At 58.8% G+C, this 57,058-nt stretch carries 51 protein-coding genes and 9 pseudogenes (1 of these 60 cut by a window edge); 27 read left to right on the top strand and 33 right to left on the bottom strand.

From position 1 onward, the window contains the following. From C5L12_RS04255 to C5L12_RS04190, 14 genes and pseudogenes are all read right to left on the bottom strand, one after another. A pseudogene (locus C5L12_RS04255) lies at positions 1–440 on the bottom strand (type IV secretory system conjugative DNA transfer family protein); its annotated part reaches 559 nt to the left of the window's first position; the annotation flags it as partial. A 29-nt stretch (positions 441–469) separates the two neighbouring features. Continuing rightward, positions 470–913: a TA system VapC family ribonuclease toxin gene (locus tag C5L12_RS04250; protein ID WP_105370785.1), complete on the bottom strand. Its 444-nt coding sequence runs from the start codon at positions 911–913 to the stop codon at positions 470–472. After that, positions 910–1,137, bottom strand: coding sequence for a CopG family transcriptional regulator (locus C5L12_RS04245; RefSeq protein WP_105371038.1), 228 nt, complete (start codon positions 1,135–1,137; stop codon positions 910–912). Before C5L12_RS04245 ends, C5L12_RS04250 begins: the two co-directional genes overlap by 4 nt. Before the next feature lie 245 nt (positions 1,138–1,382). Continuing rightward, positions 1,383–2,630, bottom strand: coding sequence for a glucarate dehydratase family protein (locus tag C5L12_RS04240; RefSeq protein WP_105370784.1), 1,248 nt, complete (start codon positions 2,628–2,630; stop codon positions 1,383–1,385). After that, positions 2,617–3,426 (bottom strand): sugar phosphate isomerase/epimerase family protein, encoded by an 810-nt coding sequence (locus C5L12_RS04235; protein ID WP_105370783.1) that lies wholly within the window; start codon positions 3,424–3,426, stop codon positions 2,617–2,619. Before C5L12_RS04235 ends, C5L12_RS04240 begins: the two co-directional genes overlap by 14 nt. Beyond that, the gene (locus C5L12_RS04230; RefSeq protein WP_245422758.1) at positions 3,423–4,451 is read right to left on the bottom strand and encodes a hydroxyacid dehydrogenase; all 1,029 of its coding nucleotides are present in this window, start codon (positions 4,449–4,451) and stop codon (positions 3,423–3,425) included. Before C5L12_RS04230 ends, C5L12_RS04235 begins: the two co-directional genes overlap by 4 nt. Beyond that, complete coding sequence (locus tag C5L12_RS04225) at positions 4,448–5,617, bottom strand: SGNH/GDSL hydrolase family protein (protein WP_105370782.1); 1,170 nt, start codon at positions 5,615–5,617, stop codon at positions 4,448–4,450. The genes C5L12_RS04230 and C5L12_RS04225 overlap by 4 nt, the downstream gene beginning before the upstream one ends. 15 nt (positions 5,618–5,632) lie before the next feature. Beyond that, positions 5,633–6,382 (bottom strand): SDR family NAD(P)-dependent oxidoreductase, encoded by a 750-nt coding sequence (locus C5L12_RS04220; RefSeq protein WP_105370781.1) that lies wholly within the window; start codon positions 6,380–6,382, stop codon positions 5,633–5,635. An 18-nt stretch (positions 6,383–6,400) separates the two neighbouring features. Then, positions 6,401–8,731: an alginate lyase gene (locus C5L12_RS04215; RefSeq protein WP_105370780.1), complete on the bottom strand. Its 2,331-nt coding sequence runs from the start codon at positions 8,729–8,731 to the stop codon at positions 6,401–6,403. 72 nt (positions 8,732–8,803) lie between these two features. Further along, positions 8,804–10,333 carry an extracellular solute-binding protein gene (locus C5L12_RS04210; protein ID WP_105370779.1) on the bottom strand — a complete coding sequence of 510 codons (1,530 nt, stop codon included), beginning with the start codon at positions 10,331–10,333 and terminating at the stop codon, positions 8,804–8,806. A 60-nt stretch (positions 10,334–10,393) separates the two neighbouring features. After that, entirely contained in the window at positions 10,394–11,275 is an 882-nt protein-coding gene (locus C5L12_RS04205) for a carbohydrate ABC transporter permease (RefSeq protein ID WP_105370778.1), read from the bottom strand. 10 nt (positions 11,276–11,285) lie between these two features. Beyond that, the gene (locus C5L12_RS04200) at positions 11,286–12,215 is read right to left on the bottom strand and encodes an ABC transporter permease (protein WP_105370777.1); all 930 of its coding nucleotides are present in this window, start codon (positions 12,213–12,215) and stop codon (positions 11,286–11,288) included. Next, positions 12,212–13,327 carry an ABC transporter ATP-binding protein gene (locus C5L12_RS04195; protein WP_105370776.1) on the bottom strand — a complete coding sequence of 372 codons (1,116 nt, stop codon included), beginning with the start codon at positions 13,325–13,327 and terminating at the stop codon, positions 12,212–12,214. The genes C5L12_RS04200 and C5L12_RS04195 overlap by 4 nt, the downstream gene beginning before the upstream one ends. A 33-nt stretch (positions 13,328–13,360) precedes the next feature. Next, complete coding sequence (locus C5L12_RS04190) at positions 13,361–14,071, bottom strand: GntR family transcriptional regulator (RefSeq protein WP_105371036.1); 711 nt, start codon at positions 14,069–14,071, stop codon at positions 13,361–13,363. Between the two features lie 224 nt (positions 14,072–14,295). Between C5L12_RS04190 and C5L12_RS04185 the strand changes: the two are divergent. From C5L12_RS04185 to C5L12_RS28035, 5 genes and pseudogenes are all read left to right on the top strand, one after another. Further along, positions 14,296–14,996 (top strand): annotated as a pseudogene (locus tag C5L12_RS04185) (ribonuclease activity regulator RraA). A gap of 637 nt (positions 14,997–15,633) precedes the next feature. Then, complete coding sequence (locus tag C5L12_RS04180; protein ID WP_105370775.1) at positions 15,634–15,885, top strand: antitoxin; 252 nt, start codon at positions 15,634–15,636, stop codon at positions 15,883–15,885. Then, positions 15,882–16,193 carry a type II toxin-antitoxin system RelE/ParE family toxin gene (locus tag C5L12_RS04175; RefSeq protein WP_105370774.1) on the top strand — a complete coding sequence of 104 codons (312 nt, stop codon included), beginning with the start codon at positions 15,882–15,884 and terminating at the stop codon, positions 16,191–16,193. The genes C5L12_RS04180 and C5L12_RS04175 overlap by 4 nt, the downstream gene beginning before the upstream one ends. A 35-nt stretch (positions 16,194–16,228) precedes the next feature. Continuing rightward, a pseudogene (locus C5L12_RS28685) lies at positions 16,229–16,444 on the top strand (hypothetical protein); the annotation flags it as partial. A 21-nt stretch (positions 16,445–16,465) separates the two neighbouring features. Continuing rightward, positions 16,466–16,711 carry a hypothetical protein gene (locus C5L12_RS28035; protein ID WP_157948985.1) on the top strand — a complete coding sequence of 82 codons (246 nt, stop codon included), beginning with the start codon at positions 16,466–16,468 and terminating at the stop codon, positions 16,709–16,711. A gap of 166 nt (positions 16,712–16,877) precedes the next feature. On the opposite strand, the gene C5L12_RS04165 is transcribed toward C5L12_RS28035, so the two are convergent. Beyond that, complete coding sequence (locus tag C5L12_RS04165; protein WP_105370772.1) at positions 16,878–17,324, bottom strand: MarR family winged helix-turn-helix transcriptional regulator; 447 nt, start codon at positions 17,322–17,324, stop codon at positions 16,878–16,880. A 197-nt stretch (positions 17,325–17,521) separates the two neighbouring features. Beyond that, positions 17,522–17,764, bottom strand: a complete 243-nt coding sequence (locus C5L12_RS04160) for a hypothetical protein (RefSeq protein WP_132413512.1) — start codon at positions 17,762–17,764, stop codon at positions 17,522–17,524. Between the two features lie 171 nt (positions 17,765–17,935). Between C5L12_RS04160 and C5L12_RS04155 the strand changes: the two genes are divergently transcribed. Both C5L12_RS04155 and C5L12_RS04150 read left to right on the top strand, forming a co-directional pair. Then, positions 17,936–18,160: a DUF982 domain-containing protein gene (locus C5L12_RS04155; RefSeq protein WP_105370770.1), complete on the top strand. Its 225-nt coding sequence runs from the start codon at positions 17,936–17,938 to the stop codon at positions 18,158–18,160. Between the two features lie 270 nt (positions 18,161–18,430). After that, positions 18,431–18,736, top strand: a complete 306-nt coding sequence (locus tag C5L12_RS04150; protein ID WP_105370769.1) for a hypothetical protein — start codon at positions 18,431–18,433, stop codon at positions 18,734–18,736. 941 nt (positions 18,737–19,677) lie between these two features. On the opposite strand, the pseudogene C5L12_RS29195 reads toward C5L12_RS04150, so the two are convergent. From C5L12_RS29195 to C5L12_RS04125, 4 genes and pseudogenes are all read right to left on the bottom strand, one after another. Further along, positions 19,678–19,851: pseudogene (locus C5L12_RS29195) on the bottom strand (ISL3 family transposase); the annotation flags it as partial. A gap of 57 nt (positions 19,852–19,908) precedes the next feature. Further along, a complete protein-coding gene (locus tag C5L12_RS04135; protein ID WP_245422757.1) occupies positions 19,909–20,811 on the bottom strand; it encodes a HEPN domain-containing protein in 903 nt (300 codons plus the stop codon). Positions 20,812–21,038: 227 nt separating this feature from the next. Then, positions 21,039–21,902, bottom strand: a pseudogene (locus C5L12_RS04130) (type IV secretory system conjugative DNA transfer family protein); the annotation flags it as partial. A gap of 33 nt (positions 21,903–21,935) precedes the next feature. Further along, positions 21,936–23,018, bottom strand: a complete 1,083-nt coding sequence (locus tag C5L12_RS04125) for an ABC transporter ATP-binding protein (RefSeq protein ID WP_105370766.1) — start codon at positions 23,016–23,018, stop codon at positions 21,936–21,938. Between the two features lie 100 nt (positions 23,019–23,118). Here C5L12_RS04125 and C5L12_RS04120 point away from each other — a divergent pair, with 100 nt between their 5' ends. The 7 genes from C5L12_RS04120 (at position 23,119) to C5L12_RS04090 (ending at position 29,793) form a co-directional block, all read left to right on the top strand. Further along, positions 23,119–23,796, top strand: coding sequence for a GntR family transcriptional regulator (locus tag C5L12_RS04120; protein WP_105371035.1), 678 nt, complete (start codon positions 23,119–23,121; stop codon positions 23,794–23,796). Beyond that, positions 23,793–24,776: an alpha/beta hydrolase gene (locus tag C5L12_RS04115; protein WP_105370765.1), complete on the top strand. Its 984-nt coding sequence runs from the start codon at positions 23,793–23,795 to the stop codon at positions 24,774–24,776. The genes C5L12_RS04120 and C5L12_RS04115 overlap by 4 nt, the downstream gene beginning before the upstream one ends. Before the next feature lie 24 nt (positions 24,777–24,800). Beyond that, positions 24,801–26,000, top strand: coding sequence for an ABC transporter substrate-binding protein (locus C5L12_RS04110; protein WP_105370764.1), 1,200 nt, complete (start codon positions 24,801–24,803; stop codon positions 25,998–26,000). 71 nt (positions 26,001–26,071) lie between these two features. Then, complete coding sequence (locus C5L12_RS04105) at positions 26,072–26,995, top strand: carbohydrate ABC transporter permease (protein ID WP_105370763.1); 924 nt, start codon at positions 26,072–26,074, stop codon at positions 26,993–26,995. After that, on the top strand, positions 26,992–27,825 hold the full coding sequence (locus C5L12_RS04100) for a carbohydrate ABC transporter permease (RefSeq protein ID WP_105370762.1): 834 nt from the start codon (positions 26,992–26,994) through the stop codon (positions 27,823–27,825). The genes C5L12_RS04105 and C5L12_RS04100 overlap by 4 nt, the downstream gene beginning before the upstream one ends. Positions 27,826–27,919: 94 nt before the next feature. Beyond that, a complete protein-coding gene (locus tag C5L12_RS04095; RefSeq protein ID WP_105370761.1) occupies positions 27,920–28,801 on the top strand; it encodes a sugar phosphate isomerase/epimerase family protein in 882 nt (293 codons plus the stop codon). Then, positions 28,798–29,793, top strand: coding sequence for a Gfo/Idh/MocA family protein (locus tag C5L12_RS04090; protein WP_105370760.1), 996 nt, complete (start codon positions 28,798–28,800; stop codon positions 29,791–29,793). Before C5L12_RS04095 ends, C5L12_RS04090 begins: the two co-directional genes overlap by 4 nt. A gap of 256 nt (positions 29,794–30,049) precedes the next feature. On the opposite strand, the gene C5L12_RS04085 is transcribed toward C5L12_RS04090, so the two are convergent. Beyond that, positions 30,050–30,805 carry a helix-turn-helix domain-containing protein gene (locus C5L12_RS04085; protein WP_105370759.1) on the bottom strand — a complete coding sequence of 252 codons (756 nt, stop codon included), beginning with the start codon at positions 30,803–30,805 and terminating at the stop codon, positions 30,050–30,052. A gap of 89 nt (positions 30,806–30,894) precedes the next feature. Here C5L12_RS04085 and C5L12_RS04080 point away from each other — a divergent pair, with 89 nt between their 5' ends. Beyond that, positions 30,895–31,431, top strand: a complete 537-nt coding sequence (locus C5L12_RS04080; protein ID WP_105370758.1) for a peroxiredoxin-like family protein — start codon at positions 30,895–30,897, stop codon at positions 31,429–31,431. A 68-nt stretch (positions 31,432–31,499) separates the two neighbouring features. On the opposite strand, the pseudogene C5L12_RS04075 reads toward C5L12_RS04080, so the two are convergent. The 6 genes and pseudogenes from C5L12_RS04075 to C5L12_RS04035 form a co-directional block, all read right to left on the bottom strand. Continuing rightward, positions 31,500–32,051, bottom strand: a pseudogene (locus C5L12_RS04075) (DNA-3-methyladenine glycosylase I); the annotation flags it as partial. 686 nt (positions 32,052–32,737) lie between these two features. Beyond that, on the bottom strand, positions 32,738–33,709 hold the full coding sequence (locus C5L12_RS04065) for a ketopantoate reductase family protein (protein ID WP_105370755.1): 972 nt from the start codon (positions 33,707–33,709) through the stop codon (positions 32,738–32,740). 722 nt (positions 33,710–34,431) lie between these two features. Then, positions 34,432–35,456 (bottom strand): annotated as a pseudogene (locus C5L12_RS04055) (transposase); the annotation flags it as partial. After that, a pseudogene (locus tag C5L12_RS04050) lies at positions 35,455–35,988 on the bottom strand (IS110 family transposase); the annotation flags it as partial. The pseudogenes C5L12_RS04055 and C5L12_RS04050, both read right to left, overlap by 2 nt. A 477-nt stretch (positions 35,989–36,465) precedes the next feature. Beyond that, positions 36,466–36,861, bottom strand: a complete 396-nt coding sequence (locus C5L12_RS04040) for a type II toxin-antitoxin system PemK/MazF family toxin (protein WP_105370752.1) — start codon at positions 36,859–36,861, stop codon at positions 36,466–36,468. Beyond that, a complete protein-coding gene (locus tag C5L12_RS04035) occupies positions 36,854–37,105 on the bottom strand; it encodes a type II toxin-antitoxin system prevent-host-death family antitoxin (RefSeq protein ID WP_105370751.1) in 252 nt (83 codons plus the stop codon). The genes C5L12_RS04040 and C5L12_RS04035 overlap by 8 nt, the downstream gene beginning before the upstream one ends. Before the next feature lie 433 nt (positions 37,106–37,538). Between C5L12_RS04035 and C5L12_RS28545 the strand changes: the two genes are divergently transcribed. Continuing rightward, the gene (locus C5L12_RS28545) at positions 37,539–37,880 is read left to right on the top strand and encodes a hypothetical protein (protein WP_205839303.1); all 342 of its coding nucleotides are present in this window, start codon (positions 37,539–37,541) and stop codon (positions 37,878–37,880) included. Between the two features lie 29 nt (positions 37,881–37,909). On the opposite strand, the gene C5L12_RS04025 is transcribed toward C5L12_RS28545, so the two are convergent. The 5 genes from C5L12_RS04025 to C5L12_RS04005 form a co-directional block, all read right to left on the bottom strand. Beyond that, positions 37,910–38,989 carry an ABC transporter ATP-binding protein gene (locus C5L12_RS04025; protein ID WP_105370750.1) on the bottom strand — a complete coding sequence of 360 codons (1,080 nt, stop codon included), beginning with the start codon at positions 38,987–38,989 and terminating at the stop codon, positions 37,910–37,912. Between the two features lie 10 nt (positions 38,990–38,999). Then, positions 39,000–39,845, bottom strand: a complete 846-nt coding sequence (locus C5L12_RS04020; protein WP_105370749.1) for a carbohydrate ABC transporter permease — start codon at positions 39,843–39,845, stop codon at positions 39,000–39,002. Positions 39,846–39,848: 3 nt separating this feature from the next. Continuing rightward, entirely contained in the window at positions 39,849–40,766 is a 918-nt protein-coding gene (locus tag C5L12_RS04015; protein WP_105370748.1) for a carbohydrate ABC transporter permease, read from the bottom strand. Between the two features lie 70 nt (positions 40,767–40,836). Next, positions 40,837–42,075, bottom strand: coding sequence for an ABC transporter substrate-binding protein (locus tag C5L12_RS04010; protein ID WP_105371034.1), 1,239 nt, complete (start codon positions 42,073–42,075; stop codon positions 40,837–40,839). A 109-nt stretch (positions 42,076–42,184) separates the two neighbouring features. Next, entirely contained in the window at positions 42,185–42,820 is a 636-nt protein-coding gene (locus C5L12_RS04005) for a GntR family transcriptional regulator (RefSeq protein WP_105370747.1), read from the bottom strand. Between the two features lie 132 nt (positions 42,821–42,952). Here C5L12_RS04005 and C5L12_RS04000 point away from each other — a divergent pair, with 132 nt between their 5' ends. Next, positions 42,953–44,104, top strand: a complete 1,152-nt coding sequence (locus C5L12_RS04000) for a mandelate racemase/muconate lactonizing enzyme family protein (protein ID WP_105370746.1) — start codon at positions 42,953–42,955, stop codon at positions 44,102–44,104. Continuing rightward, positions 44,101–44,835 (top strand): SDR family oxidoreductase, encoded by a 735-nt coding sequence (locus C5L12_RS03995; protein ID WP_105370745.1) that lies wholly within the window; start codon positions 44,101–44,103, stop codon positions 44,833–44,835. Before C5L12_RS04000 ends, C5L12_RS03995 begins: the two co-directional genes overlap by 4 nt. A gap of 127 nt (positions 44,836–44,962) precedes the next feature. Here C5L12_RS03995 and C5L12_RS03990 read toward each other — a convergent pair whose 3' ends face one another. Beyond that, on the bottom strand, positions 44,963–45,865 hold the full coding sequence (locus C5L12_RS03990) for a LysR family transcriptional regulator (protein WP_105370744.1): 903 nt from the start codon (positions 45,863–45,865) through the stop codon (positions 44,963–44,965). Positions 45,866–46,012: 147 nt separating this feature from the next. Here C5L12_RS03990 and C5L12_RS03985 point away from each other — a divergent pair, with 147 nt between their 5' ends. From C5L12_RS03985 to C5L12_RS03950, 9 genes and pseudogenes are all read left to right on the top strand, one after another. Continuing rightward, positions 46,013–48,058: a hydantoinase/oxoprolinase family protein gene (locus C5L12_RS03985; RefSeq protein ID WP_105370743.1), complete on the top strand. Its 2,046-nt coding sequence runs from the start codon at positions 46,013–46,015 to the stop codon at positions 48,056–48,058. Beyond that, a complete protein-coding gene (locus C5L12_RS03980; protein ID WP_105370742.1) occupies positions 48,058–49,668 on the top strand; it encodes a hydantoinase B/oxoprolinase family protein in 1,611 nt (536 codons plus the stop codon). Before C5L12_RS03985 ends, C5L12_RS03980 begins: the two co-directional genes overlap by 1 nt. 23 nt (positions 49,669–49,691) lie before the next feature. Then, positions 49,692–50,738, top strand: coding sequence for an SIS domain-containing protein (locus tag C5L12_RS03975; protein WP_157948984.1), 1,047 nt, complete (start codon positions 49,692–49,694; stop codon positions 50,736–50,738). 123 nt (positions 50,739–50,861) lie between these two features. Further along, entirely contained in the window at positions 50,862–51,755 is an 894-nt protein-coding gene (locus C5L12_RS03970; RefSeq protein ID WP_105370740.1) for a fructoselysine 6-kinase, read from the top strand. A gap of 11 nt (positions 51,756–51,766) precedes the next feature. Further along, positions 51,767–53,227, top strand: a pseudogene (locus tag C5L12_RS03965) (dipeptide ABC transporter ATP-binding protein); the annotation flags it as partial. Between the two features lie 107 nt (positions 53,228–53,334). After that, positions 53,335–53,469 carry an ABC transporter ATP-binding protein gene (locus tag C5L12_RS28680; RefSeq protein WP_245422756.1) on the top strand — a complete coding sequence of 45 codons (135 nt, stop codon included), beginning with the start codon at positions 53,335–53,337 and terminating at the stop codon, positions 53,467–53,469. Further along, the gene (locus C5L12_RS03960) at positions 53,466–54,443 is read left to right on the top strand and encodes an ABC transporter permease (RefSeq protein WP_105370739.1); all 978 of its coding nucleotides are present in this window, start codon (positions 53,466–53,468) and stop codon (positions 54,441–54,443) included. Before C5L12_RS28680 ends, C5L12_RS03960 begins: the two co-directional genes overlap by 4 nt. Then, positions 54,440–55,279 carry an ABC transporter permease gene (locus C5L12_RS03955; protein ID WP_105370738.1) on the top strand — a complete coding sequence of 280 codons (840 nt, stop codon included), beginning with the start codon at positions 54,440–54,442 and terminating at the stop codon, positions 55,277–55,279. The genes C5L12_RS03960 and C5L12_RS03955 overlap by 4 nt, the downstream gene beginning before the upstream one ends. 50 nt (positions 55,280–55,329) lie before the next feature. Further along, positions 55,330–56,862 carry an ABC transporter substrate-binding protein gene (locus C5L12_RS03950; protein WP_245422755.1) on the top strand — a complete coding sequence of 511 codons (1,533 nt, stop codon included), beginning with the start codon at positions 55,330–55,332 and terminating at the stop codon, positions 56,860–56,862. Positions 56,863–57,058 lie beyond the last annotated feature (196 nt).

The raw sequence follows: 57,058 nt of genomic DNA, 5'->3' as shown, positions 1-57,058 counted from the left end.
CGATCCGGTGGCAGGACGAGGAAGACGGTGGTATTGCGGCTCTTGAGATCGACGAACCTAAAATCCGATTGGCTCAAGACCGAGATCATTCGAGGGCTGTCAAGAAAGTGGGTATGCCGCTGTGCCGCCGACAGAACACCTGCCGCCTCACGATCGGACTTGCCGAGATGACGGTTGGCGGCACGGGCAATCAAACCACCGGCTTCGCTGCTTTGCTGCATCGTCGTCAACAGCGCTGCAAACGCATCCGGTGGCAGCGTCAGATAGTCCCTCAAGGTGCCAAGATGTCGGCGGCCGATTTCCTCGTAACCGATGATCCTCAGGATCAAGCCGCCGATCAACGCTTTGGCTTCCTCGTTCCAATGCGCCTCGCCCGCCATGCCCGGTTCGTCAAAGACAAGCGCGTCCGCAAGCGTGCTCGCATCCACGGCGATATCGACATCGGAGAGATCAATCTATCGACGGGAACTCACGATCTACTCGTGGTGATCAGGTGCAAGGCAGAATTGCCCCTTGTAACCGCTGCCGCTGACAGCTTGCGATCGAATGTCGCCAGCTGGCCACCACGCGTCTTGGCTAGCGCAAGCAAGTAGGTATCAGTTACCTGTCCCGGTGTTAGAATCTTTGTGGGAGCGATATCACCTGATCCAACAAGGCTCACATCGTCCGGCCAAAAACTGTGGCCGGGGAGAGAGCGCAACTTGCGGACGATCTCCGTCACGAGTGCCGGTGAACCAGGAGAGTTAGGATATTTGGGGTTGCCGACAATCCGGATGACACCATTTTCGGTAATCGGGCAGGTAGCCCACGCGACCTGACCCATCGCCGTGAACCACTCGTGCGCATCATCATGAGCTACATGGCCCGGATCAATTAAGGCAATCAGAACATTGACGTCGAGCAGGAAAGTCACGGCAGTTCGTCACGCAAGGCGTTCACGATGTCGAGCGTCACTGGCGGCGTATCCGGCCGAGCTGACAGGAGAGGAATGCCATTGCGCTCACCGCTGCTGGGCGGTCGGCGCAGAGAACATCTCGCCAGCTCAGAAATGACCTCGCCGACGCTCCGGTGCTGCTGGGTGGCCATCGCCTTGGCGGCGATCAGGACATTGTCATCAATTGCCAAGGTCGTCCTCATATCCGCCTCATTGCGCATCAATCATCACGCATCATATAAAGCAAGTGGTCGGACTTCTCAAGGTGGATACCGAATGGACCCACCTTTGCGCCAATCTGTTCACCGGCGAAAACGGTTGAAATCACTTCTCAAATCTGTGCGCGAAACCACGGGTCTCCGGTTCGAACCTCCTCAAGAGCTTAAACCGACAATAGCCGAGTCAACAGACTAGTTCTTTCCTATCTGGAACACGAGCCACGCGTCTTCTACCAGCGAGGTACACGCCTTTCATAAGCTGGGTCGAATAGCTTCATGTAGGCTGTGTCGTCGCGCTCCTTCATTGCAGTCTCTTCATAATGAGCCGAGAGCACAGCGAGTTTTTGGCGGTCGAGCGATACGCCAAGACCCGGGCCTATGGGGAGATCCAGCTTGCCGGCCCGGAAAGCAAAGGGTTCACCTTCGATCACATCGACGCCTGTCCACGGATAGTGGGTATCGCAATCGAAACTCAGGTTGGGCGTGGCGGCCGCGACATGGATCATGGCCGCAAGAGTGATCCCGAGATGTGAGTTCGAATGCATCGAGACGCCGAGCCCCAGTGTTTCGCATATTTTTCCAAGATGGGTAGAGGCGCGCAGCCCGCCCCAATAGTGATGATCGGAGAGAACGATCTTTACTGCGTTTGTCCGGAAGGCTTCGGCGATCTGGTCGAACTCAAGCACGATCATGTTGGTAGCGAGGGGGATCGGCGTGGCGGCCGCAACCTTTGCCATCTGATCCATGCCGATGACCGGATCCTCAAGATATTCCAGAACGTTTTCGAGTTTGTGAGCGATGTTTATCGCGGTCTCGACGGTCCAGCCGCCGTTGGGGTCGATGCGCAGCGGATGATTTGGAAAGGCTTCGCGAAGCTTCAATATCGTCTCGATTTCTAGACCGGGATGCAGCACGCCGCCTTTGAGTTTCAGCGATCGGAAGCCATAGGTTTCAACCATCTTTCGCGCTTCGCCGACCATGGCATCCGGTGTCAGCACCTCTCCCCACTCGTCTGAAGCTTCGCCGATATGTGCGGCGAACTTGAAGAAAAGATAGGCGCTGAACGGGACGCCGGATCGAACCGCACCCCCAAGCAGGTCTGCGACCGGTCGCCCGAGCAGCTTGCCCTGAATGTCCAGGCAGGGAACTTCGAAGGCCGAAGTAACCACATCTGTCAGCTTGTGATCGGCCACCGCTGATTTGGCATTGATGCCGCCGCCACCGGGCAGTGCGGCAATAACACGAGATTTCAGCTCATGGAGATGGAAAGGGTCAAGCCCGATCAGTGCTGGCGCGGCGCGGCGCAGTCCATCGAGAGCCTTGATGCTTCCATAACTTTCACCCAGGCCAACGGTGCCGTCGTCGCAGATCACCTCGATCACTGTGCGCAAGGCGTAGGGCTGGTGCACGCCTTTGCAGTTCAGGAGCGGTTTGTCGGGGATTGCTACGGGCGTTAGGTGGATCTCAGCGACGCACATCAAAAACTCCTTGTTTCCACCAGTTGCGCGCTGCCGTCAGGGCGTCGTCCAACGATGGCAATTCGGGATGCCAGTGGCGTTCCCATTCCAGGCTGATAGGGATGTGTCGTTCATTCTGTCGAAGGAGCGAGATCAGATCTGCCATCGGAAAATCACCATGGCCGGGCAGTATGTAGCGTCGGCGCCCATCGCTATCGACCTTGCTGTCCTTCACGTGCAGATGGACGGTGTTGCGGGCGACACGATCCCAGACGGAAGCGAGATCAGTTCCACGGGCCCATGTATGATGTGTGTCCCATAATATCTGCACAGTAGGCGCAAGCTCGATGAAAGCGACAAGCTGATCGACATCGGCCAGTGAATCGTGGGTCTCGATCATCAGGTCGACATTGAGCCCAGATGAACTCCGTGTGGTCTGCCAATTAATGAGAAGATCGGCGGCGTGTTTCATCTCTTCAGTGGCCAGCTGCTTGCCGCCATCGAAAATACGCAGATGAGCGGCACCGACGGCCTCCGCCCAAGGGATGAACGGCTCGATGGCTGAAAGGTTTGGGCTTTCGAATAGCTTGATGGATGTATTCAGGGCCACAATATCGAGATTGCGCCCGGCCAGAAACGCTGCAAGGCCTGCCGGATTTTCAAATTCGGCGGTCAGCGCCGAAGTCAGGTCGACAGTGCCGGATAGCGCCCGCAGTTCAACCGCAGCGATATCATGTCGATCTGCCAGATTGGCGACTTCATGCAGGCTCATTTCCGAGCAGCCGAGTGTAGAGAAACAGTATTCAAATGCGCTCATGCCACACGCTCCAGATCCTGCTTTATCACAGGGTGAAGCGGAGCAAGGCCGTCGACAAATCGTTCGATTTCGGTGATCGCAACGTCGGAAAGCGCTCGCAGCTCATTGCCCAGCGCACCGGCGATATGCGGGGTGAGCACGACGTTCGGCAGATCGTAGAACAGGCTATCCGTCGGCAATGGCTCCGGTTCCGGAGTATCGATAAGGATACGCAGCCGGCCGGATTGTGCTTCCGCCAGCAAGGCGTCGTGGTCGACAAGCCAGCCGCGCGCCGTGTTGATGAAGATTGCCTGATCCGCCATCAGCGCCAGCTTGTGTGCGCCGATCATGTGGCGGGTTTCAGGCAGGATAGGTGCGTGCAGCGAAACGACATCGGACCATGCGAGAAGTTGGTGCAGCTCCATTTTCGCTGCGCCGAGGGCTGTCGCTTCGTCTGATGAAAGGAAGGGATCGTAAACCGCGACCTCGAATGTGCCGCGTGCGAGCATGTCGATAACCAGACGCCCGATGCGGGAGGCGCCGATAATGCCGATACGGCGGGCATGATTGCCGAGATGGTGCAGGTTCATGCCGCGGCGGCTGCCGAAGCCGCCTGTGCCGCGCTCTGTCCGGTGCTCGTCGCGCAGTCGGAAAACATTTTTGCCGCACATGATGATTGCAGCATAGGTGAACTCGGCCACAGGTACGGCCATGGCGGATGCCGCCGTGGTGACGAGAATATCGGATGTTTCCCAGAATTCCGTGGGTGTGACGGTTCGCACGGAGGATGCCGCATAGGCGACCATCTTGAGTTTTTTCGCTCGCACAAGACGTTCCCTTGTGAGCGACGGCGTGCCCCAGGCCGCCAGCAGAATATCGGCCTCCGCCAGAGCTTTTGCACCCTCAGCCGCATCGAAATCCGTGTAGGGGAAACCTGCAATGATATCCGTTACCGCGTTCAACCGCGCCCATTCGCGCGGGCCGAAGAAACCTTCGGGAAGTTCGCTGCGCATGGCGATCAGCAATCTTGGTTTGCTGGCGTTCATGCGCGCACCGGACTTGAAACGGGGCGGATGTCGATGCGCGACACGTCTATCTCGAGCGGCCTCGAACCTGGTCGCAGAATGACGTCGAGATAAAGTTCAGGTTCCGTATCACCGGGGCGAAGCTTCAGCGGAGGGGTTCGCAATGCACCCTTCCATTCAGTGTCAGGGAAGGGGAAAAGTGTGCCGTCGTCTGCGCGGAACGGGCCGAGCGCGATTGTTTCTTGCCCTGCGGGAGCAACGTCCTTCAACCGTAGTGATATGCCGAGAACGCCTTCGTGTGCGGGCACGTCGATATCGCAGATCGCTTCCACCCAGACACCGACACCAGGATGAATAAGCTTTTCGCCGAGGCGATGGTTATGCTGTTCCCTTTCTGTCCTAGTTTGAACCCTAAGAACCGATGCCAGATTGCCTAGCGGGTTGTTCACGGGGTCGAAGCGATCGTCTCTTGCTAATATGCGGGTGGGCGCGCGGGGCACGATCGTTTCGAGATAGTCCGCCAGCGCCTTTCCGACAGCAAAGCCACCCAGCACGGAAAAATGCGTCCCGTCGTTGGAGTAGCCGGCATAGGGCTCGGCGAATTCGCTCTCCGGATCAACCCATGCGGAATTCCAGTCGAAGAGATGGCAGTTGGCGTGGCTGGCGGCGAATTCGATGCTTTGACGATTGATCCAATGCGCCCTTGCCCGCTCCGCGCCACCGGCAGGCCATTTTTCGATGCCGCGGGCGAGGATTGGCAGCAGGATGACAGTCTTGCCAGCGTTGAGCAAAGCCGACGCAATTCGCGCTCGCGTCTCGGCAATCGTCTGGCGGGTTTCCACCATCATGTCGTTGGTTCCGGCATCAACGACGATCAGGTCGAAATCCGATTGCAGCAATCGCGGCAGCCGCCGTTCTATCTCGACCGCCTTCTGCCCGGATACGCCGAAATTGAGACCGGAGAAAAAGCGGCTGACGCCCGGCCGATTGCTAGGCTCCCAGCCGAGCGGGACTGATGGATCGTGATACACAGGGCAGGAGAGCCTGCCATGCGACAGGACCTCGGCCCAGCTCATCCAGCCGCGTGCCGAAGTCGTCAGCGAAGTCTCGGTGCCGATATGGTTCTGCTGGACGAGCGAAGTGCCGAGAACGGCAATCCGGCTCGCCCTGGGGTGAGATACGGACATGATCCTACCGGAATATCAGGAATACAGGACGCCGCCGTTGATGTCGTAGCAGGCTCCGGTGATATAGGCGGCGTCATCCGATGCAAGGAAAGCTACCAGGCCGGCGACATCCTCGCTCACACCTTCTCGCTTCAGCGAGGTGGCGCCAGCGACCCGCTCGCGCACTTCCGGTTTGGTGAAGGTGTCGTGGAAGGTCGTCGAGATCATGCCGGGGCAAACGGCGTTGACGCGGATATCGGGGCCGACCTCCTTGGAAAGGCCGCGCGTAAAGGTCATCACTGCTCCCTTCGATGTCGCATATGCGATGGCGCCCGGACCGCCGCCATCCCGGCCTGCCTGTGATGAGAAGGTTACGATCGCCGCGCCTTTGGCCATTTTCGGAAGTGCAGCCTTGGTTATCAGGAAAAGCGAGGTCAGATTGACGTTAAGAACCTGATGCCAGAAGGCCTCATCCATCTCCGCGATCGTCTTGCGTGCAATCATGCCGCCGGCCACGTGGACGAGGCCATGGATAGCGCCGAACTTGTCGGATGCCGTGGAAATCACGGCCTCGACTTCTGCTGCATTTGTCAGGTCCGCCTTGATCGCCAAAGCGGAGCGGCCGAGTTTTTCGATTTCCGCCACCGTTGCTGCGGCGCCTTCTGCCGCACCGTTATAGGTGAGCACCACATTGGCATCTTCCTGGGCAAAACGGACGGCGCATGCCCGACCGATATCCCGGCCCGCACCGGCGACGACAATGGTTTTGTTGGTAAAACGCTGCATCTGAAAACCTCGCATTGGTTAGAATTGTTTGGGGAGGGAGAGTTTGAATCGCTCGTCGTCGACATCGCTGAAATAGATGTCGGTTGAGAAACCCTGATCGTCGATGAAGCTGAAGATCCGCTTCGGCTCGCTCAAGCTGTAGGGCACGAGCAGGGTTACCAGACGATGCCTGCTGGCGGCCGGAACCGTTGCGCAGACATGGTGGTGGATTTCCAGACCCTCGTATTCCTTCGGCTCGATTTCCGGAAAGCCTTCAACGGCCGTGATCTGCGGATTGCCCGCAGAGGAGAAGACGAACTGGGCGTAAAAGCCTGCCTTCTTGCCATTGTAGCGAAAGCTAGAACGGCCGGTCTGCGGTACACCTGTCGTGTGGCAGAGCCATTGTAACTCCTGCGGTTCGGCGCATTCGACCTCATCGACAATGACGAAATAGCTGTCTTTGACGAAATGGATTTCCCGTTCCGCCTTGCGCACCAGCGGGTTTGCCACTTGATAGGCGGCCGTCGCGTCACCGAGAATGCGGATATGACCGGGCTTTTCATCGACAGATACGATGCGACCGGCGGCGCGGCGCGCGAGTGCCTTGTCCTTCTCCGCATATTGCCCTTTTCCGCCGATCAGGACCGCGTTTTTGGAACGTGTCTGCCTGCGCCAGTTGATGTGCATTTGCGAATTGAATGCGACGTAATAACCGGTTTGGATCGCCAGATCCTCACCATAGGCATAAAGGACGAAGGCGTTCTGATCTCCATGGCTATGGCTGAGCGAGCCGTATGGGCTGGATTTGAAGACGAACTGTAGATGCCGGTCAGGGTCTTCCATATGTTTCTGAATCGTGACCCAACCGATATCGTCGAAGGCGGCGAGCGAGGGCAGATCAGTCGGTGAAACAGCTTCCACCTGCCGGTAATCATGGCGATAAACAAGATCGTCGAAATTCAGATCCCACCAGCCGTAATTGTAGAAGGCCATTTCCGTGCCGGCCGCATCCTGCTTGATGCGATCGAAATACCATTGATAGTGACCGTTGCCGGTGACGCCCGCGAACTGACGGACATTGTAGCCCACCTTCAGTCCGGGCAGGTCGCCCATGGTGGAGTCGTCGCCGAAATTGGCACGCCTCGTGCCGGGCGCCTTGGTGTAGAGCGGGAACCGGCCCGTGTTCTGGAAGAAAGGCCGCTGGTAGAGGTCATAACCGATATAGGAGCGGATCAGGTTGGCGGCCTCGATGAGATAGGCCATGCCGGTCATCCAGTAATGCGGACCTTCCGCCCAGCCGCCGTCGGTGCCCGCCCAGGGGGAATAGAGTGTTGCGAGGAATTCGACCGTATAGTCGAGCCATTCGCCGGCATCATCGCTTTCACCCAGAAGCGAAATACAGGCCGGTGTGAGCACTGCAGAAAGCGAACGCACCGCATGACTGTCATAAGGGAACACGTGAATGCGCGCGTGGGCAATCACATGGTCTGCGACTTCGCGGGTACGGCGCAGCAGGACGGTGCGAACGGTCTCCCGTTCTTTCTCGCTCAGATGGTCGTAGAGCCAGTCGTATCCCCATGCCAGCGCGACGACGACGCGGAAACCGGCCTCGTCGTTATAGGCGCGGGAGGTGGCACCATTCGGATCCCATGCGGCAACCGAGAGCAGCCAATCGCGCGACGCATCAAGGAGATCTTCTCGTCTCAGAACGCGGCCGGCAATCGCCAGATGGCGGATGGCGTAGATCACCTCCTGGCAATCGATATACATCTGCCGCCAGAGCGTCGCGACGCGGACGTTGTTGGGATATGGCTGCGGTTCCGGCATGAGGGGCCGGTCGAGCCAGGGTTTTACGGATTTCTCGAAGAATTCGGACCATCCGCAATGGTTCGGGTCTGCGTCTACGGCTTGCGAAAACGATTTCAGTTGCTCGGGGTTGAGCCAGAGCCTGGGATGGCTCGTATGGGCCGCAGCGTGGCGGGCTGCTCTGCCAGGCAAGGGCGTTTTTGGAAGCGCGGCGGTGATCTCGAAACTGCGCACCGCACTCCAGTTCGACAGGGGTTTTGCGGCGGTCTGGTCCCAGAGCGCATAACACCAATGATAATTGCCTTCCGGCAGCACTTCGTCCGGGGTGAAGAAATTCCAGGCGAGGTCTTCGAACATGCGCGTCTTGGCATCGGCAAATTCGGGGTCGGTCGAGATGCGCAGCACATAGCGCGCACCGTCGTCGATATCGGGAAGCCAGGAAAAACGCGGCGGGTTTTCGGTGGGCGGGGTTTGCTCGCTCGGCACGTAGCCAATGGTCAAGGAACCCGGTCGGGGTTCATCGAGATGAGCTTGTCTGGCGATGGCCGAGGCAGAGGGACGCATTGCGCTCTAACTCCTATAAAAATCAAGGGGAAAAAGGATGGCGGCGACAGGGCCGCCATCACGATCGAAGGATTATTGGGCCGCCTTGTATTGGCGGTCGTAGCCGGACTGCATGCTCTTGATGACCTCGTCATAACCGAGAGCCGTCAGTCGCTTCTTGTAAGCATCCCAACCGGTATTGACGTCTTGGGCGCCGAGCACCCATGTCTGCTGCATCTCGGTCATGTAGGTGAGAAGGCCCGGCCAGTAGCGGTCGAAGGTCGCCTTCTCATCGGCGTTCAACGAGACGCCCATGAATTCGTCCTTGAGGCAATTGCACCTGTCGTAGAGGTCGATGCCTTCAAGCGCGATCCTGTTGGTCCATTGGCGCTCGTACTCATAGTCCATCCAGTATCCGCGCGGGACCTGTGCGCCCACCGCCCAGAGCTGGGCGTTGACCGGATCCTTGTTATCCAGCACTTCCTTTTTGAACTGCGGCTTGCCGTCGACCATGTCGTAGGTCTTTCCCTCGACACCAAAATTCGACAGCAGGCGCCCCTGCTGGGAGAACCAGAAATCGAAATACTTGATCGTTTCGACGGGATGTTCGTTTGTGGCAGAGATCGCCCATCCGACAGGCTGGACGCGCAGTCGGCGGGAATCCTCGAACCGCTGGCCGGAAGCCGTCTTGGGCGGCAGCATAGGCTTCAGCGCAAAACCTTCGATCTTTGGCGACAAGGCGTCGTTATAGGTCGAGGTGCTGGCAAACCAGTCATGGGTCATGCCGCCGAGATTGTTACCCAGAAGATATTCGCGCGAGCGGGCGCCGCGGGTGAAGATCTCCTTGTCGATCAGGCCTTCCTTGTACCACTTGGCCACATTCGAAATGCCGGTCTTGTAGTTCTCCTCGGCCCAAGGGTGACGGAGCTGTCCGTCATAGACGGCGAAGTCGCCATAGCGCTCCGACCCGGAAACGCGCGCGTCCCACAGATTGATAAGGCGGACGGCATCGATTTCCTCGCGAGCAAAATACGGAACCTCGTCCTTCTTGCCGTTTCCATTGGGATCCTTGTCGCGGAAAGCCTTGAGAACCTCGTAGACCTCTTCAGGCGTTTCCGGCTGTTTCAGTCCAAGTTTGTTGAGCCAGTCCTGGCGGATGAACCAGCCGCGAGAGTATTTGCCATCCGGCACATAGGGTATGAAGTAGAGCTTGCCGTCCGGTCCGGAAATCGCGTTGCGGATGTCCTTGTGACTGTCGAAGAACGCCTTGAGGTTCGGGGCATTTTCCTCGATCAGGTCGTCGAGCGGAATGAACGCACCTTCCAGCCCGTAGCGGATAAAGTCCTCCTTCAATCCGCCGTTCGCATCGCCGCCGACAATGTCCGGAAGATCGCCTGATGCGATCAGCAGGTTGAAGGCATCGCGGCTGCTGGTCGTCGCCAGCGATGCGACGTTGCGGACGTGGATATTGGTGATCTCTGCGGCCTTCTGCTCCACGGGCCACTTTTCCGAATAAACGTATTTGTCGCGGAAGTGGAAATGGATCGTCAGTTCCAGAGGGTCTTCGGATATCTTGCCGGCATCCTGAGCGGAGGCGGGCAAGGCCATTGTCATGGCTGTCATGAACGCCAGAAGGGGCGCGCCTTTTCGTAGTTTTGTCACAGGTTCTCCTCCCTTGTGCAGCTACTCTTTCACTCCGCCCAGCAGAATTCCCTTAGTGAAATACTTCTGCGCGTAGGGGTAAATGATGAGGACGGGGATGATCGACGCGATCATGATCGCGGAGGTCACCGTCTCGAATGAATAGTGTGCCGTCAGCAGGCTCGAGGCGAATTCGTCGTTCGAATTGAGATCGACGATCACCCGCTTCAGGTAGACCTGCAGCGGGATCTTTTCTTCGCCACGCAGCAAAACCATTGCCCAGAAATAACCGTTCCAGCGCGAGACGATGCAGAACAGCGCCACGGTGACGATGGCCGGTTTGGAAAGTGGAATGAAGACCTTCCAGAGCAACTGCAGCTCGCTGGCCCCGTCCATCTTGGCGGCTTCCTCAAAGGATTTCGGCACCGCTTCAAAGAAGTTGCGCAACAGGATGACGTTGAAGGCGCTTGCCGCGAAGCCGATGATGATGCCGAAACGGCTGTCGAGCAGGCCGAGATCCCGCATGTTGAGGAAGAACGGGATCATGCCGGCATGGAACCAGAGCGTGAAGGCGATCGCGATATTGAAAAACGTCCGACCGCGCAGACGTTTGCGTGACAGCGCATAGGCTCCCGGGATCATGATCAGCAGGCTCATGAAGGTGCCGCCGAACGTGTAGATGAAGGTGTTGCCGTAGGCGATCCAGAACATCCTGTCGGACAGGACGTGCTCGTAGGCAGCCAGAGTGACGTCGACCGGCCAGAGCGTTACGCGCCCGGCAGTCACGGCCGCGCCTGAGGAAATCGAGACAGCGACGACGTAGATGAAGGGATAAAGCGTAGACAGGACGAACAGGCTCAAAAGAATGGCGTTGGCCCAGCCAAAGATCTTGTCGCCGCGGGAATAGAGATTGAAACTCTTCATCTTCAGCTCCTCACCAAAGCGACGTCGACGAGACTTTCCGGCTGATACGATTTGCCGAATAGACAAGGACGAAAGCGATGACCGCATTGAACAGGCCGGCAGCTGTTGCCAGGTCGTACTGGGTCCCCTGCAGGCCGGTGCGGTAGATGAATGTCGAGACGACGTCGGCCGACTCATAGGTGGATGGGCGATAGAGAAGGATGATGTATTCGAACCCGACCTCGACCAGATTGCCGATACGGATGATCAGCATGATCACGATCGTCGGCAGGATGCAGGGCAGGGTAATGCGCCACATCATCTGCCAGCGCGAGGCGCCGTCGACACGGGCGGATTCGTAAAGGGTCGGGCTGACACCGGCGATCGCGGCCAGATAGACGATCGACTCGAAACCCGACTCTTTCCAGACCGACGAACCGATGAAGACAGGTCGGAACCATTCCGGCTGGGTGAGAAAATAGATCGGCTCCAGACCTATCCCCTTCAGGAACAGATTGACGATGCCGATGGAAGGCGAAAGGAAGTTGATGACAATGCCCGCAACGATGACCACCGAAATGAAGTGCGGCAGGTACACTATCGTCTGCGCCCAGCGACGACCAACCTCGTTCTGAACCTCGTTGAACATCAGCGCCAGAATGATCGGCACGGGAAACGCGAAGATCAGTCCGAGGCCGCTGATGGCTATTGTGTTCCAGAAGGCACGGACAAACATGTCGTTTTGGAATAGCTCCACGAAGTTCGCAAAACCGACCCATGGGCTTTTCTCGATGCCGCGGAAAATCGAAAAGTCCTGGAAAGCGATGACCAGACCGTACATCGGCTTGTAGAGAAAGAGTGCAAACCAGATGGCCATCGGCGCAAGCAGGAGATAGAGCTGCCAGTCACGGCGCACGTCTCCCCACAGATTATGCAGGCGTTCCTGATAGGTCTGTTTCATGAGCGCGACCTGCCTGCGGCTTTGAGTGACCGACCGGTTGTCGCGTCGAAGATCTGGATGCGCGTCGTGTCGATGCCGAGTTGGGTCACGCCGTTAAGGGCATGATCAGCATAGAGTGTTTCTGCCTTGGCAATGAAGGATTGACCTTCGGCCTTGCCATGAAGCAGAGCTTCGGCGCCGAGGGGCTCCACGAGATCGATGCTGCAATTCAGAACTTCCCGACCATCGCCGGTTTTAACCGACATGATTTCGGGGCGCAGGCCAAGCTTGATCGTCTGCCCCTCTGTGGCGCCCTTCGCGAAGGCTTCGGGAATGGTGAGGCGCTGTCCGGCATTGCCTGACAGTATCGCGCTGACACGGCCATCCCGCTTTTCGATCACCGCGTCGAGAAGGTTCATCGGTGGCGAGCCTATGAAGCTGGCGACGAATGTGTTTGCCGGCTCGAGAAACACTTCCATCGGCGAGCCGACTTGCTCGATATCGCCGCCATTCATGATGACAATGCGGTCGGCAAGCGTCATCGCCTCTACCTGGTCGTGCGTGACGTAGACGCTGGTCGCCTGCATTCGTTTGTGGAGCAATTTGATCTCGGCGCGCATATGGGTGCGAAGCTTGGCATCGAGGTTTGAGAGGGGCTCATCGAAGAGGAAAATCTTGGGCCGGCGGACGATGGCGCGCCCCATCGCCACGCGCTGACGCTGGCCGCCGGAAAGGTCTGCAGGCTTGCGCGCCAGGTATTCGGTCAGGCTGAGGATCTGGGCCGCTTCCGCGACGGCCTTGTCGATCACATCCCGTTTTTCGCCTCTGACCCGCAGGCCGAAGGCAATGTTTTCCGCCACGTTGAGGTGCGGGTAGAGGGCATAATTCTGAAAGACCATCGCAACGTCGCGGTCTTTCGGGGCGATCTTGTTGACCACCCGGCCATCGATGGAGACGGTGCCGTCGGAGATATCTTCCAGCCCGGCAAGCATGCGCAGTGTGGTGGATTTTCCGCATCCCGAAGGTCCGACGAGAACCACGAATTCCTGCGGCTGAATGGAAAGATTGATGCCATGGACAACTTCGAGAGCGCCGTAGCGCTTGACGACGTCGTTGATTTGAACTGCAGACATGAAAGGCCCCTCCTCAAAGCCTTGAATGTTCCGTCAGGCGGGGGCCTTGGCTCCTCGTGACACACGCTTCCTCGTGACGCGCGTGTTGACCTGTTCGATGAAGGTCCAGATTTTCGGGTTCTTAGAGAGTTCTGCGATCTTGGATTCAAGCGAGCCAAGATGCCGCTGGATGGCTTCGCGAGCGGCCTCCACATTTCCGGACTCGATCGCGTTGACGATCGCTTCGTGTTCTTCGATCACCTTTTCGGTGCGGCGGACCGCAAAAACGCGCTTCAGGTGGCGCATCCGGTCCATTTCGCCTTTGGCCTGATTGACGACGCTCCAGGCGCCGGGCAGGCGGGCTGCAGCAAAGATCGTTCGGTGAAATTCTTCGTCGAGCAGGAAGAAGTCGGTGAATTCCTCGTCCTGCGCAGCTGTGCGCTGCTGGGAAAGGCAGGTTTTCAAACGCGCAATATCTTCCAGCGAATGCCGTTTGGTCGCTTCGATGGCGGCGCCTTCTTCAAGCTTGAAGCGGATGAAGCAAGCTTCCATGTAGCGCTGCACGTCGATCGGCGAAATATAGGTGCCGCCCTGCGGTACGACCGTGACGAAACCTTCTTCTGCAAGGCGGATGATCGCTTCGCGCACCGGTGTCTTGCTGACATGCAGCAGTGCGGCGATTTCCTTTTCCGACAGTGCGCGCCCCGGAAGCAGCTTTACCTCGACAATCAGTTTGCGAAGCAGAGCATGGATTCGGTTTGTCATGTTCCCGCCCACCGGCAGATCCTGCGGTATCACGAGGTCAGACAAAGGCAGCGATGGAAATTCAAGTGAGCCAGACATATCAATTGCCAAACTGAGATATCAGAATTTGACTTGACATATCTGTTGTGTTTTGGAGAGTCAAGCTATGGTGTGCCGCAGATGTGCGATTGCTTCTGTGAGGCGCCGGAACCGCTCACCACCTGAGCAAGCGCCAAGGAGAGACAATGAACCCCGCAACCCGTGAAAAACTGATGGGCGTATCCGTCGCGACGCTGTGCTCGGCGCTCTACAAGCGCGGCCTGAAGAACCAGACGATCCAGGATGTGCGACCGGTTCGACCGAAGGGCCGAAACATGGTCGGTCCGGCATTCACGCTGCGCTACATACCGGCAAGCGAGGATCGCAATCCGATGACGGTGTTCCGTGATCCCAAACACCCGCAGCGCCATGCGATCGAAACCTGCCCGGAAGGTTCTGTACTCGTCATGGACAGCCGCAAGGACGCGCGGGCGGCATCGGCCGGCGATATCCTCATCACCCGGCTGATGGTGCGCGACGGGGCAGGGGTGGTCACCGACGGCGGCTTTCGTGATGCGATGACGATCGGCGAACTGGATATGCCGGCTTACCACCACCGCCCTTCGAGCCCGACGAACCTGACACTGCATGAGGCGATCGACATTAACGTGCCGATCGGCTGCGGAGACGTTGGGGCGACATCATGGTCGGTGACGACGACAGCGTCATCGTCATTCCGGCGGAAATTGCCGACGAGATCGCCGACGAGGCAGTGGAGATGACCGCTTACGAGGATTTCGTCGTCGAGCGGGTGAAGGCGGGCCACACGATTATCGGGCTCTACCCTGCGACCGAGGAGGACAACCTGTCGCTATTTGCCGAATGGCGTAGGAAATCAGGACGATGAACGTGAACCTCGCTCTTCCCATCATGAACCGACCATAAACGTAGCGTCCTTAACCTCGATCCGACGTCAAAGGTAAGTGGGCTTCTAGGCGGTTGCCGACGCCGTGTGACGGCGCAAACCCCAAAGCGCGAGCGTGGCGGGCCTACCTCGTAAGCATAACACACTGTCTCAGTTTTGCTGGCGTCTCGGAGGAGCATTGTCGCAGACCAGTGCTGCACCGATTGTCTTGGTCTCAAACACGAAACACGAAGATCATTATCTGCAGTTAGTATGCACTGCGGCTTCCACCTCATATTCGGTGAGGCGACGCGGTGAGGTAAGTCGCAGAGCACCAGAATCTCAAGCGAATGTGTATTTGGTGTCTTGTCGAGCATGCTTCGAGAGATCCCGATTTCGCTAAGTCATTGAAGTGGCGATCAGTGAGGAAAACAACATTACGGGTGCACGTTCAATTCGCACTGCACGCACACGTCTAGCGACCGCTCTGGGTTGTGCTCGAGCAGAGGTAGATAGGGCGGATCGGCGTCTTCTTCGAAAGAGCAGATCCCTCCAAGCGATATAAGATTAGAGGTATCGGCGGTGGCCATATACCCACATATGTGTTAATGTGGGTTTTCTCAGTTGAGGAGGACGTTAGATGAGCCGATTGACGATCGATATAACGGACCAACAACATCAAAGCCTAAAGGCGCTGGCCGCTTTGCAGGGCAAGACGATCAAGCAGTATGCACTTGAGCGCCTCTTTCCCGGTGACACAGATGGAGAACGAGCCTGGGAGGAGTTGAAGACGTTGATGAACACGCGCGTCAATGAGGGGCTCGCCGGAAGACTGTCGACCAAAACCGTAGGTGAGATCCTCGAAGAGGAGATTGCCGAAGGTCGTGCTTGACGACCTACATTCTTACCGCGGAGGCGGAATCGGATCTACGTTCGGTCATCCGCTACACACGTGCGCAATGGGGTGCTGCCCAGGTACGCCGCTACGTTTCGGGTTTGGAGCGAGGTATCGCAAACCTTGCCGAGGGCAAAGGTCCGTTCAAGGATATGAGCGCGCTTTATCCCGCGTTACGAATGGCGCGATGCCAACACCACTATGTCTTTTGTCTGCCTCGAGAGAATGCGCCCGCCCTCATCGTGGCGATTCTTCATGAACGAATGGATCTCATGAAGCGTTTGGTTGATCGTCTGAACGAATAATGTTTGGACGGAGGCGAGGTTACCTGAGCGCGAACGCCATCGATCTGCCCTGGAGCAACGGTCAGGCGGAAGGTCAGATCAACCGTTTGAAGACGATTAAGCGCGCAATGTACGGCAGAGCTGGATCGGAGCTTCTGAGAGCGCGGATGATACCCATAAAAATGGCTGAGCTCCACACAAAGTCAGGAAGACCCCAATCTGACGGCATCTTCTTCTTTGGCAAACGCATGGACCATGGACTGGCCGATTGACAGTCAGGAGCCTACCGTGTCTTGGCACACCACTTTCGCCCAAATGCCGGACACCCACAGGTCACTCAAAGCAAAAACCGTCATCAGGCTCGCTTCGATATCGGTTCCGATGCCGACGATAGCACGCTCGAACTCGTCGATGCCGAGACGGCGCAGCGTATCTGTGTTTATGGTATCGGCCGCACGACCTGCCTGAGCTTGGAGGCCGATCTATCCACAATCGCCCGTTCTCCTCCATGGCGAGTACGTCATGCCCATGTGCATTAGGGTTTCGGGCACCCCCGACAGGTTACCGGTCTCACCCCACGAGTGGACTATACAGTATGGGTTTCGACACGATAGTGCTGCCAGTCGGTCTGGAGGCGTGGCCGGCTTTCGCAGTATTTTCGTCAGGGGACTGCCACCGATCCGGTTGCAGAAATGTTCGCTGGAGTCACGTCAGTAACGCCAGATTCCGGAGCCGAGCCAGGGAGTCGGCTAAAAGAGGCTCATTCGCAAGCATACCTTTCACATGAATGCGAGCCAGCATCTGCAATACCTGCTCCCCCTTCACCGTCAGTGAAACGAGAACGCTTCTCTTGTCACGTTCCGAGGGGGTACGTTCCACGAACCCCGCTGCTGAAAGGCGATCGACCAGTTGCACCGCGGCATTGTGCGGCATCAACATTTGCTCGGCGAGTTCCCTGATTCTTATCCGGCCGGCCGGCCCGGTTTTGACCACCAGCATAGCTTGATATTGTTGGGACGTGACTTGGGCGTCTGCGAGCGCCGCTTCACTGAAAGCGAGAAACCGCCGCATAGCAAGACGGAAGCCTGCCAGTCCCTCATATATTCCCAGCGGCAGATCGACCTCGGTCTCAAATCCATCGGTGACAGACATTCAAAAAGTCCTTTAATTATATCACACCGTGATATATCTTGTGATTGTCCGCAGGAGGGGAGAGCTTGGGCATGGACGGCCTCAGGTGGAATTCGCAGACATTAGACCTGTCATTCTCGCGGGCCCTATTTCTTATCCCTTCGGCAAAAAGGGGCGGCTACGCGTCGCGCGACATTTGAAGGGGTATTACTTTGGTGTCATCGCTCAATAATCTGCCTTGTGATCCGGGCAAAATTTCGTCTCAATTCGGATTGTCCCATGAAGAGTTCGACCGATACTTTGCCCTCGGATTGGTTAAGATTGCCGTCCAGAAAAGCGCTTCGGAACACGAGGACGAAAAACGAATTCAATGTCGCTTCGGCAATCGTGTCTGGAGCGCGGAGGTCGACCGCAGTGGCTCGATCATATGGGACGAGATCCGCTTTCTTCGCGGCAAGCATGCGGCCCCTGCCAATGAACTTTGACGGTTTCGAGATCGCTTGCCGTGATCCTTTGCGCTCTTTCCCGGACCTGCCGCCGGTAACGAGCATTTGCCGCTCAACGGTTGCTTGGAGCAAGTATCTGCCGCGGCGCACATCATCTCATCTCGGCGGAAACTTTTGGGGGGAAACATGAAAAACGTTATATGGGATCGGCCGGTGGATGTGCATGGTTTGCTGATTTTCGGACCACGAGCAGCGTGGGATTTCATGCTTCACGGTTGGCCGCCTAACAAAGACATGAACTTTGCGAGCGCATCAGAGGCCATCTTGGCTGCGCTGGACGGACGAGGCTGCCCGGACTTGGCCCGCGAGAAATTTGAGGATGCCCTGCGGACCGCTCAAATCAATCGCTAACATGTCGGAGACATCGCTAAGCTGTCTCTAACGGAAGAACCTTCTCACCTCGCTCCCTGGGCACCCTGCTGAGACGATGATGCGGTGGTGCAGATAGATGGTCGCTGAAGGTTTCGTGATAGACGTGTGATTGGAATTTATATCATGTCGTGATATAATGGTAACTTTAAGGAGGCTCTAGGTCGCCGGCTGCAGCGAGCTTTGTTGGTTGAGGGAGAGAGCTGACATAGTTGCAAAATGCGATGCCGGGGCATCGCTGGGGGGGAAACAATGAACGACATCGCAGAAGTGATGAAACTGGGTTTGCTGCTCGAACGCAAACTGAGCGAACGCGGCTTGGTAGACCAGAATGGAGATCTAACATCCCCCTTCCTGCCAACTGACATCGAGGAAAAACTAGACGGGCTGATCGAAAATCCGATGGAGCTTGAAGGGATACTTCGGTTGGCAAATGCTGCTCGGCGAGGAGAGGCGCTTTCGGCTCCTGTTGCAAATGCCACGCGCCTGATGATCGAGGAAATTTGCAACGCCCTCTTCGAACCGGATGAATTTCAGAAAATTACCAGGATCCATTAGCGGGGAGCTCTTCCACGTGAGGTCAACTCGCAGGCCAGCAAATGTGCGGTGGTTTACACCTGCGTGTCTCGCAGGGCTCGTTTTATCGCCAGCCCACGCTGATGACCGGCTGAATTGTTCCGCCGCCGCCAAAGCAGTCTTGATGGAGACGCCAGGTCAACTGCTGTCTGTGGAGGATGGCCGACAGAACTGTACGATCGTCTTTCTGATGCATCGGGAGGGAAGGCGCCCGCAAAAGATGACGGTTCGGGTCCAAATCGACCTGCCTCGTGTTGACTCACCCAAGCCAGCAGAAAAAGTTCCCTCTGTGCACAGTATCGAGCGGATCGGGGGCTCACCCAAACCCTGAAGCCCAACGGAGGGAGCTATGAATTGCAGGTTCGGCATACTTCTGACCATGCTTGCGCTCGCTGTCCTGTCGAACGTCACATCTCCAGCACAGGCCGGATCTGAGGACAGTTGGCCGAGGCAGCCCACTGCTTCAGCTACCGACAAACATCGTTACATCATAGACGTCGTTGGAAAGCAGGTACGCCTCGTCGGTCCGCGCTTCTATACAAATCTTGTAGGCAAGATGAACTTTCCAGGGCGCGATGGGCGATCTCAAAAGCCGGACGGAGATTGATCCTCGGCCTGCAGGCCCGGGCAGGCGCAGTCGCGAAGCTCTTCCGCGTCCTGGCTAAGCCGCAGGGCAGTCATCACGGCACTTTGACAGGTGGCGAGGCCTCACCTACCGGTTGAACCGCCGCAATGTACCTTTTGATGGCAAATTGGGCTTTCTTCTATAGCGCGGCAATCAGGATGAGACGAATCTCACCTAGATTGCCGCTATGCACTTCTTCGCTGTCTGAGTTTCGCGCTTGCGGGCCTCGCTGGTTCCGCGGGCTACTACTACTGTCTGTTGGTTATGGGATGGCCCGCCCTTCCGAGGACGTCGAGTTTTCACTCGGGCGACCACCCATCCTGTGGCCAATCAAGCCGACAATCTCAGCCATCCATTCAGTTCGTCGCATGTAGGGAGAAGCAATCTCGGACAACCTGTCGGTGAAGGTTCGTCGCTCGCATTTTCGGGGGCTACACTGCCACCGGTTTAGTGCGAGATCTATTTTCACAATGTTTGCCGTCGGTCACGAAGCTTCCAAACCGGTCAATATGCGGAGTGGCTTTGATGCCTATCCCTCCAGCTTTTCCCTGCAGATCTTCTCGACGAGTCCCTGGAGCACATGGATCCGTTCGATCAGCCAGCGGAGTTCTTCCTCGGTAATTTGGTAGTGGCGGGAATATCGAGCGTCGACATAGGCACGATCGAGCCGCTCAAAGCAGCGGCGGGCAAATTTTGTGTCCCTTGGCCATGCCTCGATCAGCCGCGGCTCAAGTCTTTCTGCCGAAGATCGGAGAAACTTCAGCCGGTGTGACTTTGGGCTGTAGAGAGTGAGCACGAGAAGGAGGCAGTGATAGAGGCGTTCAGTCGCCTGATGGAGATTGAAGGCGGCAAGTTTAAAATTGTTCCTTTCTCGATAGAATTCGGCGCCGAGATAGAATTCGATCGCGTCCGGATACCATCCATCGAAATAACCTTTTGCTTCCTCAAAGGCCTCCTCTTCACCGACCGGCTTCGGCGCCACAAACGGGTGCCCTTCCTTCTCATAGAGCATGATGCCGTCACGGATGATGTCGATGAAGAACGGTCGTCCGCGTGCCAGCTGATCATTCACGTCCTGCAGCGTGTGAACGATGACATTGACCGGCGTCTCGATCGTCTTTGTCACCAATAGCTCGCGTAAGAAATGATCGGACACATCATGCCAGAGCTCGTTTTCTTCCGCGACGCTATGCATGTTGACGACAACAAGGATATCGTAGTCGGAACGGTAGCCGCTCTTGTGGTCCTCTACCCAGCCGCCGCGGCTATAGGAACCAAACAAAATGACCTTCAGGATCCGCCCGGCCTTCTGTTTTTCCGAAAGCCTTGACTGCTGCGCGGTTTCGAACTCCTCGAAGATGATCTTCAAGGCGCGCGAAAGCTCGCGACGCTTGCGGTCGGGAAGATGGTTCAAGGCTTCGTTGTCAGTCACGCCACCGCTCGTATCCATTCGTCGTGCCGTATCCTTTTAAAAAAAGCACCGCTTGCAAACCAGTGCCTGACTGCCCGTCAATCATCATCCCCGGTTTGGTCCGTCAAGGATATACAACCGGAAGACCAGGCCCGCCAGCAGGTTGAAGATCGGGCGCCGCGCTGAGGATGCTGTGCAGAGGATGCTGCTTGGACCTGTCGCGCCAGATCGGTCGAAGGCGTCGCGGTTCAGATTGCATCAAACCGTTCCTTGAACTCCGCATCGGCGTAATACCGCAGCTTGCTCGCGACGATCGGGCGTCGCGCTGCCAGAAACAGCAATTGGTTTTGCTCGGCCATGTTGCGGACCTCGTCCGGTGTCAACAAAGGCCGGCCGGTATGATGCTGGCTGAAGGAAAGCCCCGACTGTTCGGAATCGAGTGCACGCGCTACCGTCTGGAAGACAACGGTTTCCTGTCCGAGCAGATCGGAGACAAGACGGGCGGTGTCGTGATCGTTGACACCAAACACCTGCAATACGCCGGCATTCGACAGGAAGGTGCCGGCTCGCTTGCCATAGGTGGCGCGCAGCTGATGGATGTCCTGCAGGATCGGCCAAAGCTGCACGCCGTATCCTGCCATCAGACCCATGGCGCGTTCGACGGGAGCGAGATATCCGAGGCTCGCAAATTCATCGAGGAGATACAGAACCGGCTTTGCCTCAGTGACCCGTACGACCGAGGTTCTGGCCATCTCGATCAGGCTCTGGGTGATCAGCAGGCGAAGCCATCTGGTATAGGTGGAAAGACGATCCGGTGGCAGGACGAGGAAGACGGTGGTATTGCGGCTTTTGAGATCGCAGAACCGAAAGTCCGATTGGCTGAGAACCGAGATCATTCGAGGACTGTCAAGAAAGTGGGTATGCCGCTGTGCCGCCGACAGAACACCTGCCGCCTCACGGTCGGACTTGCCGAGATGACGGTTGGCGGCACGGGCAACCAAACCACCTGCTTCGCTGCTTTGCTGCATCGTCGTCAACAGTGCCGCAAACGCATCCGGCGGCAGCGTCAGATAGTCCCTCAAGGTGCCAAGATGCCGGCGGCCCAATTCCTCGTAACGCGCCTACCCAAGACCTGATATCCAAGGTCACGACTGGACGAACAAGCGCTTACCACTCAAAGCGTCGAAGAGGTGTATTTTAAACGGGTTTCCGCGCACATAGAAGATATCGCCAACATTGACATCAGCGTCACGAGAGAACTCGACCGACAGCATTTTCGAATGACCCACCTCGATATAACCGTAGGTCTGGCTCCCTAACCGCTCCGCCACCATCAGTTCGCCGCTAAACCATGCTTCTTCGGCTGGACACTGCAGGAGATCCTCGGGTCGAATACCCAGCACGACCTCATTCGGCATCGCGCTTGTCGGCGCCGATCCTTCCAGCTTCACAGCCCTGCCAAGCACCTTAAGCGTGTCGCTTTCCTTCAGGACGCTTGCCGGCACGGTGTTCATCGTCGGACTGCCGATGAACCGGGCCACGAAGAGGCTCGCTGGCCTGTGATAGAGTTCGAGAGGCTTGCCGATCTGTTCAATCACGCCGCCATTCATGACAACGATTCGGTCCGCCAGCGTCATCGCTTCCACCTGGTCGTGCGTCACGTAGACCGTGGTGGCCTTCATGCGATTGTGCAGTTTAGCAATCTCAAGTCGCATCTCGACACGTAGGGCGGCGTCCAGATTGGAAAGCGGTTCGTCGAAGAGGAAGGCTACCGGCTCGCGCACGATTGCGCGCCCCATGGCGACGCGCTGGCGCTGGCCCCCAGAGAGCTGCGCCGGGCGACGATCCAGATAATCCTGTATTTTCAGGATATCGGCGGCATGACCGACCCGACTTTCGATATCGCTGTCCTTGCCGCCACGCATCTTGAGGCCGAAGGACATGTTCTCGCGCACGCTCATGTGCGGATAGAGCGCGTAGTCCTGAAAGACCATGGCGATGTTGCGTTCGGCAGGCGGAAGCAGATTGGCCACCCGGCCTTCGATGTCGAGCTCGCCGCCGGAGATCTCCTCCAGTCCCGCAATCATTCGCAATAGGGTCGATTTTCCGCAGCCGGAAGGACCCACTAGGACCAGGAATTCGCCGCTTTCAATCTCGATATCGATGTTGTGGATGACCTCCAGAGCTCCATAAGATTTCTGGATTTTCTTCAATGCAATGCCGGCCACGGGTTTCCTCCTCGATGCGATTTGAGGCTTGACGCCAAATATCGATATCGATATCAATAATGATAAGCTCATAAATGCGCAACCGGCTGGATCGACCTACATGGCGTATTTTCCGTCTCGACCGACATCGCCCAAGCCTCCCAAGGCGGGTGCCGCCTTCAATGCCTTGAAGCGGGACATTATGCTCGGAACGCTGGCGCCCGGGACCGGGCTGCCCGAGCTGGAACTGGCTGCGCATTTTCAGTGCAGTCAGGGGACGGTGCGTGAGGCATTGCTCCAGCTCCAGGAGGAGGGGCTTGTTCGTCGTCAGGGACATCGAGGCACGCAGGTTTCCGAGTGCACCGAGGACGAAGCGATCGAAATGTTCCGGCTGCGCCAGCAGATCGAAGGCAACGGCATCGCGCGTGTGATGCGTGGGCCGAGTCGGACGCTGGTCAAGGAGCTCAACGGCCTCCTTGAGAAGATGCTTGCTGCGGCCGGGGCGGGTGATGAGCTGGAGCTTGCCTCTTTCGACCGCGATTTCCATCGCCGGATTTTCGAGGATGCTAGCCTGCCGGCGCTCGATCCGATCCTGCATCGCTGCCTGGTCCATAACCACCGCTTCAAGATTTCCCGCAGCCCGATGGCGCGTGATCTCGAAGCGACGGCGCTTCGCCATCGCAGCATCATCGATGCGATCGAGGGCGGCGACGTGAGGCGCGCCACCGCTGCCATGCATCATCATATCGCGACGATCGTCGACTTAGGGCCGGAAGTCTTTCCGGAGGTGATCCAGTGAGCGATGTTGTCGAATTGTCGGATGTCTTGTCGGACGAGATGGTAGCGCTCATGGAGCGGGTTCTCGCCGAGCTAGGGCCATTGCCGGATCCGACGACGCTGCCGCCTGCGGAAGGCCGGGCGCAATCGCTTGCCGCCAATGTCCGCTGCAACGTCAACCTGCCGCCGATGGATAGCGTGACGGAGCTTATGGTTGCGGAGGACCTCAGCCTCGGTTCGGCACGCTGTCGGCTGAAAGTGCTGGTGCCCCCTGGGGCCGGGGCTGGCGCCATTCTCTTTGTTCATGGCGGCGGTTTTGCTTTCTGTTCGCCGGAAACCCATGAGCGGTGTGCTCGGGTTCTGGCGCTCGAAAGTGGCCTGCCGGTGGTTTTGCCGGATTATCGGCTGGCCCCGGAAAGCCCGTATCCTGGCCCCCTGAAGGACGTCGTCGCAGCCCTGCGTAACCTCTTTGAGGTGACAGCCGCTGCCGGGGTTCGCCGCGGTCCATTGCTGATTTCGGGCGACTCCGCGGGTGCTAATCTTGCTCTTGCAGCGATGCTGCACGAACAGGCTGAAGGCTGCGCATTGCCGGATGCGGCGCTGCTCTTCTACGGCTGCTACGCACGGAGCTTCACGACGCCGTCCTATGTCCGCTTCTCCGAAGGTCCGGCACTGACGCGCGGAAAGATGCAGCGCTACTGGTCGTTCTATGCCGGCGAGCGTGTGGTCGAGGAGGATCCGCTTGCCTGCCCTCTCGTGGCTTCCGATGCGGCTTTGGCCGCGCTGCCGCCGCTCTATCTGATGGCGGCGGCCGTGGATCCGCTGCTCTCCGACACCTTGATCCTGGGCCAGCGTCTCAAGGCCATTGGTCGTGATGACGAGCTGCACATCGTGCCGGGCGTCATCCACGGCTTTCTGCAGAACACCAACGAACTTTCGGCCGCAAGGGAGGCTCTGGCGGCCGCAGGCAATGCAGTAAGGCGACTGACACGACGTCCATGACATAAACGAAAAGAGGAGGAGACTATGAAATTTCTGAGGACACTCGCGCTCGGCGCCGCTCTTGCGGCTTCGGCCGCTTTCGGCCAGGCAAAGGCGGAAACCGTCCGCTTCTGGTACCATTTCGACAATCCGGCGAACCCGATGTCGGACCTGGTCAAGAAATTCGAGGCGGCCAATCCCGGCATCAAGGTCGAAGCCGAGAACGTGCCGTGGAACAGCTATTACGACAATCTCTACACTGCGCTGGTCGGCGGCAATGCGCCCGACGCGGCGATGGTCAAGCTTTTCGCCCAGCCGAGGCTCGCCGAAATGGGCGCACTGGAGCCGATCGGCAAGCAGATCGACAGCTGGAAAGGCAAGGCCGACCTGCTGGACAACCTGCTCGAGCTGAACAAGGGGCCGGACGGCAAGCAATATTATCTGCCGATCCAATACGTCGTCCTTTATCTATATTACCGCACCGATCTCCTCCAGGCAGCCGGCCTGCAGCCGCCGAAGACCTGCGAGGAATTCCGCAATGCGGCCATCAAGCTCACCAATGCGCCGCAGACCTATGGTTTCGGCCTGCGCGGCGGCAAGGGCGGCTGGGACCAGTGGGGTGTCTTCGTTCTCTCTCAAGGCGCCGAGCTGAAGCAGGGCGGTCTGACCAAGCCGGAGGCCATCGCGGCCAACCAGTGGATGATCGATCTCTTCCAGAAGGACAAGGTCATTCCGCCATCGGCGCCGAATGATGGCTTCCAGGAAATCGTCGCGGCCTTCAAGTCCGGCAAGACGGCGATGACCATCCACCATATCGGTTCGTCCAAGGATCTGGTCGCCGCGCTTGGCGACAAGGTCTCCGCCGTGCCGGTTCCTAAATGCGGCAATGGCCAGTGGACGTCCTATGGGGACGAGTCTCTCGCGATCTTCTCTTCGTCCTCGGTGAAGGAGGCAGCCTGGAAGTGGATTTCCTTCCTCGCCGAAGGCCAGAACAATGTCGCCTTCAACAGCGCGACGGGTCAGCTGACGGTCACGAAGAGCGGCTCCGCCGACTGGAAGCTCCATGAGCGCCGTTTCGTTGAGGCGACCGTCCAGTCCCTGCCGTTTGCCAGGGTGCTGCCGCAGACCTCGGCGGTCTCGGAATTCGTTAATACGGCCTGGCAGACGAACATGCAGCAGGCGCTGACCGGCCAGATCACACCGAAGAAGATGATGGAACAGTTGCAGACGTTGTTCGCTGAGTAAAGCCGCTCCGGTCCCGGCACCGACGTGTCGGGACCTCCTTCTCCGCCTTGCTTCCCACAGGCAGGATAAGCATGTCCCTATCGATCTCTTCTCCCGTGCAACGCCGCGCCACATCGATCTGGCGTTCCGAGCGGCTGTTGCCCTACCTGCTGCTTACTCCCGCCGTCGTGGTCACCGTCGTCATCGTCTTCATGCCGATGCTGCAGGCGGTCTATACCAGCTTCTACGATCTCATCCTGTTCCGGCCGAGTGCCAGCAGGTTCGTCGGTTTCGGAAACTATGTGAAGCTGTTCAACGATCCGGTTTTCTGGACAGCGCTCTGGAACACGATCATCTGGATCGGGCTGACCGTGCCGCTGCAGATGGGACTGGGACTCGTCGCGGCCCTGTTTCTCAACCGCGAATTTCCCTGGCGCGGCCTTGCGCGCGCCCTGATCATCATTCCATGGGCATTGCCGAGTGTCGTGATCGCGCTGATGTGGCGCTGGATCTACGATCCGAATACCGGTGTCTTGAACGACATCCTCATCTATCTTTCGATCGTCCAGTCGGCGGTGCCGTGGCTGGCCGATCCGAATGTGGCGATCTATGCGATCATCGCGACGCTGACCTGGCAGGGATTTCCCTTCTTTGCCGTGATGATTCTTGCCGGCCTGCAGGGCATTCCACGCAGCCAGTACGAGGCAGCCTCGATCGACGGCGCATCGACCTGGCGGCAGTTCGTGCACATCACGCTGCCGGGCATCGCGCCGGTACTGGCGACGGCCGGGCTGCTCAGGGTGATTTGGGTTGCCAATTCCATGGACGTCATTTTCGTCATGACCGGCGGCGGTCCCGGCTACGCAACGCATACGCTGCCGCTCTATGCCTTCGTCAAGGCTCGCCAGAATCTCGATTTCGGATACGGCACGTCGATCGCCGTGACCTTCACCATTTTTCTGGGTGCGTTCGTGGCTCTCTATATCGCCCGCACCATGCGCGAGGTGGAACGATGAGACAGCAGGGCACGCTGCACCGGATACTCACCACGGACTTGCCGGTTCTTGCGATCGTCTTCTTCGCCATGGCGCCGTTTGCCTGGATGATCCTGACGTCGCTGACACCGACCGCTGCGCTTTCTGCCACGGGGGTATCGCTTTCACCTCGAGGCTGGAGCCTCGACAACTATGTAAGGTTGGTTGAGCAGACGTCTTTCCTCAAGAACATGCTCGATAGCCTGATCATCGCGGGCGGAACGGTGGTCGTCGGCCTGATTGTTTCGGTCACGGCAGCCTATGCCTTCTCGCGCTTCCGTTTTGCGGGCCGCAAGTTGCTGATGCTGCAGTTCCTGCTGATCAACATGTTCCCGATCGTGCTGCTCATCCTGCCTCTCTTCGTGCTGATGCGCCGGTTCAACATCCTCGACACCCATCTCGGCCTCATCCTCGCCAACGCGACGGTGGCGATCCCGTTCGCGGTGTGGATGCTGACGAGCTATATCGGTGCCATCCCGAAAAGCCTCGACGAAGCGGCGATGACGGACGGGTGCTCGCGGCTGACGGCGCTGCGCAAGATCGTCCTGCCGTTGACCATGCCGGGTATCATCTCCACAGGCATCTACATCTTCATCACCGCCTGGAACGAATATCTCTACGCGCTGACGCTCGGCGGGCGCAACGTGCGGCCGGTCACGGTCGCGATCCAGACGCTGATCGGCGAATACCAGATCGAATGGGGCCTGTTGGCGGCCGGGGCCGTTGTCGGCGCCATGCCGGCCACCATCCTGTTCCTTCTCGTTCAGCGCCGCCTCATCGGGGGGCTGACGCAGGGCGCGGTGAAAGGATGACGGTAAGCAACGATCGGCGTAGCCGGTGAGACGGTCCCGTAGGTTGGGAGCGCTCGAAAATCGAACTGTTGAATGCGGTAAAAAGGAAATGACAATGAACCCCATCGGGTTGATTTCCATGCAATATGCAAGGCCTTTTACAGCCGAGCATTTTCCGCTGTTTGCAAAGATGCGTGAGCACGGTTTTGACTTCGTGGAGCTTCTGGTTCCGGAAGCCGGCGAACTCGACATCAGGGAAACGAAGAAAGCGCTCGACGATGCCGGTCTCGGCGTCGTGCTCGCAGCCCGTGTCAACCTGCAGCGCAATCTCGCGTCGGCGGACGTCGACGCCCATCGCGCTGGTGTCGAATACCTGAAATATGCGGCCGATTGCGCGGCCGGCCTTGGTTCGGAGATTGTCGGTGGGCCGCTGACAGGCAATCCTCTCGTGTTTGCCGGTCGTGCCCCGCAGCCGGTGGACGAGCCCGAACGGCTTGCCCGCAAGGAGCGTTGCGTCAAAGGCCTGAAGGAAGCCGGAGACCACGCTGCCAAAACGGGTGTTTTGCTCGCCGTCGAGCCGCTCAATCGCTTCGAAAGCGACGTTCTCTGCACCACGCAACAGGCGATGGAACTGCTGGATGCCGTCGATCACCCAGCCGTCAAGCTGATGCTCGACACCTTCCACATGCACATGGAGGAAAGCTCGATCGCCGAGGCCATCCGGCTTGCCGGTGGCCGGCTGGTACATTTCCAGGCCAATGAAAACCACCGCGGTTTCCCAGGCACGGGTTCTACCGATTGGGTCGACGTCTGCCGGGCGCTCCACGAGATCGGTTACAAGGGGCCGGTTTCGCTGGAACCGTTCCGGCGCAATGACGACCGCTTCGGTGTGCCGTTCGCACAATGGCGCCCGCCCCACGAGGACGAGAGCGATCGTCTCGCGGCTTCGAGCGCATTCATGAAATCCCATCTCCTGCTTACGGAATATCGTCGATGACCTTGAAAATCGGTTGGATCGGTTGCGGCGTCCACGCAACCCAGATGCTGCTTCCTCAACTTGTGCGCCATGACGTCGAAATCGTCGCGCTGTGCGATATCGATGGCAAACGCCTCAAGGACGCCGGCCGGCAATTCGGTGTCACCAACCTGACGACGGATGCACAGACCCTGCTTTCGACCCGCGGCATCGATGCGGTCGGGATGGCCGTCGGCCCGGATCAGCACCTCGTCTTCGGCAAGGCGGCGCTCGAACGAGGCCTTTCGGTCTTCATGGAAAAGCCGCCATCGGGTTCCGCCGCCGGGGCGCGGGAGCTTATGGCCGCTTCGGAGAAGGCGAAGAAGCCGCTGCTGCTCGGCTTCATGAAGCGCTATTCGATCGGCAACCGCATGGCGGCGAATATCGTGAAGTCCGGCCGCTTCGGGGACGTGCTGGGCCTGACCGGCTATTACATGACGGCGCCAGGGTATTTCGTGGGCAATGTCGATTACACCGGCTTTTTCCTGCATCACTGCGTTCATTATATGGACCTGGTGTCCTTTCTCGTTTCGCCGGTCCGTTCGATCTCCACGCGGAAGGTGGAGAAAGCTCCGGGCCGGCTGCTGTTCCATGTTGCTTTTGAGTTCGAATGCGGAGCGATCGGCAACATCGGCATGGGTACGATCCAGTCGCGCGGCACACCCGTAGAGCGGATCGAGCTGATGGGTGACCACCAGCGTATCGAGGTGGAAGACGTGATCGAAATCCGCTGGCATCGCAATCCGCCCTTCAAGATCGACGACCTTGGCGCCACGCTGAAGGAGGACTGCGACACGCTGACGTGGAAACCGAATTTCACCGCAGCGGCAAACGAGGATCCGAAGGGATATCATTCGCTGTTGGCCGATGTGGTTCCCGCTCTCGGTGGCGCATCGAGTCCGGCGCCAACCATCGCCGATGGCGTGGTGGCCATGGAACGTCTTGACACGCTTCGCCGCGAACTCGCCCTGTAATGCACTCCGGCCCTCTATACGGGAGCGGTCTCCCCTGAAGTCATAATAACCGGAGTGGCGGATCGGAGACTGAAGCATGGCCTGGTGATCAACGAAGAGCGTGTCGTTTGGCACTTAACCGTAAGAATGCGGCCGTTACTTTGAGAGCGGGAAAAACGCGGGGGTTACGCTGCAGGCAGACGCAACGAAACAACCTCCGCAACCGTGGTCCTCAGATGGCACGCTAAGACCAGCGGTGCCGGCACCTCAATCGTGCCTACGACCAGACTGACGGCCAGTCCCCGAATTTCCGAAAGAATGCGCGGGAGAAGGCCGCCGCGCTGCCAAAGCCGACCTGACGCGCCACTGCCTTCACCTTTGCTCCTCCGGCGAGCTTTCGGCGAGCAAGAATCAGACGCCATCCAGTCAGATAAGCCTGCGGTGTCGTGCCGACCACGTCGCGAAACAGGGCCATGAAATGGCTTCTTGACATTCCCGCCACCTTAGCAAGGTCATTGCTGTTCCAGGCTTGCGCTGGCGCATCATGCATTGCCACCAACGCCCGGTGTAGCGCGGGATGGGACAAACCCGCCAGCAAACCCGGTCCAGTCGCCCCGCGGTCGATCGCTGACCTCAGGATAAGCAGGACGATGACTTCGCAAAGCCGGTTAAGGGCGGCGCTGCGTCCGCAGCGCGATTCCAGCGCTTCCGCCATGAAGGCGGCCGTGGTGTCGCGAAGGGTAGGAATGTCATTGACGTCGACGACGACCCGGTCCGGCAAAGCGTTCATCAGCGGGTTATGCGTCCCCTCGAAATCGACCGCCGCGGTTATCAAAGCCGATGGCTCGGGAGGCGTGTCGCCCCGTGGGTGGAGGACGATCCGTTCGGCGGGGTCACCCGGTTCTCCAATTACAAACAGTCGGGCACGGCCATCGCTGATGGGTGGCGGTTCCAGCGAGGCTTCCAGCTCGAACGCATCAAAGAAGGCCGTTAGGCGATCGACTTTCGGAAGAATTTTCAGACTTTGGATCATGATTCATGGACCAATAATGATCGTGATCATGGGATGATGAGGCCGCGACGTCAACATGGCGTCGGAAGTTTCACCTAAAGGAGCTATCGATGTTGGTCCCAAGGACACTGGCCCCCAATTTGACCGTCAAGACTCTTCAGCACGGAGAATTCGATCTCACGAGTGAAAACCCATCGCTCATGACGCTCGTGTGCTTCTACCGCGGCCTTCACTGCCCCGTCTGCGGAAACTATCTCAAAGAGCTGGAACGGTTGACGCCAGCCTTCCAAGAGCGCGGCGTGCGCACAATTGCCATGAGTTCCGACGGGGAGGAGCGCGCCCGGCAGATGGCCGACAAGATCGGCGCCGAACACCTGCGCATCGGTTACGGCCTGTCGTTGAGCGTGGCCCGGCAATGGGGTCTTTATATATCCGCCTCGCGCGGAAAGACGTCGATCGGTATCGAGGAGCCTGAGCTTTTCTCAGAGCCGGGCGTATTCTTGATCAGGCCGGATCAAACCGTCTATTGGCTCTCGGTGCAATCCATGCCGTTTGCGCGGCCGATTTTCGCCGAGATGGTGCAGGCGTTGGACTTCGTGATCAAGAATGACTATCCGGCGAGGGGCGAATACACGGGTGCGGTTTAAGTCCGCTTGGTCGCAGTCGGGCGCCGGAAGGCTGCCCTGGCTGCTGCCGCCTTGTCTCTAATGACTCAGCTCTCCGCGTGATCGTTGATCAGGCCCATCGCCTGCATGAAAGCATAGACGGTGGTGGGGCCGACGAAGGACCAACCGCGCCTCTTGAGATCTTTCGACATGGCGACGGACGCGGCCGACACCGACCACGTCTGTGGAGGCGAAAGCTCGAACGCCTTCGGCTCGAAGCGCCAGACATAGGAGGCCAGCGATCCTTCCTGCTTGACCAGTTCGTGGGCGCGCCGCGCGTTTTTGACCACCGCCGCGATCTTCCCTCGATGGCGCACGATGCCAGGGCCCTGCAGGAGACGCTCGACGTCGGCGTCCGCAAATCGCGTGATATGGTCGAAATCGAAGCCGAGAAAGGCGGCTCGAAAGTTCTCCCGCTTGGCCAGGATCGTGCGCCAGCTCAAACCGGATTGAAAACCTTCCAGGCAGAGTCTTTCGAATAGGCGGCTGTCATCGTTGACGGGAAAGCCCCACTCTCTTTCGCGAAAGGGCAGAATTTCCGGAGCGGCAGGACACCAACGACAGCGGAACTGCCCGTCCGGGCCCGGGATCGTTGCCCTCACGCCTCAACCTTGAGAAAAGCCAGGCTCTCACCAGTGCGGCTGCGATTTCGAGAATGTCTGCGGTGACGACATCTTCCACGACAAAGGGGTCTTACTGAGCGTGTGTTTCCCGATCGGCGCGGGAGGTATTGTGGGCGAGAACCGGTAGCTCACCCATAGCGGCAAATACCAACGAACTGAACGATTGGATTTTGAGACGTTTGAAGGCATTTTCTGGGCGTATGACGGGACACCTGGTCTGTGCGCGCCACCCAGACTGTACAATAAACTCGCTCAGGATTATGCCCTTCAAAAGGGAGTTTCAGACGTCAGTGGAGCTGTGATCCGAGACGAAATCCAGACTGACGTGATAGGCCGCCGCGTGGCCTCGATCTTCGATCCGTTCGGCCACATTTGGGCGCTCGTGGAGCGTAAGGCCGAGGGCATGTCACTCGCAGCTTAAATCTGTCGCAAATGTCTGTCGCGAAACTTCGACTTTTGAGAGCGAGTTTCGCGACGAAAATTCCCTTTACTTTTCAGGGCTGGAGGATTTGTTTGATATGTTAGGATATTTGCGACGCATCTTGCGTTAGGAGCAGCCGGCGGAACGGGTCCGTTCGATCACATAATGAAGCCGCTCTTGCACCTTCTGTCATTGGGTGCCTTCGACCACCGGCTGCACACAGATGTTGATCAAACCCGATACTCTAAGCGAGAGACAGCGCCCGCTTGACCTCGTCCAGCGGAATCGTTCCGGGCCGCAGTTTTTCTCGTACCATGCGGGCAGCGAGTTCGCAGAACCAGGTATTGGCAGGTGTGGGGACACCATGCAGCCGCCCCAGTAGAACGACTTCACCGTTGAGATAATCGGTCTCGATAGATCCCGTGGAGCGGGCAAGGCTTTGCATGGAGGAGCTCCCCGCACGGCTGAAACCTGCGATCGATGCCATCTTCATCAGCCTTCCACGGTTGGGATCGGTTTCACCGACGCTCTGCCATTGCACGCCCGAAGCGGCGAAAACCACCTCTGCCTCTTCGCGGAGAAGGTCGACGATTGGCGCGATATCGCCCTGGTCGGCGCATGCGGCCTCGACGATGTTGTGAAGGTTTAAGAGCAGCTTTCCATATTTGTTCTTCATCACGTCCGGAACCACAAAGGCTGGCAGGCCTGACGCCGTGAGCGCCTCCGCGACGGCTTCATCGACACTGTCGAAACCTTGCGGATACCGGCCAAGATAGAAATAGCCGGAGTGAGGTGATCCGAAGGCGAGGATCTCGCCGGGCGTGACATAGTCCGCCGGCAGTATGACGCTCACGCCATGTACATTGGCAAAACGCCGCAAAGCGGTGCGTTCGTTCTCGACACCGTTCTGGAAGCAGAAGATCGACTGGTCCTGAAGGCCAGCCGCCGCGAGTTGCTCGATCACTGCACCCATGTGTTGGGTCTTCGTACAGACCAGCACCACATCGTCAGGAAGAAGCGCGATCGCGCTCGGCGATTCCACGCATTCGAAGTGACAGGTCTCGGTTCCCCTGGGAGTCCGCAATGTCAGCCCCTTCGCTTTGATCGCCTTTAGCTGCTCGCCGCGCGCGATCCCGATGACCTTCTGACTGGCCGAAGCAAGCGAGACCGCAATCGTGCCGCCGATGGCACCCACACCATGAATTATGAAACGCATTTTCAAACACCTTGTGCAAGCGATCCGGACAGGCCCGGTTCCATCTTGAAATTTTAAAAGACTTGGGCCGAAGACAACGAACGTCCAGATAATATTTGCGATTCCGGCCGCATTAAAGATCGACGGCGCTTCGCCAGACCAACCCTTCGATTGTTTCGCTAGCGGAGGTTATTCACGCCCAACCCAGCGTTCATAGCCGAGTTCGCCGATCCGCCATAGCACATACCCCACACGATATTGTTCCCGGACCCGCTAAGGACGGGAATATAAGCCGTGGTCGATGACGCCAAGTCGATCGCCTGGCGGCGCGGGCCTTACCGCATCTTGGCCGCAGGTTCTGCATCGCCTTTCGCTACACATTCCCCTCTCCAGAAGACACGCCTAGCCGGCCACCTCCATCCGTTCATAAGCATCAAACGCCGCGCCGATCATTTCCCCGATCAGACTCCAATCGGTTTTGATTTGGCTCTCCTTTCATATGTGACGTAGGGCCTCGGAGACCTACGACGCCTTTGCAGGAAGTACATGGTACTTGGGCGATCGCGTTTGTCGCAAATCTCCCAATTAAAGCGGCACTTGTTTTCCTGGCTTTTGCAATGTCGCAGAATAGGGAGTTTTGCGGCAGCCGCAATGTCCGGTGTTGGCGGATACCGTTGAAATAGTCGGTTCGGGATCGGTGGCAGCATTTGGATTGCGACGGACGCGCTGGGGTATATTTCCCCTCACGCCGAATTCGGCATCGGCGCGGGGATCAGCTTTGCCAGTTTCCGGAGGTTTTGGGCTGCGGCTGCGAGGTGGAACTCATCACGTGCTCCGTTCGGCCCTCGGAGTCGCAAGCGATCCAATCGGAGGATGCGTTTGAGGTGGGCAAAGAGCATCTCGACCTTCTTCCGCTCCCGTCTCGATGTGACATAGGCTTCCGTCTTGGCGATATCGCGTGCCATGTCGCGAGCGCCCTCATGGATAGAGCGCGGTATCTTGCGCGCCGGGGTGGTCGGGCAGCATTTGGGTTTCAGGGCGCAGGCATCGCAGTCGTGCTTGCTGGCCCGGTAGCGTATCATGCCGTTCTCATCGACAAGCGGGCGCTCCCTTTTGTAGGTGATCTGCCGCGAGCGTAACTCTTTTCCGCCAGGGCAGGTATAGAGATCGCGCTTGTGGTCATAGACAAAGTCGCCTTTTCGAACGTACCGTCGCGCCGTTCGGATTTGTCGAAGACCGGAATGTGCGGCTCTATCCCTCGCTCGTGCACCAGCCAGCCCAGCATCTCGGCAGAACCATAGGCGCTATCGGCGGCCAGCCGTTCCGGATAAAGGTCGAAGCGATCCTGGGTGCGTTCGATCATCGTGCGTGCCGCACCGACCTCGGCCTGGCGGATCGCCCGGCTCGCCTCGACGTCGACGATCACGGCATTGTTCATATCCATCAGATAGTTGGTGGCGTAGGCGAAGAAAGCATGGCCCTTCTGCGCTCCCGTCCACTGGGCCGCCGGGTCGGACCTCGATACGAACTTCGGCTTCACCTCGCTCGCTGCACCCAATGCAGCGTCATCGACGGTGTCGAGATATTCCTGGACCGAGCGACGGCTCTCGGCCATCGACTTCCAGTCGACCGGCTCGGACCCTTCCGCCGAGCGCTGCTTGTTCGCATCCGCCTTGATCAGGCTCGCGTCGACGGCAAATCCTTCGCCGCCGACAAGGCCCTCCTCGATGCAGCGGCGTACCGTCGTCTCAAATAGCTCGCGCAGCAAGCACAACGTCGTGTTCGATGGGCTCGAGTATTCTCCTCTCGAATGTGCCGCCCGAGGCATGGCCAACCTTCAGTCCGAAGTTGCGCAGCAGCCCACGCATCTCGTTCCCCAGGTCAATCGCCTTTTCCTGCAGCAGCGATCGGGCCGTTAGCAAGGCGCGACGCTTCTGGCTGATGAGCGTCTTCACGTGCACATCCTTGAACAGGCCGACCCGCATCATGTGGGCGATGCCGCGTGCATCGTTCCTGTCGCTTTTGTTCTGCTGCAGGGCATCCAGAAAAGCTTTGGTGTGGCGCGTCTCGATGCAGAATTCCGGGAACCCAGCCTTTGCCAGTCCTTCGAACAGCCACTGCGATAGCGGCCCTGCCTCAACGCCCACTCTCTCCAAGCTGAATACCGGATCGCTCAGGATGGTAACAAGGTCATCCGGGTGGGAGACCACCTTCCGTTCCCGGCATAGCTTCCCGCTTTCATCGACGATACAGACGCTCGTTTCTTTGACCGAGACATCGAGGCCGGCATAGTGTTTCATGGCTGCGCTCCTCTGCATGATGGTTGTGCCTGGTTTCCGACAGGGCCACTTTTATCATCGGCAGTGCGGTGCGGCTCCTTATTCCGGGCAGAAGGGGGGCACGAAGCCGATTAACCCATCTATGCTGATTTCTCCGATACTCTTCATCTTTTCCGGATCGCTCCGTGCTCGTTTCACGTCGCGCTGGCGCGATCGACAGGTTAAGTCTGCGCGCGAGCGCTGTTCGAATTCGTTTTCCAGCCGCAGTGCCGCCGGGCGGCGCGACCGCCGCCGGAGTGAGCCGGCATCGCAGGCGAGCGGTAGCCAAGCGGAGGAAACCCGCGCTCCCATATAGCGCCGTAGGGTTTTCCGGAGCCTCGTGGGAAACGTCCGCCTGGCCCCAAATGCAGGTCTCCAAGATGGTTCACGTTACCGGGCGATCTTCAGCCACCGCTTGAGTGCGGCGCATTCAAGATCGTTCATCGCCATATCATTCCCCTAAGATCGGTTGACGCCCCTAAGCCGGCGGATTGCGGAAGCTTGCTTGACTGCCGTTGCGATCTTTTCGAGGAAGGCGGTGCTTACACTGCCGATGGGCCGGGTCGAGGCGAAGTCGAAAGCCTTGTCGAGATCGACGCGATTATACTCATCGAGAATGATCCAGCACGGAAAGGAAAGACCGGCGCGGCGGCATTCCATTTCGGAAAAGGAAAGTGAAATGTGACCGTCCTGCGGTTCCTGTGAGGTGATCGGGAAGAGGTAGACAGCACCGGGATTGCCGGGCGCGCGCACGACGATGCAAACCGGTCGCGCCTTGCGGCCGGATTCCTCGCCGGCATCCGCCTGTCTGGCCCACAGATAATGGAAGCGGACGATCTGGCCCCGTTCAAGCATTGCGATCCGCCTCGTCGAGGATTGCATCGATGCCTTCCATCAACTCGTTATGGATGTCGTCGGGAGCATCTTCCAGGAGGTAAGCTTTGGTATGCTGCTCACCCTTCAGGCGCTCATAGGCATCGGCTGTGAGGATCACCAGCTTCTGCTTGCCGCGCTTGGTGAGAGCGACCGGTTCGATCAGGGCGGCCTCCAGGATTTCTCCGGACGCCCGGTTCATGTCGGAAAACGTATACTGCTTCATCTTCGGCCTCGATTTCGAAGTAGGTAATTTACGTATTTTATGCGAAATATGCAATAAGATTTCGGCGTGGGGGATCATCCGCTCGGTGAGCGGACTGCGCTCTATACCGATGGCACGGAGCCGGCCCTTTGCCGTCTCCGCCGATCCCGGTGACGACCGCTTGTCCATCGGGCGCTTTGCACCCGGCGATGAGGCCCGCTCCGGGCCGCGTCTGCTTGTTTCGCCCCATGACATCGTCGGCCGCCCGGATCAAGGGGCAGGCGCGGCGAAACCGCTTGTCGCGCCGGGAAAAAAAGGCTTTCCGCCTGCGGCCGAACCTTCCGTTTTTTCCCCGTCACGACCCCTTGACCCGTCCGACCGCCCGCCGCGGGGCGGGCTTTCGCCCGAGGGGGCTTGCCCTTCGGGTGGCAACCGCAACCAACGGAGACAGACAATGACCGACTACGCAAACTTCATCCGCTTCGGTGAAAACAACACCCTTCGGGCCGAAGAAGGTTGCGGTCAGGCAAGTTCGCTCGGTGCTGTGCTCGGCGCGAACGAGCTTTTCCGTTCCGCTCAGATCCTGATCGAGCAGACGACGATTTCCAAAGGCGGAAGCCCCGCTTATCTCGTGTATGGCGCGATCCTGATCGTCTATTTCGCATTGTGCTGGAGCATATCGGCGCTTGGCGCAAGGCTCGAAAGGCATTTCGCGCGGCCATACCGGAAGGAGACGCGTAGGTCTCTCAAAGCTGAGCGGTTGAAGGGCGTGACCGGCGCATCTATTTCCCGATAAATTACTTCCAAGTTTCAAAATGAATCCGGCTACAGCTGGATGCGCATCTCAGTGACTGCGTCGAACAGGCTAAGTCCTGCCAACTCCGCGCGCAGGTAGACACCGTCTCCGGCCTTTGAAGAGAACCGCGACGGCAACCGTGCGACAACGGCTTGATCCCCGACTCGTACGGTTACGATTGTGTCTGGGCCGGTTGGTTCAATGACGTCAATTGTCCCCGTCAGCATCGAGCCTGTAACGTCGGCTATTTTCAACTCCTCAGGTCTGATCCCGAGAACGGCTGCTTTCGCGCGGAAAATCTCGCCGGAAGACATTGGGGCCTCTACGCGGACGCCGGGCGCCTCGAAACGTGCAAGACGACCATCTGAAGTCAATGTTCCCGTCACGAAATTCATCGGGGGCGAGCCAATGAATCCGGCGACAAACATATTGGCCGGTTTTTCATAGATCGTCTGGGGGTCCGCAAACTGCTGGATGTAGCCGCCCTTCATGACAGCCACTTTGGTGCCGAGTGTCATGGCTTCGATCTGGTCGTGCGTGACGTACACGACGCTCGTGCCGAGTCTTCCATGAAGCCGCTTGATCTCGGTACGCATTTCGGCGCGGAGCTTCGCATCAAGATTTGAAAGCGGTTCATCGAAAAGGAACAAGTCGGGATTGCGTACGATGGCACGGCCCATGGCAACGCGCTGTCGTTGCCCGCCGGACAGATTGGCGGGCCGTCTGTCGAGCAGATGCGAAATCTGCAGGAGGTCTGCCGCCTTCTTGACCGCAGCACTGCGTTCAATGCCGTTGATACCGCGCATCTCCAGGCCGAACCCGATATTCCGTTCGACCGTCATCGTTGGATAGAGCGCATAGGACTGGAAAACCATTGCGATATTGCGGTCTTTCGGGGCGAGCTCGACAACCGAACGGCCATCGATGCGGATATCGCCCGCCGAGATGTCGTCGAGCCCGGCGATCAGGTTGAGGAGTGTAGATTTTCCGCAGCCGGACGGGCCAAGGAGAACGAGGAAACCTCCGTCTTCAAGCTCCACATCGATCCCGTGCAGGACCTGAAGGCCACCGTAGGATTTTTGAACGTTCTGAAGAGACAATGTCGCCATAGCGGTGTCCTTAGCCTTTGATGGCGCCGGCCGTCAGGCCCTGCACCATCACGCGCTGCACGAGCGCAAACATCAACATGACCGGTAGAATGCTGAGTATCCCCCCGGCGGCGAGCACGCCCCAGGGGAGCTGAAACTCGCCAACCATCAACTGGAGGCCAACCGGCCAGGTCCGGGAGCCCTGTCCGGTCGTCAGCATCAGTGCAAACAGGAACTCGTTCCACGCGGCGATTGCGACAAAGATCGAACTCGCCACCAAACCGTTTCTGGCGAGGGGGATCACGATCCAGAGCATGGCGCCAAAGCGGGTGGAGCCGTCGATCCGCGCGGCACTTTCTAGCTCCTTCGGCGCTGCATCGAAAAAGCCCTTCAGCATCCAGACGAATAGAGGCAGCAGGAAACTCGTATAGGCGAGGGCGAGACCAATGCGGCTGTCGATCAGTCCGACGGATCGAAGCACGACGTAGAGCGGGATGATCATCATGACCGCCGGGAACATGCGCACGACCAGATATCCGAGCATCAGCGTGTTGCGACCTTTGAAAGTGTAGCGGGAAAACGCGTATGCAGCGAGCGTTCCTGTCGCGAGACAAACAATGACGGTGATGAGGGTGACGATGAAACTGTTGCCGATAAGCACCGGAAAGCTGGATTGGGTCCAGATCGCGACATAGTTCTGGAAGGTGATCCGGTTGGGGATATACTGCATTGTCTGGGTAACGATGTCCGCTTCAAGTTTCAGCGAGGTCAAAAACATCCAGGCAATCGGTCCGATGCAAAACAGCGACATGGAAACCAGAACAAAATAGGTGAGAATGTCAGCAGCCATTCGCCTGCTGCGGCGGGTTGCAGCCATGATCTACTCCCGACCTATCTTGGAAAGGCGGATGTAGGCGTAGGCGAATACCATCAGGATCACGAACATCACGACCGACAATGCCGATGCATATCCGAAGTTGAAGTCCTTGTAGGCCGTCTGGAAGGCATAGAGCGACAGGACTTGTGTCGCGTCGCCCGGGCCACCACCGGTCAGGATGAGCAGAAGATCCGGCGAGTTGACGAGGCTGATGACGCGCAGGATCACGGCGGCCGCGATGACCGACTTCAGCATCGGGACGGTAATCAGCCTGAACTCAGCGATTGGCCCGGCACCATCCACTGCGGCGGCTTTGTAAAGATCCTGCGGGATCCCTTTCAAGCCGGCAAGCAACAGCAGGGCGAAGAATGGAAAACCGTGCCAGGCTTCAACAAAGATTGTCGCGGCGAGCGCGGTGTTCGGATCGGCGAACCAGGCTTTGTAGCTGTTCAATATGCCGATGCGGACAAGGATGTCGTTGATGACACCCAGGCGCGGGTCCAGCAGCAGCGCCCACATATGGCCGGCGACGACATTCGGAAGGAAGTAGGGTACCAGGATCAGGACTGCAAAGATCCCGGTCCCCGGCACATTGCGATTCAAAGCCGTGGCAGCGATGAAACCCAATCCCAGTTCCAGCACCACCGCGAAGGTCACCCAGAGCACGGTGTTCTTGAGAGCGACCCAAAACACCGGATCATCGATCATCACAAGGTAATGTTTGAACCCGACCCAGCCATTGAGGCCTGGCCGAGTCAGCCGCATTTCGCGAAAGCTGATCGCCATGCCGTAGATGGTCGGGTAGGCGATCACGAGCAATATGATCACCAGGCTCGGCAAAAGGAGCAGGTAGATCCAGTATCGCGTCTCGGAGAGCTCCCCAATCATCCCGGTTTTGGGAAGATGAGATCCAGTATCCATTCAATCCTCGGCTTTCGCGCCGTTCCTTCAGAAGACGGGGAGAGGGCGCAAGGCGCGCCCTCGTCTTGGATTAGCGCATTGCTGCGTCGAGACCCTTGATCATCCTGTCGACTGCATCAGTCGGTTTGGACTGACCGGTCAAAACGGACTGGAATGCAGGATTGACGACGTTTTCCGACCAACCCGCTGCGCCGACAAAAGTATTGGGCAAGCGCCCGAAATCGAGCGTCTTGACTGCCGCGTCATAGATCTTGTTCGACGTCAGGCGTGGATCCTGTAGGGCCGCGGTCGAGGCGGGGAAATATCCGGTTGCCTCAAGCAGCGCGATCGCCGCTTCCGGCTCCCCCCAGAAGCTGACCCACTGCCAGGCGTCCTCGATATTGTCTTCCTTCATGACGCCATTGCCCGCATAGGCGACGCGGGCAATCTGCGCCCTGGGTCCTGCCGGCATCGGGGCTGTCTGAAACTGGGTGCCTTGCTTCAGTGCACCGGAAATCTCGCTCAACGATCCGGTGTGATGCCAGACCATCGCCGTCTGGCCGGTCCTGAAGGCCTCCATGATTTGACGATAGCTGTCGTTCGGCGCACTCGGCGGCACGACCTTTTCCTTGACGAAGAGGTCGGAATAGAATGTCACCGCTTCGATCGCTGCCGCGCGGTCGATGGCAGGCTTACCGTCTTTGACGATCGGTGAGCCGAAGGCTTCCATCACGTCGATCACGTATTTGAAAGCGCCAGCGCCGCCGCGCATGCTGAAAGCGTAGCGCCCCTTGGATGGGTCGGTCAGTTTACGGGCGGCCTGAACGAACTCGTCAAAGTTCTTCGGCGGCCCTGAAAGGCCGGCTTGCTCGAAATAGTCGGCGCGATAATACATCCAGTCGACGAATGTGAATGCGGGCACCGCATAGATCTTGCCGTCCTGAGACAGGCCTTTCCAACGATTATCAGGAAAGTTCGATTTTCCGGGCCAGGCTTTGACCCGCGCGCTGAGGTCGACAAGACCATTCATGGCCACGAGATCGGCGAAACGTTCGGTGATCACCATACCGGTATCGGGCTTGCCGCCCGCAACAACAGCGGAGGATACCTTCGCCATATATTCCGAATTCGGAATGCCTTCCTGTGTGACCTTCGTGCCGGGATATTTCGCCTGGAAGAGGGAGATGATCTTCGCGAGACCCTCCATCTCCGACTGGCTGGCAAAGTGATGCCAGTAGTTGATTGCCCCGGCGGCACGCGCAGTGCCCATCTGACTTGCCAACGCCATTGCCGTCGCACCAGCCATAAGCTCTCTACGATTCAGCTGCATATCCATCCCTCCCAGAAATATCAGAATATCGTTCTGATCGATCAGTTGGTGATTGGATAACACCATTCCAATGCAGGCGCAACTGCTGCTTTGACCTGCGGCGACTGTATCAGATTAGGCCGAGGTTTCTTTGAACTGCAGCTTGGAAATGGGCAACCAAGGCTGCTTCCGCCGCATCGGCATTGCGTTTGCTGCAGGCCTCGAGAATGTCCAGATGCTCGCCGATCGTGCGCCGGATGATCGGGGGCGTCAGCTTTCGGTCCAGTCTCAAGAGACGCAGGTAATTATGCATGCGGCGGTATGTTGTCTCGATGAGGGGATTGCGTAACGCCCGAATGATACTGCTGTGCAGTTCGATCTCCAGAGCGTCGAGTTCTTCCAGCATTTCGGACGTAAGGATGCCTTTCTCGGTGGCGCGGGCCAGCCGGGAATGGCGCACTTCCAGCATTGCCATGAGATGTTCGTCGCCTTCTTCGGCGAAAACCCGTACGGCCGCGCGTTCGATGATGATGCGAAACTGGTATGTCGAACGCGTCAGCTCCATTCCTGGACGGACGAACTGGATGCCTGACCTTGGATGGATCGTCAGGATCCCCTCTGCCTCCAGCATCCGCAAGGCGTCGCGCAACGGTGCGACAGGTACATTGACGATTGCGGACAGCTCGTTTTGCGAGATGAATGCGCCAACCGGAACGCGACGATCAAAGAGACCTTCAAGGATTCGATCATAAGCGACGTCGCTCATGCGTTGCGTCGCGGGGGATTGATCGTTGCTCGGTTTTGCCTTTAGCGCCACTTGCGGCTACTCCGTTCATTTGCTAGCGGTAAGCACCTGATAGATCAGACATCGATTATAATCGATCAGAGGGCAACCGTGATGACACTTTCTCATTTCCGTATAACGCGTTTTCAGTTCGCCCGCGACAGGGTAATTGGCGATAGCCAGGTTCGTGCGGATGACACCAACGTCGCCGCACTGGAGCTGATTTCAGAAAGCGGCGAAGTCGGTCTCGGCTTTATCCAGACGCTGTTCACGGCTCTGCCGGATCAGGCGGAAATCGAGAGCATCTTTGAGCGGGAAGTTTGGCCGGGGCTGGCAGGACAGAAAGCGATCGCTCTCGTCCATCGCGTGAACCGCCCGCGCGGCGGAAATCAACGGGCGTTTTCACTGCCTTTCGGCGAGGCCATCCAGGTTGCGCTGTGGGATCTTGCCGCAAAGGAAGCAGGATTGCCCCTGCATGTGCTGCTGGGAAGTCGCCGAAACCGGGTTCGAGCCTATGCCTCAGGCCTCGACTTCCACCTGAGCGACGATGATTTTGTAAAACTATTCAGATATGCCGCCTCGCAGGGTTATGAAGCCTTCAAGATTAAGGTCGGTCACACGGATTTCGCGCGGGACATGCGACGCCTGGAACTTCTCAAGTCATGCGTGCCAGCCGGATCCAAGGTGATGATCGATCCAAATGAGGCCTGGAATTCCAAGGAAGCCTTGATGAAGCTCGAGGCAATCCGGGCTGCCGGCCACGAGTTGCTTTGGGTGGAGGATCCGATCCTTCGTCATGACTATGAAGGGCTACGCACCCTTCGCCATGCCGTAAGCTGGACACAAATCAATTCCGGCGAATATCTTGACGTTCATGGCAAGCGGCTCCTGCTGGAAGCGTTTGGTGCAGACATTCTCAACGTCCATGCCTTCGTCACGGATGTGATGCGCATCGGCTGGCTTGCTGCCGAGCTCGGGATTCCTGTCACCATCGGAAACACATTCCTTGAGGTAGGCGTGCATATGGCCGTGGCGCTGCCGGAGGTCGAATGGCTGGAATATTCATTCCAGAACTTTGACCATCTGGTGGAACGGCCTATCGAGATTCGGGACGGATATGCCTATGCGCCCGACAGGCCTGGCCATGGTCTCGTGCTTTCCAATAGTGCGCGCGAGAAATGGGCTCGTCCAAAGCGCCTGGAGCGAGGGGAGCTCGGCGCCGCACCGGCCAATCCTCGCCTTCCGGTCTTCGGAGGCGTCGCATGAGCGGAAAACTCGATGGGAGGACTGTTTTCGTTACCGCCGCTGCACAGGGAATTGGACGAGCAACGGCGCTGGCGTTTGCGTCCGTCGGCGCAAAAGTTCATGCGACCGATATCAACCCAGACCTCATCCAGCAACTGAACGGTATCCCCGGTATCCGGGCAAGCGTGCTTGATGTTCTCGATAGTGGCGCGGTTGCGGCCGCCATCGGCGATATTGGCCGGGTGGATGTTCTCTTCAATTGCGCCGGGATCGTGCACGATGGATCGGTACTGGATATGGCTGAGGGTGATCTGGACTTTGCGTTCGAGCTGAACGTGAAAGCGATGGTGCGCACCACCCGCGCGGTTCTGCCCGGCATGATCAATGCGAAATCGGGCTGTATCATCAACATGGCGTCTGTTGCATCCAGCATCAAAGGCGTCCCGAACCGCTTCGCCTACGGAACGACCAAGGCCGCTGTCATCGGCATGACCAAGTCGATCGCCGCCGACTACGTGGCGCAGGGGATACGGTGCAATGCCATTTGCCCGGGTACCGTTGATAGTCCGTCCCTTCATCAGAGGCTTCAGGCCACGGGTGACTACGACAATGCTCTTGCAAACTTCATTGCGCGTCAGCCTCAGGGCCGTTTGGGAGCGGCAGAGGAAATCGCCGATCTCGCGGTCTACATCGCCGGGGCGACTTACACGACCGGACAAGCCTTCGCGATTGATGGTGGCTGGACGATCTGACCCTCCTTTTCGACGCAATTTAAACAGTTTGGCGAACAACGAAACTGATGCGCGTTGGTGAGCTGGGTCAGGAGAAGCCGGCCGGCGGGTTGCAGGTTCGTATCGGTTCAAGGCGACCGAACACCTACTAAGTTGGGTCCTGTTGGAGCACGCCCTTTAGGGTGCTTACGAATGTCTGCGCGGCGAGCGACAGTGGCCTGCGTTTGGGCAAGATCATACCGACGGATACGGGAATTCGCGGCTCGAACTGACGGACGACAATGTGGTCCAGTTCGTTCGCGTCCCATACAGAGAACTGGTCGACGAGGGCCACACCTCGGCCCCGCTCTACCAGCCGCCGGATGAGCTGGCTTTGATTGGAAATCAGAGTATTCGACGGCCGCACTCCCTCGTCGGACAGCGATCGGAAGATCGCCGCGCCGAAAGGCACCGAGCGGGGATAGGTTACAAATGGCTGATCGGCAATGTCACTCGCCAGAATGATACGATGCTGGGCGAGCATGTGGTCGGGCGGCATGATACAAACCATTGAGGAGGTCTTCAGCGTCTGCGTCATCAGGTCGGGTTCGTGTTCGGGATGGTGCACCAGTCCAAAGTCGTAGTTCCCGCGGCTGACATAGGAGTGGATCTTGTCGGAATCGAGCAGGTCGACCTGGACCTGAATGCCGGGATAGAGGTTGTTGAAACGCTCGACCGCCATCGGGATGAGGGCTGTGCTGAAGGCCGACAGGATGCCGATATTCACATAGCCTTGGGCCATGGCGGTGAGGTCAAGCGACAGGCTTTCGAAAACCGTCAACTCTTCCATCAGGCGCGTGGCATGCGAGAAAAGGAGTTCGGCCTCCGGCGTCGGACGCAGCCTTCCCGCACTCCGTTCAAAGAGCCTCACACCTGCAAAATCCTCCAGCTGCTTCAGGGACTTGCTGGCATTCGGCTGGGTGGTGTGGAGCACCAGCGCTGCCTCAGTTACCGAGCCCGTCTTCATAAAGGCGGCCAGTGTGTCGAGATGTCTAAGCTTGATCCGTCGCATGACCCGCGCCTCCGTGACATTCCATTTTGGAATGGAAAGCTCGAATAATTGAATTTTACAAGATGCGCTAGCGGATTTTAGATCATGTCCATGACAGGCAAGGCGTCGGCGTGAAGCCGCAGCCACAATGCAGAAGACCAGAGCATCATGGGCAATATCAGGGTCGGCATCGATGTCGGCGGCACCTTCACGGACTTTACGGTCCTCGACGACGAAACGGGGAGCATGCGGCACTTCAAGGTGTCATCGACGCCGCATGATCCGTCGGAAGCCATTGAGATTGGCATTGCAGATTTCGGTGAACGTGGGCTTCGGTCGTCCGACGTCGTGCATTTCGGTCATGGCACCACGGTCGCGACCAACATGGTCATTGAGCGTCGTGGCGGCAAGACCGGCCTGCTGACCACCGAAGGCTTCCGCGACGTGCTGGAGATCGGCCGCCAGACCCGTCCCGACCTCTTCGACATGAGCGTTCGCAAGCCCGATCCGCTGGTCGTGCGCCCGCTGCGTCTTGAAGTTTCCGAGCGTCTCGGTCCTGACGGTGAAGTCATCGTGCCGCTGGATGAGGCTGGTGTTGAAGCTGCTGCCAGGCGTTTTAAGGAAGAAGGCGTGGAAGCGGTCGCGATCGGCTTCCTTCATTCCTACCGCAACCCGGCTCACGAACAACGCGCGGCCGTGATCATTCGCCAGCATCTGCCGGCCGTCTTCATTTCTCTGTCGAGCGATGTTCTGCCGGAGTTCCGCGAATACGAGCGTATCTCCACCACGGTCATGAATGCCTATCTCATGCCACGCATGGATGGATATCTCGAACGTTTCATGGCCCGGTCGCGCAAGGCGGGCGTCGAAGCAAAGCCCTATACCATTCATTCGAACGGTGGACTGATGTCGACCGAGACGGCGCGCAACTATCCGGTTCGCACCTGCCTTTCCGGTCCGGCAGCCGGGGTCGTCGGGGCGTCACTGGTGGGCAAAGCTGCGTCCTTCCTCGATGTCATCACCTATGATGTCGGCGGCACCTCGACTGACGTCGCATTGATCGCCGGCGGCAGGCCGGCCTATTCCACCGACCGCGACGTCGCCGGTTATTCCATTCGCTGCCCGATGGTTGACGTGCATGTCATCGGTGCCGGCGGTGGTTCGATCGCCTGGCTGGACGATGCCGGCGGCCTGAAGGTCGGTCCACAGAGTGCCGCCGCAGTTCCGGGACCCGCCGCCTACGGCAAGGGCGGAACGGACGCAACGATCTCCGACGCCAATATCGTGCTGCAGCGGCTCAATCCGGTGGCCTTGCTCGACGGCGCCATGCCGGTCGACCGCGAAGCCGCCCTCAAGGCCGTCGGCGCGGTGGCCGAAAGGATCGGCCGTTCCGTCGAGGATACGGCCTGGGGTATCATCCGCATCGCCGTCGCCAACATGGCCCGCGCGATACGTGCTGTGTCCATGGACAGGGGCCATGACCTCAAGTCCTTCGCGCTGATGGCGTTCGGCGGCGCTGGTCCGCTGCATTCTTCGTTGGTGGCCGCAGAGACCGGGCTGAATACCGTCATCATCCCGGAATCCCCTGGCACGATGTGCGCCCGCGGCGTGCTGCTGTCCGATGTGACGTGCGATTTCGTCTCCACACAGATCAAGCGGGTCGAGGATGATGCCTGGCCCGACATCACGTCGGCGGTCGAAGGCCTGCAAGTGCAGGCGAGGGAATGGCTGGAGGCAGAAACCATACCTGATGAGAAACGTGCGCTTCAGCATATCGCGGAAGCTCGTTATGCCGGCCAGAACCACGAAATCCGCGTCGAGGGCATTCTATCAACTGCGGAAGATTTCACTGATCGTTTCGCCGAAGCGCACCGCGTCGTTTATGGTTATGCGCTCGAAAATCACCCAGTCGAGATCGTCAACCTGCGCGTCCAGGCGATCGGCCACGCCGGCGGACCGCTCCAGATGGTCGAGGGCGCTGCAGGCTCCATGAAGGACGCCATAGTCGGCGAGCGCGAGGTCTATATCGATCCGCAGGCCGGATGGCAGACCGTGCCGGTCTACAAGCGTTCGGCCATGCCGCAGGGAGAGACTTTCTCAGGCCCTGCGATCGTCGAGGAGCTCACCTCCACGACCTACGTGGTTCCCGGCCAATCCGGCGTCGTCGATGCCTATGGCAACATCATTCTCAGCTTTGTGAAGGACCGTGCGTGATGCAGCAGCACGTCAAACCACCCCGCGAATTCGACCCCATCGAAATGGAGGTCTACTCCAACCGGTTCATGTCGATTACCGACGAAATGGGGTTGAGCCTGGTGCGCTCGTCCTTCTCGACCAATATCAAGGAACGAAAGGATTGCTCAGTTGGCCTCTTCGATGGCCGTGGCCGTCTGATCGTCCAGGCGTCGCATATCCCGGTGCATCTCGGCTCGTTGCAGGGCGGCGTCGCGGCGGTGCTCGAAAACTACAGGCTCGAGGACATCAAGCCGGGCGATGCATTCATCTGTAACGACCCTTATCTCGCCGGCGGTTCGCACACGCCTGATATCTCGATCCTGACACCTGTTTTCTACGAAGGCCGGCTCTGCTTCTTCGCCGCCAACCTCGGCCATCATTCGGATGTCGGCGGCGGCGTTCCCGGCTCCTGCGATCCCAGCCAAACCAGCATCTTCGCCGAAGGGATCCGCATTCCGGTGCTGAAAATCGCCCGTGAGGGCATGCTGGACGAGCAGATCGTCAAGCTTATCAGCACCAACAGTCGTGATCCGCTGGAACGTATTCTCGACCTCAAGGTGCAGATCGCCACCAATGCGATCGGCCAGCGCAAGCTGGTGGCGCTCGCCGATCAGTTCGGCATCGCCACCGTCGAAAAGGCGATCGACGACCTGATCGCCTATTCGGAAAGCCGGCTGCGCAAGCGCATCGGCGATCTTCCGGATGGCACCTACAGGGGGGAAGCCCTCATCGATGGCGATGGCGTAGGATTCGATCCTTGCCGCATCCAGGTCGCCATAAAGGTGGAAGGTGATGGCATCACCTTCGATTTCACCGGCACCGACATTCAGGCGCGAGGTGCGGTCAACATTCCCAAGACTGCCCTCGACGCCACCTGTTACTACACGATCAAGGCGCTGCTCGATCCGGCTCTGCCGCCGAACGAGGGCATGGCGCTTCCCGTGACGATCGTTGCGGAAGAGGGCACGCTGGTGCGTCCGAGATTCCCGGCCGCGGTCGGTATTCGCTCGACCAGTTGCCAGCGTGTCGTCCGCGCCATCTTCCAGGCTTTCGCCGATGTTCTGCCGAGGGAAAAGGTGTTTGCCTCCTCGGCCGACATGAATGCGACGATGATCTTCTTCGGCCCGCACAAGACGCGCGAAGGCAGTTTCGTCTACCTCGAAACCGTCGGCGGCGGTGCGGGCGCAAGCCTTGAGCATGACGGCATGAACGGCATTCAGGTGCATATCACCAACACCTCGAACCTGCCGGCCGAAGCGCTCGAAATCGAATATCCGCTGATGGTGCGCCGTTATGCGCTCGCCACCGGCTCGGGTGGCGAAGGCCAGACGACGGGCGGCATGGGCATCGTCCGCGAGGTGGTCGCGATGACGGACGGGGTCCGGGCAAATGCCTCCTGCGAAGGTCTGCGCACTCCGGCTGACGGCGTTTTCGGCGGCGGCCCGGGCGAGGTCGCCCGGCTAAAATTCGCGAGTGCCGACGGGACGGTCAAGGAATACGACATCTCGATCACCAACATCCTGATGAACCGCGGGGACAGCCTGTTCCTGCAAACGCCGGGCGGCGGCGGCTTCGGCCGTGCTTCCTGAATTCCCTTTGGAGAATGAATAACATGGCTCTCGAAAACCTGACGCCGAGCGACGAACAGATCAAGTCCGCTCCGAACCCCAACTACCTCGAAGGGGACTATCTGAAGGGCGTCCTGGAGATGACCTTCCGCGACGGCAACCCGGTTGCCAAAAAGCTGGTCGATGAAATCTTCTCGTCGCGCCAGATCGACTCTATCTATCTCGTCGGTGCCGGCGGCTCGAATTCCTATATCGAGCCGGTCAAATACATCCTCGACAAATATTGCGACCTCAGGATCGAGCGCATCAACTCGACGGAACTCGAAACGCGACGTCCGAAACCCGTCAACGAAAAGGCTGTCGTGCTCCTCACATCCCATAACGGCGAGACCGAGGATACCGTCGTCGCGGCCCGTTGGGCGAAGACCACCGGCGCCATCACCGTGGCGCTGACCTCCGGTCATGACAGCGGCCTAGCGAGGATCTGCGACTACCTGCTGCCCTACAGCAAGGAATTGCCGGGCATGCCGAAGACGATGATCGCCTATCTCTTCGCCGCCCATTTCCTGAAGCGCCTCGGCAATCCGGTCGGCGCCCAGCTCATTGCCGATCTCGAGGCGATGCCTGCCAAGCTGCACGACATCAAGAATGCCGAGCGCGAGCGGGGCATGGAACTCGCCCGCCGCTACAAGGACGAGAACATCTACTACGTCCTTTCGAGCGGCATCCTGTCGGCGCTGAATTACCAGTATTCGATCTGCATCTTCAACGAGATGCTGTGGCTCGACGCCTCCGACATCCATTCGGGCGAATTCCGCCACGGTCCGTTCGAGGTCGCCGACCCGGAGATGGCCTATGTCTTCCTGATGGACAATGGCGAGAACCGCAAGATCGACCAGCGGGCGCTGAAGTTCACCCGCCGCGTCACGGACAAGATCATCACCTTCGATGCCGGCCGCTATGGGGATGTCTCGCCGCTGCTGTCGCCTTTCGTGATAGGCGTCACTTGGTACTGGTTCGCCCATACGCTTTCGGTCCTGCGCGAGCATCCGCTCAGCGTTCGTCGCTACATGTGGAAAGTCGATTACTGATGACGAAGACATCCGCCGACATAACCCTTTATTCGGGCGTGAGAATTTCGCCCCGGGTCGGGCTGCGCGATCGGCGGATGTCTTATCCGTCTCGGCCTCGCATTACAGAAAGGCGGTCGGGGAATGATGACGCCTGACAGGACATATTCGAGCTTCAAAGTCCTTGGACTGGGCGACAATGTCGTCGACCGCTACCTAAATGCGGGTAAGATGTACCCGGGCGGCAATGCTCTCAATTTTTCAGTCTACGCCAGGATGCTCGGCGCGGACGCGGCCTTTCTCGGCACGTTCGGCACGGATGCGGCCGGTCGCCACGTGCGCTCCACTCTCGAAGAATTGGCCATTCCAACAACACTCTGCCGGATTGTAGACGGCGAGAACGGCCATGCGGACGTGCGCGTCGTTGATGGAAACCGCGAGTTCGTGTTTTCCAACAGGGGCGGCGTTGCCCGGGAAAATCCCTTCACGCCGAGCCAAACCGATCTCGACTATATCGCCGGTTTCCGGCTCGTGCACACGAGCTGCTATAGCCATCTCAATCTGCACCTAGCGGCCTTGAGGAACGCAAGTGCGTTACTATCCTATGACTTTTCCTATCGGTGGCAGGTGGACGAACTGATAGGGCCGGTCACGCCACATATTGATTTCGCGGCATTTTCGGCAGGCGACATCGGTTGCGAGCGCGGTCTTGAAGCCTTGCGACAAGCCGTTTCCAACGGCTGCAGTCTGGCTCTGGCGACCTTTGGACCGGAAGGCGCCACGGCCTATAACGGCGTCGACTTCATTTCCGTCTTGCCAAAACCCGCCAATGTCGTCGATACGCTCGGCGCCGGCGACGCGTTCATCACGGCAACACTGCTGTCGCTGCTCGCGGCAGGCTGGACGCGCGGCAACCGGCCTTCCGCAGACGCCATTGCGATTGCCATGGAAAAGGGCCGCCAATTTGCAGCCGAAATCTGCGGGATCGACGGCGCATTCGGCCATGCGGCTCCCATCACCGCCAACGAACAGGTCTGAGAGGAGGCTAAATGCTCGAAGTCAGAAACCTCTCGATCGCCTTCAAGACCAGCACCGGGCTAAAGTCCGCTGTGCGCAATATCGATTTCACGATCGAGCCGGGAGCAATCCTCGGACTGGTCGGAGAAAGCGGCAGCGGCAAGACGATCACGTCGCTTGGCGTGATGGGCCTTCTTCCGCCCAACGCGGTGGTCACCAGCGGCGAGGTCCTGGTAGACGGGATCGATATCCTGAAGCTGCCGCCGGGGGACCTGCGCAAGCTGCGTGGGCGCCATATCGCCATGATCTTCCAGGATCCGATGGCGTCGCTCGATCCAATCTTCACCTGCGGCGACCAGATCGCCGAAGCGATCCTTCTGCATGAGCCCATCGGACGCGCGAATGCACGCCGGAAGGCACGCGAACTGCTGGAAAAAGTCCTGATCCCCGATCCCGATCGCGCCATGCGTTCCTATCCGCACGAACTGTCCGGCGGCCAGTGCCAGCGCATCATGATCGCCATGGCAGTCGCTTGCCGGCCGCGCATCATCATCGCCGACGAACCCACCACTGCGCTCGACGTCACGGTGCAGAAGCAGGTGCTCGAACTGCTCCGCGAACTGAACGAGGAAGTCGGCGCGGCGATCCTGCTGATCACCCACGATCTCGGCGTCATCTACGAAGTCGCCGACCGCGTCGTGGTCATGTATGCCGGCGACAAGATGGAGGAGGCGTCGACCGCCGATCTCTTTGCCGCCCCCCAAAGCGATTACTCCAGGGCGCTGATCGATTCCATGCCGTCGCTTGGCCGCGAGGCTGAACGGCTGCCGGTGATCGAGCGCGATCCGTCCGGAAGAGTGCGCAGTGTCCGGCCCGAGCCGCGCCCCCGACCGACATCCGCCGGGCCGGTCCCGCCTGAAGGTGATCGCCCGCTTCTCGAGATCCGTGATCTCTGCAAGTCCTACTGGGTAAAACCTTCGCCTCTCGCCATGCCGGTCGAGATGCGCGCCGTTGATCGCGTCAGCCTGTCGGTCGCACCCCGCACGACGCTTGGCCTCGTCGGCGAATCCGGTTGCGGCAAGAGCACGCTTTCTCGTGCTGTCATCAGGCTCTACAAGCCCGATTCCGGCCAGATCCTGTTCAAGGGCGAGGACATTGCAGCGCTTTCGGACAAGGAGATGCGGCCTTTCCGGCGCGAGATCGCCATGGTCTTCCAGAATCCCTACGGTTCGCTCAACCCACGCCAGACGGTCGCCCAGCTCATCGAGGCGCCGATGGTGATCTTCGCCGACGGTGATGCGATAAAGCGCCGGAGACGGGTCCTCTCGCTGCTCGAAGCCGTTGGCCTGTCCGCCACGGCGGCCCAGAAATATCCGCATGAATTCTCGGGCGGGCAGCGGCAGAGAATTGCCATCGCCCGGGCGCTTGCCCTCAACCCGTCGCTCGTCATCTGCGATGAAGCCGTCTCCGCACTCGACGTCTCCGTCCAGGCACAGGTGCTGAACCTGCTCAAAGACCTGCAGGCGGAGTTCGAACTGACCTACCTCTTCTCTCCCACGACCTTTCGGTTGTCGAACATGTCAGTGACACGGTCGCGGTCATGCAGAAGGGCAGGATCGTGGAATACGGATCTGCCGCCGAGATCTTCGGCAATCCTAGGGAGCCCTATACCCGCATCTTGCTGGATGCCGTGCCGACCGTCGGTTCGATGCGCGGCGGAAAGGTGGCCACATGAACGCGTCGATCGCAGGGGCTCTGCTCCTTGTTGCGCGAAAGCTCCTGACGGCCATCGTCCAGCTTCTCGTCGTCGCCACCCTGATCTTCTCCGTCATGTACATCATGCCGGGCGACCCCGTGCTTTTGCTGCTCGGTGCCGACAGCAATCCATCGCCGGAGGCGATCGCCTCGATGCGCAGCCAGCTTGGCCTCGACCAGCCGGTGCTGTCCCAATATTTCGTCTGGCTCTGGAACGCCCTGCATCTCGATTTCGGCAAGTCGCTGACCAATGGTTATCCGGTTGCCAATTACGTGATGCAGAACCTGCCGCGCACGCTCGAGCTCGCATTTGCGGCGATCATCATTGCCGCACTCATCGGCGTTCCGCTCGGCATCGCAGCCGCACTCAAGCGGGGCAGCACGCGCGATACGGTGCTGACTTCGATCGCGACGATCGGCATATCGGTGCCGGTTTATATCATGGGCACGCTGCTGGTGTTGTTCTTCAGCTTGAAGCTCGGCTGGCTTCCGGCAAGCGGCTATACGGATATATCGCGCAACATGCTGGAGCATTTCCGCAAGCTGGCCCTGCCGGCCCTCGCTTTGGGCTTCGGCTTGGCAGCGTCGATCGCCCGCATGACGCGCTCCTCCATGCTGGAAATCCTCGGCCGCGATTTCGTCCGCGCGCTACGTGCCAAGGGGATGCCTGAACGGCGGATCATCTGGCAGCACGTGCTGCGCAATGCCGCGATCCCGATCGTCACGATCATCGGCCTGCAGCTCGGCAACCTCATGGGCGGCACGGTTCTCGTCGAGGCCATGTTCAACTGGCCTGGCCTCAGCACGCTGCTCGTCGGGGCGGTATCGGCGCGCAACTATCCTCTGGTACAGGGGGCGATGCTGGCGATCGCGGCCGCCTTCATCCTGATCAACCTGGTGGTGGAGCTGCTCTACAGCCTGCTTGACCCGCGTATCCGGAGGAAACGCTCGTGATCCCCGAGGCAATTCTTCGCGCGTCCCGCAACCAGCCTTCCTTCCTTGCCAGCATCGTCCTGCTTGTCGCAGTCATTTTCATTGGTGTCTTCGGCAACTGGTTGGCCCCGCAGGACCCGTTTCTGCTCAATCCGCAGACGGTCAATCAGAGCAGTTCCGCAGCCCACTGGCTGGGCACCGACGAATTCGGCCGCGATCTGCTAAGCCGCCTGCTGATCGGGGTCCAGCCGACCCTGCTGGTGGCGATCGGCGCGACGGTTATCGCCGGGATTTTCGGAACCATGATCGGCATCGCGGGCGCCTATGGCCGGCCGCTAATCGCATTCCTCATCATGCGCAGCGTAGATATCATGCTGAGCTTTCCGCCCATCCTTCTGGCACTCTTGGCGGTCGGGTTCTGGGAAAGCGGGATCTTCAGTCTCGCCGTCGTCATTGGTGTTCTCTACATCCCGCATTTCGCCCGCGTCGCGCACGCCGCAACGCTGCAGGTCTCGCGCATGGAGTTCATGGAGGCTGAACACGCGATGGGCGCCTCAGCCCGCCGCGTCGTCTTCACCGCCATCCTGCCGAACATCCTGTCGCCGCTGGTGGTCCAGGCGACGTTGACGGTCGCCGCCGCCATCCTTCTGGAATCTGGCCTGAGCTTCCTCGGCCTCGGCATCGTGCCGCCAGAACCTTCCTGGGGCCAGATGATCGGAACCGCGCGCGGCTATCTCGGCCAGAACCCAATGTATGTGATCTGGCCGTCCCTTCTTCTCGCCCTGACGGTGCTTGCCATCAACGTGGTGGGCGACCGCCTGCGCGACATTCTCGATCCACGCCTCAGGGAGGAGTAACGGACATGGCAATTTCGCATCGACAACCACAATCAAAGAAGGGGTACAGCATGAAAAGGAAGATCTTCGGGCTCGTCTTGGCCCTGTCATATAGTGCCTTCGCTCAGCAGGCGCTGGCCGATGGCGGTACTCTCTATTTCGGTATTTCCGGCGAGCCGTCGACGCTGGAAAGCACCATCAACGCTGGCACGCCGGCGCGAACCATCCGGCTTGCGATCCATCGCGGCCTCTTCAACTACGGCGCCGACGGCAAGCTCTCGCTCGAACTCGCCGAGAGCTACAACGTCGCCCCTGATGCACTCCACTATACGCTCAAGCTGCGCGACGCGAAGTTCCATGACGGCTCTCCGGTCACCTCGGCGGACGTCAAGGCGTCCATCGAGCGCATGACCGCCAAGGACAGCAAGGCGACTTATAGAAACGAACTCGGCGTCATTCAATCGATCGAGACGCCGGACCCCAAGACGGTGAAGCTGGTGCTCTCCAAGCCGTTCGTGCCGTTGGTCCACTATCTGGCGCTCCCGGAATCGGCGATCATCCCGGCGGCCTGGATCGAGGCGCATGGTACCGATCCGAACGCCGCGCCGGTTGGAGCAGGCCCCTTCAAGTTCGTCAACTGGGAGCGCGGCCGCGAGCTGACGGTCGAGAAGTTCGACGGCTACTACAAGAAGGGCAAGCCGCATCTCGATGACATTCACTATGTCTTCTACGGCGATGAAAATACCCGGGTGAATGCGCTGAAGTCCGGCGACGTCGATATCATCGACTACGTTCCTTGGAAGGATGCCGGCTCGATCGAGGGCAGCTCGGACCTGAAGCTGGCCAGTACCACCGGCCCGTTCATGATGCTGCAGTTCAACACCAAGTTCGAACCATTCTCGAAGCCGGAAGTGCGGCAGGCGATTTCCTATGCGATCGACCGTGCAACCGTGATCAACACCGCCTTCAACGGCCGCGGTACTCCGCTGTTCGGCATCGCGATCCCGGAAGGTTACATGGGGTATTCGAAGGAAAAGGCGAACTTCTTCAAGTATGACATCGCAAAGGCCAAGGAACTGCTCGCCAAGGCAGGTTATCCGAACGGTTTCGAAGCCCGGCTGCTCTCCACCTCGCAATATGGCTTCCACAACAACACCGCGATCGCTGTGCAGGCCGAGCTTGCCAAGATCGGCATCAACGCGAGGCTCGATCTTCCCGACTGGTCGGGCCGTATCGCCAAGAACAATGCCGGCGACTATGACTTCCTGGTTGCAGGTACTGCCGGGGACATTGCGGACCCCGATTGGCTCAGCAACTTCTTCTATGGTGGCCAGCAGCTGGTACGGCTTAACAACTCCGCCTACTTCAATGACACAGTGATCAACGACCTTCTCGATAAGGGACGTGTCACGCTCGACGCCGGCGAGCGCGAGAAGATCTACGGCCAGTTCGTGGATCGTGCTCTCGAACAATCGCCGTTCGTTTATCTGATGTGGCGCGACCAAAGTTTTGGGCTCAGCAAGAAGGTCAAGGGCTTTACCAACATCCCAGGTTTTCTCACGTTCCAATCCGGCATTACCGTCGAGAATGTCGAACTGGAGTGATCCGGAGAACGTTCATTTTCAGATCCTATCGATAGCACCAGGAGCGGGATGTCTAATCCCGCTCTTATATGTTGTGCGCCCAGCATGGGCGCATTCTTGTGGGTGGAAGTCCCACCGTAAGCTGGTCATGGCGAGCGAAGTGAAGCGCAACTGCGGAAGGGCGACCGACCGTGGGGAGGAAGCGTGGATCGAACCT

This window comes from Neorhizobium huautlense (genome assembly GCF_002968575.1).
In the GTDB taxonomy this organism is placed as follows: Bacteria; Pseudomonadota; Alphaproteobacteria; order Rhizobiales; family Rhizobiaceae; genus Neorhizobium; species Neorhizobium huautlense.
The sequence above is the reverse complement of the archived record's forward strand: the minus strand, read 5'-3'. Positions and strand labels throughout refer to the sequence as shown.

Bases quoted from the DNA above. Each gene is read 5' to 3' on its own strand.
- C5L12_RS04200 (WP_105370777.1), bottom strand. From the start codon at position 12,215: ATGAAACAGACCTATCAGGAACGCCTGCATAATCTGTGGGGAGACGTG.
- C5L12_RS04225 (WP_105370782.1), bottom strand. From the start codon at position 5,617: ATGTCCGTATCTCACCCCAGGGCGAGCCGGATTGCCGTTCTCGGCACT.
- C5L12_RS04025 (WP_105370750.1), bottom strand. From the start codon at position 38,989: ATGGCGACATTGTCTCTTCAGAACGTTCAAAAATCCTACGGTGGCCTT.
- C5L12_RS04040 (WP_105370752.1), bottom strand. From the start codon at position 36,861: ATGCTTGAACGGGGCCAGATCGTCCGCTTCCATTATCTGTGGGCCAGA.
- C5L12_RS04180 (WP_105370775.1), top strand. From the start codon at position 15,634: ATGAGCCGATTGACGATCGATATAACGGACCAACAACATCAAAGCCTA.
- C5L12_RS04165 (WP_105370772.1), bottom strand. From the start codon at position 17,324: ATGTCTGTCACCGATGGATTTGAGACCGAGGTCGATCTGCCGCTGGGA.
- C5L12_RS04210 (WP_105370779.1), bottom strand. From the start codon at position 10,333: ATGACAGCCATGACAATGGCCTTGCCCGCCTCCGCTCAGGATGCCGGC.
- C5L12_RS04110 (WP_105370764.1), top strand. From the start codon at position 24,801: ATGAAATTTCTGAGGACACTCGCGCTCGGCGCCGCTCTTGCGGCTTCG.
- C5L12_RS04230 (WP_245422758.1), bottom strand. From the start codon at position 4,451: ATGAACGCCAGCAAACCAAGATTGCTGATCGCCATGCGCAGCGAACTT.
- C5L12_RS04015 (WP_105370748.1), bottom strand. From the start codon at position 40,766: ATGGATACTGGATCTCATCTTCCCAAAACCGGGATGATTGGGGAGCTC.
- C5L12_RS04090 (WP_105370760.1), top strand. From the start codon at position 28,798: ATGACCTTGAAAATCGGTTGGATCGGTTGCGGCGTCCACGCAACCCAG.
- C5L12_RS04085 (WP_105370759.1), bottom strand. From the start codon at position 30,805: ATGATCCAAAGTCTGAAAATTCTTCCGAAAGTCGATCGCCTAACGGCC.
- C5L12_RS04105 (WP_105370763.1), top strand. From the start codon at position 26,072: ATGTCCCTATCGATCTCTTCTCCCGTGCAACGCCGCGCCACATCGATC.
- C5L12_RS04100 (WP_105370762.1), top strand. From the start codon at position 26,992: ATGAGACAGCAGGGCACGCTGCACCGGATACTCACCACGGACTTGCCG.
- C5L12_RS04035 (WP_105370751.1), bottom strand. From the start codon at position 37,105: ATGAAGCAGTATACGTTTTCCGACATGAACCGGGCGTCCGGAGAAATC.
- C5L12_RS04155 (WP_105370770.1), top strand. From the start codon at position 17,936: ATGAAAAACGTTATATGGGATCGGCCGGTGGATGTGCATGGTTTGCTG.
- C5L12_RS04190 (WP_105371036.1), bottom strand. From the start codon at position 14,071: ATGACAAACCGAATCCATGCTCTGCTTCGCAAACTGATTGTCGAGGTA.
- C5L12_RS03970 (WP_105370740.1), top strand. From the start codon at position 50,862: ATGATGACGCCTGACAGGACATATTCGAGCTTCAAAGTCCTTGGACTG.
- C5L12_RS03960 (WP_105370739.1), top strand. From the start codon at position 53,466: ATGAACGCGTCGATCGCAGGGGCTCTGCTCCTTGTTGCGCGAAAGCTC.
- C5L12_RS03950 (WP_245422755.1), top strand. From the start codon at position 55,330: ATGAAAAGGAAGATCTTCGGGCTCGTCTTGGCCCTGTCATATAGTGCC.
- C5L12_RS03995 (WP_105370745.1), top strand. From the start codon at position 44,101: ATGAGCGGAAAACTCGATGGGAGGACTGTTTTCGTTACCGCCGCTGCA.
- C5L12_RS04065 (WP_105370755.1), bottom strand. From the start codon at position 33,709: ATGCGTTTCATAATTCATGGTGTGGGTGCCATCGGCGGCACGATTGCG.
- C5L12_RS04240 (WP_105370784.1), bottom strand. From the start codon at position 2,630: ATGTGCGTCGCTGAGATCCACCTAACGCCCGTAGCAATCCCCGACAAA.
- C5L12_RS28545 (WP_205839303.1), top strand. From the start codon at position 37,539: ATGACCGACTACGCAAACTTCATCCGCTTCGGTGAAAACAACACCCTT.
- C5L12_RS03975 (WP_157948984.1), top strand. From the start codon at position 49,692: ATGGCTCTCGAAAACCTGACGCCGAGCGACGAACAGATCAAGTCCGCT.
- C5L12_RS04245 (WP_105371038.1), bottom strand. From the start codon at position 1,137: ATGAGGACGACCTTGGCAATTGATGACAATGTCCTGATCGCCGCCAAG.
- C5L12_RS04080 (WP_105370758.1), top strand. From the start codon at position 30,895: ATGTTGGTCCCAAGGACACTGGCCCCCAATTTGACCGTCAAGACTCTT.
- C5L12_RS04120 (WP_105371035.1), top strand. From the start codon at position 23,119: ATGGCGTATTTTCCGTCTCGACCGACATCGCCCAAGCCTCCCAAGGCG.
- C5L12_RS04215 (WP_105370780.1), bottom strand. From the start codon at position 8,731: ATGCGTCCCTCTGCCTCGGCCATCGCCAGACAAGCTCATCTCGATGAA.
- C5L12_RS04160 (WP_132413512.1), bottom strand. From the start codon at position 17,764: ATGCTTGCCGCGAAGAAAGCGGATCTCGTCCCATATGATCGAGCCACT.
- C5L12_RS03990 (WP_105370744.1), bottom strand. From the start codon at position 45,865: ATGCGACGGATCAAGCTTAGACATCTCGACACACTGGCCGCCTTTATG.
- C5L12_RS04005 (WP_105370747.1), bottom strand. From the start codon at position 42,820: ATGAGCGACGTCGCTTATGATCGAATCCTTGAAGGTCTCTTTGATCGT.
- C5L12_RS04020 (WP_105370749.1), bottom strand. From the start codon at position 39,845: ATGGCTGCAACCCGCCGCAGCAGGCGAATGGCTGCTGACATTCTCACC.
- C5L12_RS04010 (WP_105371034.1), bottom strand. From the start codon at position 42,075: ATGCAGCTGAATCGTAGAGAGCTTATGGCTGGTGCGACGGCAATGGCG.
- C5L12_RS04000 (WP_105370746.1), top strand. From the start codon at position 42,953: ATGACACTTTCTCATTTCCGTATAACGCGTTTTCAGTTCGCCCGCGAC.
- C5L12_RS03980 (WP_105370742.1), top strand. From the start codon at position 48,058: ATGCAGCAGCACGTCAAACCACCCCGCGAATTCGACCCCATCGAAATG.
- C5L12_RS04235 (WP_105370783.1), bottom strand. From the start codon at position 3,426: ATGAGCGCATTTGAATACTGTTTCTCTACACTCGGCTGCTCGGAAATG.
- C5L12_RS04205 (WP_105370778.1), bottom strand. From the start codon at position 11,275: ATGAAGAGTTTCAATCTCTATTCCCGCGGCGACAAGATCTTTGGCTGG.
- C5L12_RS04220 (WP_105370781.1), bottom strand. From the start codon at position 6,382: ATGCAGCGTTTTACCAACAAAACCATTGTCGTCGCCGGTGCGGGCCGG.
- C5L12_RS03985 (WP_105370743.1), top strand. From the start codon at position 46,013: ATGGGCAATATCAGGGTCGGCATCGATGTCGGCGGCACCTTCACGGAC.
- C5L12_RS04195 (WP_105370776.1), bottom strand. From the start codon at position 13,327: ATGTCTGCAGTTCAAATCAACGACGTCGTCAAGCGCTACGGCGCTCTC.
- C5L12_RS04150 (WP_105370769.1), top strand. From the start codon at position 18,431: ATGAACGACATCGCAGAAGTGATGAAACTGGGTTTGCTGCTCGAACGC.
- C5L12_RS04095 (WP_105370761.1), top strand. From the start codon at position 27,920: ATGAACCCCATCGGGTTGATTTCCATGCAATATGCAAGGCCTTTTACA.
- C5L12_RS28680 (WP_245422756.1), top strand. From the start codon at position 53,335: ATGCAGAAGGGCAGGATCGTGGAATACGGATCTGCCGCCGAGATCTTC.